Source organism: Shewanella sp. WE21 (genome assembly GCF_002966515.1).
Lineage (GTDB): Bacteria > Pseudomonadota > Gammaproteobacteria > Enterobacterales > Shewanellaceae > Shewanella > Shewanella oncorhynchi.
The window spans coordinates 4556042-4613712 of sequence record NZ_CP023019.1 but is presented as its reverse complement, the minus strand read 5'-3'; the positions used below and the strand labels follow the sequence as shown (position 1 = coordinate 4613712).

The 57671-nt window shown below is 46.1% G+C and carries 44 protein-coding genes, 1 pseudogene and 1 riboswitch (2 of these 46 running past the window's edge); of the genes and pseudogenes, 28 read left to right on the top strand and 17 right to left on the bottom strand.

The annotated features are described in order from the left end of the window. Window positions 1–824, bottom strand: the 5' end (the start) of a protein-coding gene (locus tag CKQ84_RS20610) for an MFS transporter (protein WP_105252588.1). 838 nt of this gene lie to the left of the window's left edge; 824 of the gene's 1662 nt are visible here — the first part of the coding sequence; its start codon is at window positions 822–824; the stop codon falls past the left edge of the window. An 891-nt stretch (window positions 825–1715) separates the two neighbouring features. Here CKQ84_RS20610 and CKQ84_RS20605 point away from each other — a divergent pair. Both CKQ84_RS20605 and CKQ84_RS20600 read left to right on the top strand, forming a co-directional pair. Beyond that, the gene (locus CKQ84_RS20605) at window positions 1716–2009 is read left to right on the top strand and encodes a YciI family protein (protein ID WP_105252587.1); all 294 of its coding nucleotides are present in this window, start codon (window positions 1716–1718) and stop codon (window positions 2007–2009) included. A 213-nt stretch (window positions 2010–2222) separates the two neighbouring features. Then, window positions 2223–3230, top strand: coding sequence for a class I SAM-dependent rRNA methyltransferase (locus CKQ84_RS20600; RefSeq protein WP_105252586.1), 1008 nt, complete (start codon window positions 2223–2225; stop codon window positions 3228–3230). An 82-nt stretch (window positions 3231–3312) separates the two neighbouring features. Here the strand turns inward: CKQ84_RS20600 and CKQ84_RS20595 are convergent, their stop codons facing one another. The 3 genes from CKQ84_RS20595 to CKQ84_RS20585 form a co-directional block, all read right to left on the bottom strand. Continuing rightward, on the bottom strand, window positions 3313–3762 hold the full coding sequence (locus CKQ84_RS20595; RefSeq protein ID WP_105252585.1) for a carboxymuconolactone decarboxylase family protein: 450 nt from the start codon (window positions 3760–3762) through the stop codon (window positions 3313–3315). A 43-nt stretch (window positions 3763–3805) separates the two neighbouring features. Then, a complete protein-coding gene (locus tag CKQ84_RS20590) occupies window positions 3806–4702 on the bottom strand; it encodes a helix-turn-helix domain-containing protein (RefSeq protein WP_105252584.1) in 897 nt (298 codons plus the stop codon). A gap of 364 nt (window positions 4703–5066) precedes the next feature. Continuing rightward, window positions 5067–7229: a glycoside hydrolase family 97 protein gene (locus CKQ84_RS20585; protein WP_105252583.1), complete on the bottom strand. Its 2163-nt coding sequence runs from the start codon at window positions 7227–7229 to the stop codon at window positions 5067–5069. 255 nt (window positions 7230–7484) lie between these two features. Between CKQ84_RS20585 and CKQ84_RS20580 the strand changes: the two are divergent. The 3 genes and pseudogenes from CKQ84_RS20580 to CKQ84_RS20570 all read left to right on the top strand — a co-directional run bounded on the left by CKQ84_RS20580 (window position 7485) and on the right by CKQ84_RS20570 (window position 9822). Further along, a pseudogene (locus CKQ84_RS20580) lies at window positions 7485–8301 on the top strand (tRNA (adenine(22)-N(1))-methyltransferase TrmK). Window positions 8302–8585: 284 nt separating this feature from the next. Further along, window positions 8586–9116 (top strand): NUDIX hydrolase, encoded by a 531-nt coding sequence (locus CKQ84_RS20575; RefSeq protein ID WP_028759835.1) that lies wholly within the window; start codon window positions 8586–8588, stop codon window positions 9114–9116. A gap of 190 nt (window positions 9117–9306) precedes the next feature. Beyond that, window positions 9307–9822, top strand: a complete 516-nt coding sequence (locus CKQ84_RS20570; protein WP_254053143.1) for a tRNA-uridine aminocarboxypropyltransferase — start codon at window positions 9307–9309, stop codon at window positions 9820–9822. A gap of 55 nt (window positions 9823–9877) precedes the next feature. Here CKQ84_RS20570 and CKQ84_RS24215 read toward each other — a convergent pair whose 3' ends face one another. Both CKQ84_RS24215 and CKQ84_RS20560 read right to left on the bottom strand, forming a co-directional pair. Continuing rightward, the gene (locus CKQ84_RS24215; RefSeq protein WP_158683079.1) at window positions 9878–9994 is read right to left on the bottom strand and encodes a pentapeptide repeat-containing protein; all 117 of its coding nucleotides are present in this window, start codon (window positions 9992–9994) and stop codon (window positions 9878–9880) included. Further along, window positions 9970–10653, bottom strand: coding sequence for a hemolysin III family protein (locus CKQ84_RS20560; protein ID WP_105252580.1), 684 nt, complete (start codon window positions 10651–10653; stop codon window positions 9970–9972). Before CKQ84_RS20560 ends, CKQ84_RS24215 begins: the two co-directional genes overlap by 25 nt. Before the next feature lie 494 nt (window positions 10654–11147). Here CKQ84_RS20560 and CKQ84_RS20555 point away from each other — a divergent pair, with 494 nt between their 5' ends. The 9 genes from CKQ84_RS20555 to CKQ84_RS20515 all read left to right on the top strand — a co-directional run bounded on the left by CKQ84_RS20555 (window position 11148) and on the right by CKQ84_RS20515 (window position 22512). Beyond that, complete coding sequence (locus tag CKQ84_RS20555) at window positions 11148–12524, top strand: hypothetical protein (RefSeq protein ID WP_105252579.1); 1377 nt, start codon at window positions 11148–11150, stop codon at window positions 12522–12524. Window positions 12525–12691: 167 nt separating this feature from the next. Further along, window positions 12692–12790: riboswitch (TPP riboswitch) on the top strand. Between the two features lie 200 nt (window positions 12791–12990). Then, on the top strand, window positions 12991–15096 hold the full coding sequence (thiC, locus tag CKQ84_RS20550; protein ID WP_254053142.1) for a phosphomethylpyrimidine synthase ThiC: 2106 nt from the start codon (window positions 12991–12993) through the stop codon (window positions 15094–15096). Between the two features lie 2 nt (window positions 15097–15098). Continuing rightward, entirely contained in the window at window positions 15099–17009 is a 1911-nt protein-coding gene (gene thiE, locus CKQ84_RS20545; protein WP_105252578.1) for a thiamine phosphate synthase, read from the top strand. Then, the gene (locus CKQ84_RS20540) at window positions 17002–17904 is read left to right on the top strand and encodes a HesA/MoeB/ThiF family protein (protein WP_105252577.1); all 903 of its coding nucleotides are present in this window, start codon (window positions 17002–17004) and stop codon (window positions 17902–17904) included. The genes thiE and CKQ84_RS20540 overlap by 8 nt, the downstream gene beginning before the upstream one ends. A 1-nt stretch (window position 17905) precedes the next feature. Then, a complete protein-coding gene (gene thiS, locus CKQ84_RS20535) occupies window positions 17906–18109 on the top strand; it encodes a sulfur carrier protein ThiS (protein WP_105252576.1) in 204 nt (67 codons plus the stop codon). 1 nt (window position 18110) lies between these two features. Next, window positions 18111–18875 carry a thiazole synthase gene (locus CKQ84_RS20530; RefSeq protein WP_011919276.1) on the top strand — a complete coding sequence of 255 codons (765 nt, stop codon included), beginning with the start codon at window positions 18111–18113 and terminating at the stop codon, window positions 18873–18875. Then, window positions 18872–19987 carry a 2-iminoacetate synthase ThiH gene (gene thiH / locus CKQ84_RS20525; protein WP_105252575.1) on the top strand — a complete coding sequence of 372 codons (1116 nt, stop codon included), beginning with the start codon at window positions 18872–18874 and terminating at the stop codon, window positions 19985–19987. The genes CKQ84_RS20530 and thiH overlap by 4 nt, the downstream gene beginning before the upstream one ends. 102 nt (window positions 19988–20089) lie before the next feature. Next, the gene (locus tag CKQ84_RS20520) at window positions 20090–20353 is read left to right on the top strand and encodes a chemotaxis protein (protein ID WP_105252574.1); all 264 of its coding nucleotides are present in this window, start codon (window positions 20090–20092) and stop codon (window positions 20351–20353) included. Between the two features lie 5 nt (window positions 20354–20358). Next, window positions 20359–22512, top strand: a complete 2154-nt coding sequence (locus tag CKQ84_RS20515) for a putative metalloprotease CJM1_0395 family protein (protein WP_105252573.1) — start codon at window positions 20359–20361, stop codon at window positions 22510–22512. 422 nt (window positions 22513–22934) lie between these two features. Here the strand turns inward: CKQ84_RS20515 and CKQ84_RS20505 are convergent, their stop codons facing one another. The 4 genes from CKQ84_RS20505 to cmoA form a co-directional block, all read right to left on the bottom strand. After that, window positions 22935–23843, bottom strand: coding sequence for a LysR family transcriptional regulator (locus tag CKQ84_RS20505; RefSeq protein WP_105252571.1), 909 nt, complete (start codon window positions 23841–23843; stop codon window positions 22935–22937). Window positions 23844–24046: 203 nt separating this feature from the next. Then, the gene (locus CKQ84_RS20500; protein WP_105252570.1) at window positions 24047–25909 is read right to left on the bottom strand and encodes a M3 family metallopeptidase; all 1863 of its coding nucleotides are present in this window, start codon (window positions 25907–25909) and stop codon (window positions 24047–24049) included. A 295-nt stretch (window positions 25910–26204) separates the two neighbouring features. Continuing rightward, entirely contained in the window at window positions 26205–27197 is a 993-nt protein-coding gene (gene cmoB / locus CKQ84_RS20495; RefSeq protein ID WP_105252569.1) for a tRNA 5-methoxyuridine(34)/uridine 5-oxyacetic acid(34) synthase CmoB, read from the bottom strand. Next, a complete protein-coding gene (gene cmoA / locus CKQ84_RS20490; RefSeq protein WP_006081747.1) occupies window positions 27194–27925 on the bottom strand; it encodes a carboxy-S-adenosyl-L-methionine synthase CmoA in 732 nt (243 codons plus the stop codon). The genes cmoB and cmoA overlap by 4 nt, the downstream gene beginning before the upstream one ends. A 150-nt stretch (window positions 27926–28075) precedes the next feature. Here cmoA and CKQ84_RS20485 point away from each other — a divergent pair, with 150 nt between their 5' ends. The 11 genes from CKQ84_RS20485 to CKQ84_RS20435 all read left to right on the top strand — a co-directional run bounded on the left by CKQ84_RS20485 (window position 28076) and on the right by CKQ84_RS20435 (window position 42544). Beyond that, entirely contained in the window at window positions 28076–30886 is a 2811-nt protein-coding gene (locus CKQ84_RS20485; protein WP_105252568.1) for a transporter substrate-binding domain-containing protein, read from the top strand. Between the two features lie 184 nt (window positions 30887–31070). Beyond that, window positions 31071–32849 (top strand): aspartate--tRNA ligase, encoded by a 1779-nt coding sequence (aspS, locus tag CKQ84_RS20480; RefSeq protein ID WP_028759851.1) that lies wholly within the window; start codon window positions 31071–31073, stop codon window positions 32847–32849. A gap of 270 nt (window positions 32850–33119) precedes the next feature. After that, window positions 33120–33866, top strand: coding sequence for a YebC/PmpR family DNA-binding transcriptional regulator (locus CKQ84_RS20475; protein WP_105252567.1), 747 nt, complete (start codon window positions 33120–33122; stop codon window positions 33864–33866). Window positions 33867–33969: 103 nt separating this feature from the next. After that, window positions 33970–34491 carry a crossover junction endodeoxyribonuclease RuvC gene (gene ruvC, locus CKQ84_RS20470; protein ID WP_006081743.1) on the top strand — a complete coding sequence of 174 codons (522 nt, stop codon included), beginning with the start codon at window positions 33970–33972 and terminating at the stop codon, window positions 34489–34491. Continuing rightward, window positions 34488–35105 (top strand): Holliday junction branch migration protein RuvA, encoded by a 618-nt coding sequence (gene ruvA, locus CKQ84_RS20465; RefSeq protein WP_028759853.1) that lies wholly within the window; start codon window positions 34488–34490, stop codon window positions 35103–35105. The genes ruvC and ruvA overlap by 4 nt, the downstream gene beginning before the upstream one ends. A 47-nt stretch (window positions 35106–35152) precedes the next feature. After that, the gene (gene ruvB / locus CKQ84_RS20460) at window positions 35153–36157 is read left to right on the top strand and encodes a Holliday junction branch migration DNA helicase RuvB (RefSeq protein ID WP_028759854.1); all 1005 of its coding nucleotides are present in this window, start codon (window positions 35153–35155) and stop codon (window positions 36155–36157) included. Between the two features lie 1002 nt (window positions 36158–37159). Continuing rightward, window positions 37160–39679 (top strand): TonB-dependent siderophore receptor, encoded by a 2520-nt coding sequence (locus CKQ84_RS20455; protein WP_105252566.1) that lies wholly within the window; start codon window positions 37160–37162, stop codon window positions 39677–39679. 223 nt (window positions 39680–39902) lie between these two features. Next, window positions 39903–40583: a response regulator transcription factor gene (locus tag CKQ84_RS20450; protein ID WP_105252565.1), complete on the top strand. Its 681-nt coding sequence runs from the start codon at window positions 39903–39905 to the stop codon at window positions 40581–40583. A 225-nt stretch (window positions 40584–40808) separates the two neighbouring features. Next, entirely contained in the window at window positions 40809–41936 is a 1128-nt protein-coding gene (locus CKQ84_RS20445; RefSeq protein ID WP_105252564.1) for a M14-type cytosolic carboxypeptidase, read from the top strand. Window positions 41937–41948: 12 nt separating this feature from the next. Next, a complete protein-coding gene (locus CKQ84_RS20440; RefSeq protein ID WP_105252563.1) occupies window positions 41949–42266 on the top strand; it encodes a zinc ribbon domain-containing protein in 318 nt (105 codons plus the stop codon). Beyond that, the gene (locus tag CKQ84_RS20435) at window positions 42263–42544 is read left to right on the top strand and encodes a YeaC family protein (protein ID WP_028759859.1); all 282 of its coding nucleotides are present in this window, start codon (window positions 42263–42265) and stop codon (window positions 42542–42544) included. Before CKQ84_RS20440 ends, CKQ84_RS20435 begins: the two co-directional genes overlap by 4 nt. A gap of 304 nt (window positions 42545–42848) precedes the next feature. On the opposite strand, the gene ansA is transcribed toward CKQ84_RS20435, so the two are convergent. Together ansA and sppA are read right to left on the bottom strand one after the other, a co-directional pair. Next, window positions 42849–43862, bottom strand: coding sequence for an asparaginase (ansA, locus tag CKQ84_RS20430; protein ID WP_105252562.1), 1014 nt, complete (start codon window positions 43860–43862; stop codon window positions 42849–42851). A 137-nt stretch (window positions 43863–43999) separates the two neighbouring features. After that, window positions 44000–45847, bottom strand: coding sequence for a signal peptide peptidase SppA (gene sppA, locus CKQ84_RS20425; RefSeq protein WP_105252561.1), 1848 nt, complete (start codon window positions 45845–45847; stop codon window positions 44000–44002). A 165-nt stretch (window positions 45848–46012) separates the two neighbouring features. Between sppA and CKQ84_RS20420 the strand changes: the two genes are divergently transcribed. After that, complete coding sequence (locus CKQ84_RS20420; RefSeq protein ID WP_105252560.1) at window positions 46013–48031, top strand: NADPH-dependent 2,4-dienoyl-CoA reductase; 2019 nt, start codon at window positions 46013–46015, stop codon at window positions 48029–48031. A 377-nt stretch (window positions 48032–48408) separates the two neighbouring features. On the opposite strand, the gene yfaE is transcribed toward CKQ84_RS20420, so the two are convergent. The 5 genes from yfaE to ubiG all read right to left on the bottom strand — a co-directional run bounded on the left by yfaE (window position 48409) and on the right by ubiG (window position 54252). Continuing rightward, on the bottom strand, window positions 48409–48834 hold the full coding sequence (yfaE, locus tag CKQ84_RS20415; RefSeq protein ID WP_105253125.1) for a class I ribonucleotide reductase maintenance protein YfaE: 426 nt from the start codon (window positions 48832–48834) through the stop codon (window positions 48409–48411). Between the two features lie 37 nt (window positions 48835–48871). Continuing rightward, window positions 48872–50002, bottom strand: coding sequence for a class Ia ribonucleoside-diphosphate reductase subunit beta (gene nrdB / locus CKQ84_RS20410; RefSeq protein WP_028759863.1), 1131 nt, complete (start codon window positions 50000–50002; stop codon window positions 48872–48874). 74 nt (window positions 50003–50076) lie between these two features. Then, on the bottom strand, window positions 50077–52365 hold the full coding sequence (gene nrdA, locus CKQ84_RS20405) for a class 1a ribonucleoside-diphosphate reductase subunit alpha (protein ID WP_105252559.1): 2289 nt from the start codon (window positions 52363–52365) through the stop codon (window positions 50077–50079). A gap of 503 nt (window positions 52366–52868) precedes the next feature. Continuing rightward, window positions 52869–53540, bottom strand: a complete 672-nt coding sequence (locus CKQ84_RS20400) for an HAD family hydrolase (protein ID WP_105252558.1) — start codon at window positions 53538–53540, stop codon at window positions 52869–52871. A gap of 1 nt (window position 53541) precedes the next feature. After that, on the bottom strand, window positions 53542–54252 hold the full coding sequence (ubiG, locus tag CKQ84_RS20395) for a bifunctional 2-polyprenyl-6-hydroxyphenol methylase/3-demethylubiquinol 3-O-methyltransferase UbiG (RefSeq protein ID WP_105252557.1): 711 nt from the start codon (window positions 54250–54252) through the stop codon (window positions 53542–53544). 385 nt (window positions 54253–54637) lie between these two features. Here ubiG and gyrA point away from each other — a divergent pair, with 385 nt between their 5' ends. Next, window positions 54638–57388: a DNA gyrase subunit A gene (gene gyrA, locus CKQ84_RS20390; protein WP_105253124.1), complete on the top strand. Its 2751-nt coding sequence runs from the start codon at window positions 54638–54640 to the stop codon at window positions 57386–57388. A gap of 135 nt (window positions 57389–57523) precedes the next feature. Continuing rightward, a protein-coding gene (serC, locus tag CKQ84_RS20385; RefSeq protein WP_105252556.1) for a 3-phosphoserine/phosphohydroxythreonine transaminase crosses the window boundary here: on the top strand, window positions 57524–57671 show its 5' portion. 944 nt of this gene lie beyond the right edge of the window; only the first 148 of its 1092 coding nucleotides appear in the window; the start codon lies at window positions 57524–57526; its stop codon lies beyond the right edge, outside the window.

The window sequence follows — 57671 nt, the reverse complement described above, 5'->3', positions numbered from 1 at the left end:
GCCCAAATAGCTAAGGTGAGCAGGGCGCCGAGACCCATCCACACGAAGGAGGCAAATTGATAGTCCTTGCGGGTACGAGTGCGGGCTAAGGTTTCATCTTCAGCATCGACTTGTTTTGCGTTAAAGGCGGCTAATTCTTCAGGGGAATATTCTCTTGAGGATACGACAGTCCAACTGACGGCGAGCAATAATACTGTGCCACCGAAATAGAAGGCATAACGCACTGAATCGGCAATTTCACCCGCTGGTGCAGTATTCGCAACATCAAAAAAGTGAGTCAAAATATAGGGTAAGGCCGAAGCGACCACAGCGCCAATGCCGATGAAAAAGCTTTGCATGGCATAGCCTTGGGTACGTTGGCTTTTCGGTAAATTGTCACCGACGAAGGCGCGAAACGGCTCCATGGCGATGTTGATCGAGGCATCCATAATCCATAACATGCCTGCGGCAATCCACAGAGTAGGCGAGTGCGGCATGATAAAAATGGCAAGGGTAGTAAAAATCGCGCCAATCAAAAAATAGGGGCGGCGACGGCCAAGGCGTCCCCAGGTGTTATCACTCAAATAACCAATAATAGGTTGAACCAATAAACCCGTCAGTGGTGCGGCAATCCACAGTATGGGAATTTCATCGATAGAAGCCCCTAAGGTTTGAAAAATGCGGCTGACGTTGGCATTTTGCAGGGCAAACCCAAATTGAATGCCTAAAAAACCGAAACACATATTAAAAATTTGCCAGAAACTCAGCTCAGGTTGTTGCTTGAAGGCATGCGGCAACTGAGGCGCTGCGGCTTGATGAGGATCTTGCTGGTAATTCGAAGACATTGAACTTCCTTTCTGTTGCCGGCAGTCGTTCTGCCTTGAGTGCTTATTGTTTTAATTGTTTTGCCTAGCAATGGATTGGCACTGTACTTTGCTTTTATGTGGTGAGCTATTTCATCACAGCCAAGAGCATACAATAAAAGCTAAGAGTCAGATTCATGGCTTATTCATGGTAGTTTCGCGCATGCCATGAATGAGTGTACTCTGTGAAAAAATGGCGAATATACTCCTCCCTCAGAAGCATATTCGCCGATAAATTCATTTCAAATTTGGACCTAACACCTTAATTCAAAGGGGTTAGCCCAAGTGAGTGGCCTAAAGCCAGTCAGCAGAAAGAACTTAAGTCTGATAGCAATCCTTGTATGTAACCCTATCAGAAACGACCTCACAGATTTCAAACCCCACAAGCAGAGGGTGAAACGAGCGGATTTATAGTAGCCTCGGCGTAGATTTTTGCACAACTGCTTACATACGTATTCATCATGGCTTAGTAACTGGATGGAAACATAGGTGTAACGCATTTAGACGGTTTATCAATAGTCATAGGCTTGCTGGAATGCTCAAATAACTCTCTAATCTTGTTAGAATACTTGATGATCAGTCATTGCATTATTTTTTAGAAAAAAGGGTATTGTTATTGCGGATGTTAACTGAGTGATAAAATCAACCGCAGCATAACTGACGGCGAGTTCAATGCACTTAATCAGAGTCAGCATGCAATCAATATCCAGTACGGATGCCGATAGCTTGACTCGAAAGTCGCGCACTCTGCACTATGATAATAGCCAGCCTAGATATGGTGGGATCAGATAGGTACTTAGCTTATGATGATCACCAGATTAAGCATTTTTCGTTCGATTATTTTAATTTTTTTCAGTTGATTAAAGGATCCTTATGTTTGTTGTCTCGCTTACCTATAAAAAGCCAATTGCAGAAGTAGAGTTACATTTAGCCGCCCATATTGCTTATCTTGATGAGTATTATGCCGCAGGGACTTTTGTCGCCTCGGGTCGTAAGGTGCCACGTACCGGTGGCGTCATCCTCGCCAAGGCTGAAAGTCGCGCGGCGCTAGAGGCTATTTTGCAGCAAGATCCTTTCTGCATTGCCGATGTTGCTGAGTTTGAGGTGATAGAGTTTGTACCGACTAAAACGGCGCAAGGGTTAGAGCCGTTGCTTGAAGTGATTTAACCTACATCTTTGTTTGAAAATTATTCCGTGCACTTGGTTATAACAGGCTTGGCGGGTTGGGGGGACATAGAGTTCCCCCCCATTTGGATGTTAGTCGGTGTTTATGCTGTTTTCGGGGCGAACTTTTCCGATATTCTGCGACCTAGTTTGGTATTATGCCGTTTTCCCTCTTGAAACCTTACGCAGGTTTCCGCTGCGCGAGTCCCGCTTTTTATGTCTATTCAAACGCTGTTATCGACGGCTCTGGCGAAACGCCATGATTTTTTACAACAAGCAGAACAGGATCAAACCGATTGTTTTCGGGTGTTCCATGGCACAGTTGAAGGCGTGAGTGGCTTGAATGTCGATCGCTACGGCGATGCTTGGCTAGTGCAGAGTTTTCATCAGACCTTAACCGACGAAGAGTTAGCCGATGTGAGCGCTGTTTTGCTGCAACAGGCCGATTTACCGATTGTGTATAACGACCGCTCATTAGGCCATTCCCGCGTATTGAACGCGTTATCACCCGCACTGACAGAGATTGCGAGTTCTGAGCGAGTAATGCAGGAAAATGGCATCAAGTTCAGCACTAAACTGCGCCACGAAGGACAAGATCCGCTGTTATTCCTCGATATGCGTATTGGCCGCGAATATGTGCGGGCACACAGCCAAGATAAAACTGTGCTGAATTTGTTTTCCTACACCTGCGGCATTGGTACTGCGGCAGCCATCGGCGGCGCGACTCAGGTGATGAATGTTGATTTTTCTTCCTTTGCTTTAGCGACGGGCAAAGCGAATGCGGCATTAAATCAGGTGTCGAATGTATGTGAGTTTGTGCAGAGTGATGCGTTTCCGGCATTGCGCCAATTGGCAGGCTTGAGTGTGGGAGGGCGCCGCAATCAAAAATTACCGAGTTATCCCAAATTGGCGCAAACCCAGTTTGATCTGGTGTTCCTCGATCCGCCGCGTTATGCCAAGAGTGCTTTTGGTATTGTCGATTTGGTCAATGATTATCAAGGTTTGTTTAAGCCCGCATTAATGGCGACGAAAGTCGGTGGCACTATCGTTTGCTGTAACAATGTGGCGAAAGTCGAGCGCCAAGCATGGTTCGACAGTTTAGTGCGCTGCGTTGAAAAACAAGGCCGTACAGTCACTACGTACACTTGGCTCTATCCCCATGAGGATTTCCCTTCGTTCGATGACAATCATCCACTTAAAATAGTGGCACTGACATTAAGTTAACTATATAAACGGCATAGTGATAAGAACTACATAGTGATATTAACAAGCAGGGCACCCGATTCGGTGCCCTTTTTATTTGCCGCTAGATGGGCTGTAAATGGAAGGCAATCGCGACGCGGTTCCAGCCATTAATGGCAATGATTAAGCTGGTGAGGTCGACAATTTCTTTCTCGGAATAATGCTCTGCAAGCGCCGCATATTGACTGTCATGCACGGGGGCAGTAGCAACTTGGGTTAAGATTTCTGTCCAGAGTAGCGCTGCACGTTCCCGTTCATTAAAGATTCCATCGACCTCCTGCCAAGCGGCAAGTAAATCTAAACGCAGCTGTTCTTCACCGTCGCTTCTGGCTTCCTCGGCGTGCATTCGCTGACAAAACGCGCAGCCATTGAGTTGCGATGCTCTGAGCTTGACTAAATGCACCAGTAATGGTGCAAAGTGGGAATCACCGGCCGCTTTGTCTAAGCTGAGCAGTGCGTTAGCGAGTGTGGGTTGTAGCTGGTAAATTTGCTGGCGTGGTATACGTTCTGACATAAAAGCCTCCTATAAGCTGAGGCTTCAATCTAAGCTGTTAGCGCTATGTAGGATTGGAGATTTGCGACATTTTACGCTTTTTGTATTGTCCTGGAGTTTGCTGTGTCACCCGAACAAAGTGTTGATGTAGATGGGCTTGATCGTAAAATCCGCAATCGAATGCGACTTGCACTAGGCTGAGGTTAGGTGATTGGCTGAGTAAGTTTCGGGCTATTTTGACTCTGTTTAATTGCAGTAACTGCGCGGGTGACAATCCGGTTTCTTGTTTAAATCTTCGTTCAAACTGGCGGCGACTTAGGGGCAGTTGCCTATAGAAATCCTCTAAACTGGCTTGGGTTTGAGTAAGCTTTGGTAAACTCGCCTGCACTAAGCCAATCATAGCGCTTTTATGTCGAGATAAGGCCGCATCACATTGCTGCTGGGTGAGCTGCAATAACCAGTGCTCAAGTAGGGCGACGCGTTGGGCTGGCTGATTGGTTTCCGCCAGTTGCGATAGCAGTTGATCCAATCCTGTTAGCTGCAATTGCGTCGCATCAATAGCCTTCATTGATGCGGCAGACAGAATATCTTGCAGTTCAATGCCGAGTAAATGAAACGCGCTGCCGGGATGAAAACGAACTGTCATCAGCTCGATTCCTGGTAAAAAGGCGTGGGAATGTCGGCTCTGACCACAATGAAACAACACTTGAGGTTCATCGCCACTGAGTGTTTGAGTTGGGAAATAGAAATGCAGGCTAGTGCCGCCGTCTGGATAAAATGTCTGTTCAATGTTCTGCGGTAAATCAGTCGCAACGCGCAAATGAAAGTAGCGCTGCACCCAAGGGCGAAGTGGCGCTAAGGGTTTAAAATGGCTAAAGCCTAAGTGCGCGAGTTCAGTTTCGAAACGTTTAAAGCTGCGCATTTCTAATAAATTTGCCCGATATCGCAAGCTGAGCACCATAAGGAAGAAAGGAAGGTCAGATTAATCTAACTGAGGCATTTTTGCACCTGTGTTGGTTGTACGCATTTGCCTTGGGCTGGATTGAACAGTCTGTGGTGTTGGCTAGTTTGCGAGGGTATTTAAAGCCTGTGTATTCGGTTCATGCTGATTTGTCGGCCTAGGCACGAACTGAATTTACGCCAACATCAGCTAAGATGCTTCGAGGAGGATTAACTTTTACGTTTTGTATTGGGATAAATAGGTCCTATCTGGCAATAAAAAGTCACCAAGGACAAGGTATATCCTTGGTGACTTTCTGTTTTTTTACTCTGTATTTTCACATTCGTTCAAACACGTTGTTAACGCACTGATTTTAAAGCCAAACCTAAAGCACTTTGAACCTTATTGCCGTGCCGCCACTGCTGGCGAGTGTGAGGTTTAGGCTATCTTTAGCACTCACCTCTTTGGTTTCAATCACATAATCATAGGGATTGGTTTTCCAATCGGCTTTTGCGCCATCGCGGTAAATTTGTGCTTGATAACGTTTATTCGGGGAGAGGAAATCCAGTTTGACCGTGACCGTGCGTGCGGTTTCATCCGTGAGTGCGCCTAAGTACCAATCACCTTGATCCTTCGCTTGGCGAGCAAAGACCACATAGTCACCGACTTCACCGGCCAGCGCGACACTTTGATACCAATCTGTGGGCACATCGCGGATAAATTGGAAGGCATCTAAGTGCTTTTCATAATTGCGCGGCAGATCCGCTGCCATTTGGATTGGGCTATAGAGCACAACGTACAAGGCGAGCTGTTTGGTCAATGTGGTTTGCACACGATTTTCAGCATCCAACCCCTTGGGCGCTAAGTCAAAAATTCCCGGGGTAAAGTCCATTGGACCCGCAAGCATGCGGGTAAAGGGTAACATGGCCGTGTGTTCAGGGCTGTTTGGTGGGCTACCCCAAGCATTATACTCTTGGCCGCGGGCACCTTCGCGGGAGATCCAGTTCGGATAGGTTCGGCGCAGGCCTGTGTCTTTAATCGGCTCGTGGGTATTGATACTGATATGGTGTTTCGCTGCTTCAGTGACATTGTGCAAATACTCACCGACCATAAACTGGCCGTCGTGCCACTCGTGACGGGTAATGCCTTTGTCATCTATGCGCTTGATTTGGCCACCATCGGCGACATAGCCCGTTTTGACTTGAGTAACACCAAGCTGCTCATACAGGGCGAAGGCATCTGCCATTTGCTCGCGATAATGCGTGACTGAACCTGCGGTTTCATGGTGGCCGATTAAGCGTACATTTTGTTTTGCCCCGTAGGCTGCGATGGCGGGCAGATCGAAATCAGCATAGGCCTTGGTAAAGCTAAATTGATCGCCATTGTGGAACCAGTCGCCGTCCCAACCTTCATTCCAACCTTCTACCAATACACCATCAAACTGATATTGAGCGGCAAAATCCATATAACGCTTTGTTTCACTGGTGGTTGCTCCATGGGTTGGGCCCGAGCCCCAAGTATTTTCGTTTAAGTGCATTCCCCACCAAATACCGACGTATTTCCCTGGTTTTACCCAAGTAACATCGCCGAGTTTATTGGGTTCATTGAGGTTTAGGATGAGGTGCGAATTGAGCAGCCCAGTTGCTTTGTCGGCAATTTGAATAGTGCGCCACGGCGTATAAAAACCCACTTGGGTTTTGACGCGAATACCGTCTGACCAAGGCGTGAGATCCGCCTTAAGTTTGCCATCGCGCTGTTGATCTAAGGTCATGGCGGCAAAGTCCACCAAGGCGGCTTCGTGGATACTTAAGTGCGTACCGTCTGCGAGTTTAAAGGTGAAGGGGGTATGGGCTCTATCGACGTCTTTAAGCGCTGTGGTGCGATATAAATATTCGTAGCGATTCCAGCCGCGGGCAGGGATCCACCATGCTGTAGCTTTATCGCTTTTGCCGACATTGAACTCGGTTAACTCGTCAGTGATTAATAGCGGCGAATTGGCGGGCAGGGCAGCTTGTGGGGCTAAGTGATAGCGAAAGCCAATCCCATCGTCAAAGGCTTTAAATTCGATTTCGAGTTGCACCTTGCCATTACTTAATACTGCAGTCAGTTGATTGTGCTGATCGCGGATCCATTCCTGTTCGCCCCAAGGTTGTTGCCACTTTTCATCGGCACTTTTTTTCTCGCTGCTATTAATCTGCAATCCTTGACCGAGTTCGCCAATGGATTGAAAAACTAAGCCTAAGCGACTCGGTTCTATGACTCTCTTGCCGTGAAAATCGATTTTATATTCGGGGCGGCCTGTATCGTCACTCAAGCTGATTTGAATTTGTTGGTTGGGTGAGCTGACGGTAACGGTTTTAGCAAATACGTTGGCACTAAAAAGACTCGTAACTGCAAGGGCGATGGCTGTAGGGCTTAATAGCGCTTGCGATAGCTTTTGGCACGATGAGCTCTGGCGAGTGTGGCTGTTTGTTAAGTGGCAGTCTGTTACGTGACAGGCAGTTAAGTCGCTGCGAGTGAACTGAATAGGGTTGGTCTTGATGAACATTCCTTGATCCTTGTTTTTATAATGAATGTGACTCACAGCATACTAGTGGCGATGGCTTTTTAACCGCAACGGCCTGCATACGTATTCACCATATTAAGGCGTGGCGTGACAGGTGTGACGTGAAGCACTGCGAGGGCACGAACAAAAGATGTGGTTTGCTTTTGACTCGGGTAAACTGCGCGCTTTCTTTTTGCTTAAAAATGCAATTTAGCGTGGGATTTACAGTATTTTGAGCCGCAGTAGTAAGGTCAAACCGTGAAAATTAGCCAACGTTTACAACAGATAAACAGCATGATCACTGGTCATTACGATCATATTTGGGATTGCTGCTGCGATCATGGTTTGCTCGGTATGCTGTTGTTAAAAAGGAATGCTGCTCGCCAAGTGCATTTTGTCGATTGTGTGCCTTCGCTAATGCAGGCGCTTGAGCTGCGTTTACAGCGTTTCTTTCCCGCAGAGATATCAGGCCTTAATCCCAATTTAGCGCCACACTCAGATCCAGACTTAAACCCAGACATAGACTCACAGTCAAACCAAGAACCAAACTCAAACTTATATCGTCATACTCAGTGGCAAGTGCATTGCCTCGATGTCGCGGCTTTACCGCTCGAGCAAACCAGTGACAAAGATAAACAGTTGATTATCATCGCTGGCGTGGGCGGTGAACTGCTGGTGGACTTAGTGCGGGCAATCTTAGTTCAACACCCACAGCGGCACCTCGAGTTTATTTTGTGTCCCGTGCATCATAATTATCACGTTAGGCAATCACTCTCAGCCTTAGGGCTAGGGCTTAAGTCGGAACACTTATTGGAAGAGAATCAACGTTTCTACGAAATCCTCCACGTCAGCACAATCATAGATCCAAATGGTCTGCCTATCACGGCTACGGGGTCGTTAATATGGCAGACGTTAGATGAAGCAAACCTGCCGCGAGCACACCACTACCTGTCGCAGCTGATTGGCCATTACCAACGCATGCCGGCGCACAAGCAAACTCCTGAAATTATTCACGCCTATCAGCAGCAATTGGCCCAGCTCTTGAGTGAGTATGAGTGAGCTTGAATGCGCTTGAGCATTTTTTCGCTTGGGTATTACGCTGAGAACTAAGATGAGAACCAAAGATGAGCAGCTAAGATGAGGATCAGGCGAAAGAGCTGATGCATCGCGATCTCGTTGTTAATATTATGGGTAAAACGATTTTAGCATAAACCGTTAACAATCAATCTTGTAATCGTTAAAACCTATTAATCACTCGGACTGGACTGAGTGTGATTATTGCCTCTGTGGCAGTTTTTGATCTGCATTTGGCGCATTTTCGTTTATGCTGCGACTCCTTTTCGGCAAATGGCTACGACTATGCGTTTATTGAGAACCACCCAAGATCCAGCGGTTAACCTACAGACGGCACGCGTTTTTTATCGCAGAGCTGCCCGCGCGATAGTGTTATCGGGTGAAGACATTTTGCTACTTTATACCCAAAAATACCGCGACTACAGCTTACCCGGAGGTGGAATTGACGATGGCGAGAGTCTCGAAGATGGACTGATCCGCGAGCTTCAGGAAGAAACCGGCGCCTTAGATATTCAAGTGTTAGCCCCCTTTGGTCGTTACGAAGAGTTTCGACCTTGGTACCGTGAGGGGGCGAACGTGGTGCACATGGAGTCATTCTGTTATGTGTGCCGTATCGACACCACCTTGGGCGAGCGTGGTTTAGGTGAGACTCGATTAGAAGCCCACGAGATTAAAAATGGCATGCGGCCTGAATGGCTCAATATTCATCAAGCAATCGCCCATAATGAAGATATTCAGCGTAATCATCCCCATAAAGGCCAATCAATAGAGCGTGAAACTTTTCTGCTAAAAAAGATAGTGTTGGAATTTTTTTAAGTTTTATCATTTTTAAATCATAACTTTAAACTATGATTTTATTTCATGTCAAACTTAGTTTTCTTGGTTTATTGGCGATTGAACGCCGTTATTTTAACCTGATTTTTTAAGTGGATGTGCTTCGAGTCTGTGCCTGACTCAGTGGATGTTTAAGACAATTTCTCACTCTTTTGCCGCAGCAGGGAAGACAATGCAGATTATTTTATTGACCCACGAACGCGAGTTAACTCGCAAAACGAATACTGGCCAACTTGCGTTAGCCGCATTCCCTGAAGAGGTGAAAAGCATCGTCTGGTCGAGAACGGCACCTGATAAAAATTTAGTGGCAATGCTAGCATCCCAGCAAGCCAAGCTGTTGTTTCCTGCAAGTGATACTGAGCCAGCGCTCTCGAACGCACAAACGTTATTAGCACCAGCGCAATCCACACTCATAGCAACACAACGAATGCCTAGCCAAGTGGTGATTTTAGATGCGACCTGGCAGGAGGCGCGTAAGATGCTGCGCCAGAGTCCCTATCTCAAAACAGCCGCACGAGTCAGTTTGCCGCCACTTATGCCTGAATCCGCCTTTATATTGCGGCGTAATCAGCAAGAAGGGGGCTTGTGTACCGCAGAATGTATTATTGCGCTTTGGCGCCAGTGTGGCAGAGCAGAACAAGCGACGCTATTAGCGTCGCTGTTTACTGAATTGAATAACCGTACTTGATTGCAGTGTTTGAGAGAGTGTTCGAGGAAGTGCATGAATAGATAATTAACGACTGTTAGCTTTGACCCATAGATAAATCACCGTCAGCTGAATCACAGTCATTTAAATCAGAGCCAGTTAAATCACTATCAGTTAAATCATAGTCATTTAAATAACAGTCAGATAAATACACAGAAAGTGACTCATGGCACCGCCGAGCACAAACAAATGCCAAATGGCATGGTTGAATGGAATGCGTTTACCGACGTAGAACACAACTCCTAAGGTGTAAAATAACCCGCCTAAGATTAATAGATTAAAGCCTACCTCTGACATCGCCGCCGTTAAATCACCCATCACAGTGACACATAGCCAGCCCATAGCGAGATACAAGACTAAACTTAACTTTTTGAATTTGTGAATAAACAGTGTCTTAAATAGGATCCCACCAATTGCAAGCGACCAAATGGCCGTTAAAATCACTACCGACTGCGTGCCTTGTAAGCTTATCAGCATCAAAGGTGTGTAAGTCCCTGCAATTAAACAGTAAATAGCGCAGTGATCGGCGATCTTCAGTTTATGTTTCCAGCCTGAATGGCTAACACTGTGATATAACGTCGAGCATAGGAAAAGCACTATGATGCTCGCACCATAAATGGTTACGCCCGTAAGTTGAATTGGCGTTAGGTGATCTTGACCTTTAAGCAGCATGAGCACCAATGCCACAATCCCCGCAATGACACCTAGGCCATGGGATACACTGTTAGCGATCTCTTCTTTGATACTATATGGTCCATATTTTACCGGGTTTTTAACTGTGTTTGGCTGTTCGGTAACACTTTGACTCGACATGGTAGATACACACTCGTAAACGATAATGACTGAGTCTATCAGTTAGAAAAATAAATCACCATATTTAAGCGTACAATTGTAAGCTTAAGTTTATAGTTGGCTTCTATTTTTCATCTTTTAGATTTTTAACGCCGTCTTGCACTCCCATCAGTGCATCGCATTGATGATGCTACTCGCTTCAAGACGTGAGATTTAACATTCAATTTAGCGCGATTATGATCCCAATTCCCAGCCTTATTTGTCTTAACTGGCAAGTGGCTTATCAAGCACTGGCGTAAAGTACTGTGCTTGTAGCAGGTTGCATTCGCATTGAACTTTGCTCTGTTTGCCTCCTCTAATCTGCGTTGAGCACTCGTAAGTAAATGCAATCAATAGATAATTCGCTTTCAATATTCACCAACCCGATATTGGATTGATATTGAATTAGAGTGTAATCGTTCCACGTTAAGCATCATTGAAATCAATGGATACTATACAAAACCTAAGGATGGATTTTGCCTTTTCAACATCAACCCAAGGCCGCGCCTTTATTGACAGCATCTCCTACAGCGATAGCGATTGGAGATGATGCCAATAGTGCTTTGCTGATTTCGGTCACATCGCCAGAAGGTGAGACTTTTATCGCCTTTGATCATCACCTCGGTGAACTGGATGCTGCTCAAACGCCTGTTTTTACTACTAATGCGGAGCCATTAGCGTTCAATAGCGGTGCAGGCTTTTTAGTCACTGAGCATGACACCCAAGCTATAGACCAAGAGCAAGCCCAAGATTTGGTACTGCAAGAAATCCGTGCTGAACATCAAGATCAAGATAAATTGGTTTCTGAATCTGAATCTGAATCCAAACCTGAACTGTCTAGGACAATACAAACCCGTGCTCAGGGATTGGGGACGGGATCCGTTTTGCGTGCTCGTCAGCCGTATTTCAAAGGATTCAGTTTGTTATTTTTTGTGCTCTTAGTGCATGCGTGTTTATTTTTACTTATCTGCATTTTGTGGCGCCCGCAGTTAAATCCCTTTGGATTGAAGGAAATAGAAAGCCGTGGCCCTAAAGTGACAGCGATCAAGGCTTACTTTATTTATGCTCCCGCGGTAGAGAAAGCCGAAACCTCGGAGTCCAAAACTGAGATCAAGGCCGAGGATAAGACTGAAGCGACAAGTTCTGTTACGCCTACAATTGTTCCCACACCTCAAACTCAAGTGAAGCCTCTGCCAATACTTGAAAAGGTCATGCCTGAAACAATAGCACCCGAAAAGGCCGTCTCTGAAAAAGTAGAGTCGGAAAAAGTGACCCCAGATACGGTTAAACCGAACATCACTCAATCGAGCCAATCTCAATCAAAGAAAACTCAATCAATTGCCCCAAGTGATGAACAACCCACTGAAACGATGGCAACAAAACCAACGAATACGTTGGATACCTCAGAATTAAAGCCGCAGCTTGGCGCTAAGAGTTCACCCGCAGCAGAAGGTGAGAGCACAATAGCGACAAGCTCAAGCATGAGTTTATTCACCCAGCAATATTTTGAACGTCAGCGCGAGCAAGCGCTCGATGATCTCGTCATTGAACAGGCCGATAAATTCACCCGGAAATCGAATATGAGTGAAATGAGCCCTGAGACGGAAGTGCTATTTGTCCCTAACGCCGATGATTTCGGTGGCACAACGAGTCTAGATTTACCCTTAGACCCAAATCGTATTGTGCGTAAAGGGGATACTTGTTATCGCGTGGTACAAGTCGGCACTCAAGTTAATCCTTACGCCGAAAATTTAGGTTTTCCCATTAACTGCAGTGGCAAAAAAATCAATCAAGCTATTGATGATGCCATTCAATCTCGATTAAACAAAATGATGCTCAAACCCCATAAATAGTGACTTTATTTTATGATTTATTTTCATGCTAATTATAGCTTTTTTAGTTTAATTTTATTTAATCAATTAAAAACAATGAATTATGAATCTTTATTTTGGATTGGTAGTTAAGGTTTTTAATTACTTTTTTCCTTGTTTGTTGCTGCCGCTTCTGTCTATACTGCGCACTCATCTTGTCGGAGTGCCTCTTGGCTGAGACCGTTTATTCGGGATCCGTTGAACCTGATCAGGTTAAAACCTGCGAAGGAAACAAGCGTAATAACACACATTAAATCGCAAAAATTGACGGCTTTAACACCTGTTTGCTCAGCAGGGTTTTAAGCTTTAATGTTGAGATTTAATTGTTATTGAGCAGGGTAACTCAATTTTTGAAGCCAGTGTTGGCCACAAAAATTGATTGCCATGCCAGCTATCAACAACTCAATTCTCCAGACAAGCAACTCCATTTTTTAACGTGAGATTGCTTATGTCCAGTTCAAACCAAAACCCAGCTGTAGCTGCCAGTGCGATAGAAATCACAGCGCCAGAATCGACAATCCCTAATAAATCGACTGAGTCTAGTCAATCAATCGTGCCTAAGGCGCCGAGTCGCCGCGAAATCCGTGCGCAGGCCCAAGCCTTTATCGATACGCTAGCGCCACTGCAACATCCTAATTCACAAAAGATTTATCTCGAGGGTTCCAGTGCCGATATTCGCGTTGGCATGCGGCAAATTCTGCAGACTGACACCCTGGTCGGCGGCACAGATGATGCGCCCATCATGGAAAAAAATCCGCCAATCCGCGTGTACGATTGCGCCGGACCTTATTCCGATCCTGAGGCCGACATCAATGTGCGCCTCGGCCTTGGTAAATTAAGACAAAACTGGATCCTAGCCCGCAACGACACAGAGCAATTATCCTGTGCGACCTCAGACTTTACCCAACAAAGACTCGCCGACGACGGTTTAGATCATCTGCGTTTTGAGGCAGGCTCGAGTGCCATTGTCAGCCCACGCAGAGCGCTGCAGGGCAAACGAGTCAGTCAATTACACTATGCCCGTCAAGGGATTATCACGCCCGAAATGGAATATGTGGCGATCCGCGAGAACATGGCACTTGCGCAAGTACAGGATGAAATCCTCAATCGTAAAGCCAAGGGCGAAGCTTTTGGTGCCTTAGTCGGCGAACCGATTACCGCCGAATTTGTCCGCGCTGAAGTCGCCCGTGGCCGCGCGATTATTCCGCTGAATATTAACCATCCCGAAGCCGAACCTATGATCATCGGGCGTAACTTTCTGGTGAAAGTGAACGCCAATATCGGTAACTCGGCGGTGACCTCTTCCATCGAGGAAGAAGTGGAAAAGCTCGTCTGGTCTACCCGTTGGGGCGCAGATACGGTAATGGATTTATCCACAGGTCGTTATATCCACGAAACCCGCGAGTGGATCATCCGTAACTCGCCAGTGCCCATTGGCACAGTGCCGATTTATCAAGCGCTGGAGAAAGTAAACGGCGTGGCAGAGGATTTAACGTGGGAAGTGTTCCGCGATACCTTAATTGAACAAGCTGAGCAAGGTGTTGATTACTTTACGATTCATGCTGGTGTACTGCTACGTTATGTGCCGATGACGGCTAAACGCGTTACTGGGATCGTTTCCCGCGGCGGTTCAATCATGGCCAAATGGTGCCTGAGTCACCACAAAGAAAACTTCCTCTACAGTCATTTTCGTGAGATCTGTGAGCTTTGCGTCGCTTACGATGTATCCCTGTCTTTAGGCGATGGTATGCGTCCTGGATCGATTGCCGACGCTAATGATGCCGCCCAGTTTGCAGAGCTTGAAACCTTAGGTGAGCTAGTCAAAATCGCGTGGGAATACGACGTGCAAACCATTATCGAAGGACCGGGACATATCCCGATGCAGCTCATTAAAGAGAACATGGACAAGCAGTTAGTTCACTGCGACGAAGCGCCGTTTTACACCCTTGGCCCACAAATCACCGATATTGCACCTGGGTATGATCATTTCACCTCCGGCATAGGCGCGGCCATGATAGCTTGGTACGGCTGCGCTATGTTGTGTTATGTCACGCCAAAAGAACACTTAGGATTACCGAATAAACAAGATGTTAAGCAAGGTTTGATTGCTTATAAGATTGCCGCCCACGCCGCCGATGTGGCCAAAGGTCATCCGAGTGCGCAAATTCGTGATAATGCGCTGGCAAAGGCGCGATTCGAATTCCGCTGGGAAGATCAATATAACTTAGGACTCGATCCTGAAACCGCGCGTGCTTATCACGATGAATCTTTACCGCAGGAATCCGCTAAAGTCGCGCATTTTTGCTCTATGTGCGGCCCTAAATTTTGTTCGATGAAAATCACCCAAGATGTGCGCGCCTATGCCGCTGGCTTAGAGGCGGCACAAGCGAAAGCGGAGCAAGTTGAAGCGGCTGCCCAAGCCATGCAAGTCACAATCAAGACGCCGCAGGATTTGGAAGCGGCAATGGCGCTAAAATCGGCACAATTTGCTGCCTCGGGCGCCGAGATCTATCACGTGAAAGACAAGCTTGTCGCCGAAGCTGAGGAAGCCTAATTATGCTGGGTATTCATGGGGGGAAATTGCCCATGAGTACCGAGCGTCCCGCGTTTGTTTGGACCATAGCCGGTTCAGACAGTGGCGGCGGTGCCGGTATTCAGGCGGACTTGGCAACGATTCAGGATTTGGGCTGTCACGGTTGCAGCGTGATCACCACAGTGACGGCGCAAAGCTCAGTGGCGGTCATTTTAGTTGAGCCCGTATCAGCGGCGATGTTAATGGCTCAGCTGACGACTCTACTTTCCGACTTGCCACCCAAAGCAATTAAAATCGGCTTACTGGCAGATCAAACTCAAGTGGCATTGCTGGCAGATTGGATCGCGAGTTTTAAAATCCACTATCCATCTGTGCCTGTGATTGTCGATCCTGTGATGGTCGCCAGTTGTGGCGATGCATTAGCAGTAGATAACTGTCAGGATATAAAAAGTGCGGCCAAATCAGCCTTAGATTTTAGGCCTTTCAAAGGTTTAATCGAACTTATCACGCCCAATGTGCTTGAACTTGGGCGGTTAACTCACAGTGATGTTTCAACGAAAGCACAGTTCGTTGCTGCAGCACAGGCTTTATCCCAGAGTTTAGATTGCAGTGTGCTCGCTAAAGGAGGCGATGTGAACTTTGGCAGCACTGATATTCTTGATGATACTCATGTTCAAACTCAGGCTAACGTTCATGTTAGCACTCTCGATAGCAACGGCTGGGATTTTGAGCTTGCCGAGGATTATCTGGTTTGCCATCACGTGCGCGCGAGCTCTGAGCTGCATCAAAATGGGCGTTTCTGGTTGGCAAGCCCGCGGGTTAATACCCGTCATAACCATGGTAGCGGCTGCACTTTGTCATCGGCTATTGCCGCCGTGTTAGCGCAAGGTTTTGTATTGCAAGATGCGGTGGTGGTTGCCAAAGCCTACGTGAGTCAAGGCTTAAGCGCGGCGATTGGTTTAGGGCAAGGTCCAGGGCCGTTGGCCCGTACGGGGTGGCCCAATGACTTGTCCCGCTATGCCAAGATAAAATTGTGTGATGGTAATTTTATTAGTTATCACCTCAACCAACATCTTGATGTTGGTAATGACTTAGTTGCAACAGTTTTTTCCGCAACAGATCAGGCAACCGCTCAGGTAAGAATAACTTCGACGCCAGCTCAATACATCTCATCCCACGGTTTTAAAGTGCTCGATGCCGATCTTGGTGTTTATCCCGTGGTGAGTGACTTAATCATGCTGGAAAGTTTGTTAGTTGCGGGTGTTAAAACCGTGCAGTTACGGATAAAAACCGATACCAGCGGGTCAACTGCTGCAGGGTTAGCAGGATACCAGCGAGATAAATCTGCGCTAGGCAAGTCTGAGTCAGGTAAATTTGAGTTGGTTGGCTCTGAATTAGAAGCACAAATTCAAACGGCCATTGCCTTAGGTAAGCATTTTAATGCGCAGCTTTTTATCAATGATCACTGGCAGTTAGCGATAAAATACCATGCCTTTGGGGTACATTTAGGCCAAGAAGATCTCGCCGTTACCGACTTAGCGGCCATTCAAGCCGCGGGGCTCGCGTTAGGTCTATCCACCCACAGTTATTTCGAGTTGTTATTGGCGCACCAATACTCGCCATCCTACATAGCGCTTGGGCATATATTCCCAACCACGACGAAGCAAATGCCTTCAGCGCCCCAAGGGCTCGCAAAACTTAAGCACTATGTGGCGTTACTCCAAGACCATTATCCCTTGGTCGCCATTGGCGGCATCGACTTAGATAATCTGGCAAAGGTGAAAGCCACTGGGGTGGGCAATATTGCTGTGGTGCGCGCAATAACGAAAGCTAAGGATCCAGTCGCAGCGTTTGCAGAGCTGAGCCAAGCTTGGGAGCAATGTAGCTTGTCTGAAGAACTGGCTGTAAAGCATGAGGTTGCTAAGCATGAGTAAAAACCAACCGCTTGCTCACGCAGAGGTTCTTTGCGACGGTACACAAAGCGCTCATACACTAAGTGATGCCAATTTCATCCGTTATTCTCGGCAAGTCTTATTGCCAGAAGTGGGTGAGGCCGGACAATTACTACTGGCCGACGCCAGCGTTGTTATTGTAGGGCTTGGCGGCTTAGGGCAATTGGCGACGCAGTATCTGGCTTGTGCTGGTATTGGTCGCTTGACCTTAATCGATATGGATAAGGTTGAAGTATCGAATCTACCAAGACAATTGCTATTCAACGATGCCGACATTGGCCTCAATAAGGCGCGAGTTGCCAAGCAAAAGCTTAATCGTTTAGCGCCGCAGTGCACTGTTACTGCCCATGAAACAGTATTTAGTGCTGAGACATCAGCTCATCACTTCGCTGAGGTTTTACAATTAAAACAACAGGGTAAAAGAGTACTTGTACTTGACTGCACAGATAATTTTGCGACTCGCCAATCCATTAATCGCTGCTGTATCGAAGCGGCTTTACCTTTAGTCAGCGCGTCAATCGCAGCATTTAGCGGTCAATTGTTTGCGGTCGATCAAATGCAGCTCCCCTCTGGCGGTTGCTATCACTGTATTTTCCCCGCACAGACGAGAGTGTCGCAGAGCTGCAGTACCCAAGGTGTACTCGGCCCCAGCGTAGGCGTGATGGCGTCAATGCAATCTTTGGTGGCAATGCAACTCTTGCTGAGTGTGGACAGCGGTTGTGATGAACCGAAAAATGCCTTGTTGGGGCGTTTTTGGCGCTTTAACGCTAAATCACTTGCGTGGACTGCTGCTGTATTAACGCGGGATCCCCACTGTGACGTGTGTGGTCCCAAAGGGGCTTATCTATCATCAAATAAAGATAGTCTTGAGGTTTGATATGATTTTAATTCACATAAACAATATCCCGCAGTCGTTATCTGAACCGACGTCACTCGCGGCTGTGATCCTCGCACAAAATATTGCCCTCGATTCAGTTGCTATCGTGTTGAATGCTGAGGTCGTTCCGCGCAATCGCTGGCAATCTATTCTCTGCCAACATGAAGATAAATTAGAACTTTTCTCAGCTGTAGCGGGAGGCTAGTATGTTAAAGATTGCTGATGTGGAATTTGAGTCGCGTTTATTTACCGGGACGGGAAAATTCAGTAATAGCCAAGTGATGATCGAGGCGATAATGGCTTCAAAATCGCAGTTAGTGACAGTTGCGATGAAAAGAATTGATTTTAAAATGGGGCTTGATGATTTACTCACGCCGTTACGTCAAGCGGGTGTCCGGCTATTGCCTAACACTTCGGGGGCGAGAAACGCCAAGGAAGCGGTGTTTGCGGCTGAGCTTGCCCGTGAAATGCTGGGAACTCATTGGATTAAGCTCGAAATCCACCCCGATCCTAAGTACCTAATGCCCGATGCGATTGAAACCTTAGAGGCGGCCAGAATCCTCTGTGAGAAAGGCTTTATCGTGTTGCCCTACGTGCATGCCGATCCTGTGCTGTGCCGTCGTTTGGAAGAAGTGGGCTGCGCTGCTGTTATGCCACTGGCGAGTCCGATTGGCAGTAATCAAGGTTTAGTCACTGAAAGCTTTTTAAAAATCATCATAGAGCAGGCGCGGGTGCCAGTGGTGATTGACGCTGGCATTGGCGCACCTTCACAGGCTGCGCGGGCAATGGAGCTGGGCGCCGATGCTGTGCTCGTCAACACCGCCATCGCCAGCAGCGCGTCGCCGATAGTGATGGCCGAGTGCTTTAAAGAGGCGGTGCAATGCGGCAGACGGGCCTTTGAAGCTGGGCTTGGCCGAGTACAAACGGGCGCGGTACAGACCAGTCCTCTGACAGGATTTTTAAATCAATGAGTTTTGTAGCGGAATTTGCCAACATCCCACGGGATAAACTGTTACTCGATTTGTATTCTTGCACAGCCCAAGATGTCGAACGGGCGTTAGTGAGTCCAGCAGGGGATTTGCGCAGCTTACTGGCCTTGTTATCACCTGCGGCGGAACCTTATATCGAAACCATGGCGCAGCACTCTGCGGCGCTTACGCGGCAGCGATTTGGCGCGAATCTGGGCATGTATTTACCGCTATACGTCTCGAATCTGTGCGCTAATGATTGTGATTACTGTGGCTTTAGCATGAGTAACAAACTCAAACGCAAGACCTTGAATGAGCTGGAGTTGATGGCCGAAATGGCCATTATCAAAGATAGGGGCTTCGATTCTGTTTTACTGGTGTCGGGTGAGCATGAAACTAAGGTTGGTATCGATTATTTCACGCAAATGTTGCCGCTGGTAAAGCAGCAATTTAGCCATGTGGCGATGGAGGTCCAGCCCATGAGTGAGGACCATTATCGCCAGTTAGTCGCGCTAGGTTTAGATGCTGTGATGATTTATCAGGAGACCTATCAACCCGAGACTTATGCTCGTCACCATTCGCGAGGTAAAAAAATGGATTTTGCCTATCGTTTAGCAACACCTGACAGAGTTGCGGCGGCGGGCGTTGATAAAATTGGTCTTGGGGTATTACTGGGGCTGGATGATTGGCGTTTAGATGCGTTAATGATGGGATATCATCTCGACTATTTAGAGCGGCGCTATTGGCGCACCCGCTTTAGTATCTCGCTACCAAGGTTAAGGCCTTGTACTGGCGGGATCACCCCAAAAGTCATGCTATCGGATCTAGGTTTAGTGCAAATGATTTGTGCATTTAGACTTTTTAATCATCAGCTTGATATCAGTATGTCGACAAGGGAAAGCCCTGAGCTGAGGGATAATCTTTTGCCACTTGGAATTACTCAAATCAGTGCGGGTAGTTCGACACAACCGGGCGGCTATCAAGCACCCGACAGTCAACTCGATCAATTTGAGATAAGCGATGATCGCAGCGTCGAGCAAGTCATCGAACAGATGCAACGGCAGGGTTTTAATCCCGTATTTAAGGATTGGGAAGCCAATTGGATCACAGGATAAATAAGACCGTAAATAAATGGTGAGAATGCGGATAAAACCTGTACTTTTGCAGGTGATTGGTCAATAATTGACCCATTAATCACAGCGTGCAGGAATACCGTTATGCAAATCCAATCTGCTTATTCATCCGGTCTGCAAGGCTTGCAAAGTGCTCAATCTGGGCTCACTCAAGCAACAATAGATGTGGCTAAACCTACACCGACTCAAAGTGCGGCTCCGGCTGAATCTACAAGAGATGTTGCGCAGCCTGATAAAACCTCGGCATTACTTACCGCTAATGAGTCATTAAGACAAGGGGAAGCGTCAACAGAAGTGATTGAAACTGATTCTGAAACGATAGGTTCGATCATTAATATTAAGGTGTAAATATAATGTCGGTTGTGGCGCTATCACCTAAGGTTGGAGCGCCATCCTCTTCATTTTCGGCACATGATAAGATGCTCAGCTCGAATATAAGCCAGAGTCACGCTAATAGCACTTATCAAGGAGCCAGCGCTCACACTGCAGGCTCCGCAAAAATTGAAGCGAGTGGTGTCCATGAACTGCAGGTTACTGGAACTTCATCTGCTCCAGTTCAAGCCACGCCTATTACTTCATTAGCTGCTAACGTTTCCCAATCTCTCCACTTATCACCGAATGTGTCTTTTGCTGCCTCTAGTGCTGTTTCATCTGTACTTCCTGTACTGAATGGTGCAAGCCAAGCACTCGAGGTCGCTCCTTTTTCCGTACCAACGCCAAGGAGCAATCCTCAGGTAAATACGTTAAATGATCGAGCGAGCTTACATGCCGATGCGAGTTTTAGTTTGTTAACAGGACCAAGATCCATTTCTGGTGTACGCGGGGGACAGATTGCGACACCTATTTCTACTCAGGTATTTTCGCCTGTCGCGGGGACGAGTAATAGCGGACTTGGGGTTAACTCCTTGGCTACAATAAGTCCAAATATCAGCGTAACGAGCAATATTCCCGTTGATATTTTTACGCCTCTGAGTCCATCAATTGGCACGAGTGGTACTGATATTCCTGCTTTCAATCCATCCAATACGGGTGATATTTCTCCAATAATGCCTGATTTAGCTGCAGTGTTTGGACCACAAACTGTCTTTACTGGAGCTGCGTTAGTTGATCCCACTACGACCGATTCTGCAATCAACAGTTCTGTAAATAAGAGTGCTGTAAATAAGAATATAGCAACGAGTGCAGGGCCTGTTGGTCAGTCAAACTCTGCGCAAGCCGTAGATCAATCCTCTAGCAATGATGTTACTCAACCGACTGTGTTAGAACAATTTACTCAAGTTTTCGGTGAAGCTCAGGCTCAAGCTGGTCCTGTAGATGCTCCTGCGATAGCGTCTAATCCAGATGATAGTCAACAAGTCTTAGCTGCTGTCTTTGCCCCAAATGATAATCAGCTTGAAAAGCAAGTACAGGAAGAAGAATCGCAGAAACAGCAAATTGCAGCAGCGGAAGAGGCAAAGCAGCAATCACTGGTTCAGCAGGCTCAACAGCAACAGCAAGTCGATGAGCTTAAAACTCGAGATTCAGAGGTTAAAGCCCATGAGCATGCCCACGCAACCGTCGGAGGACAATACGCTCAGAGCCCGAGTTTTAAGTATGAAAAGGGCGCCGATGGCCAACGTTACGCCACCGATGGCGAAGTGCAGATTGATGTCTCTCCAGTGGGAGGCGACCCGCTTGCAACGATAAACAAAATGAAGCAAGTTTATGCCGCAGCAATGGCGCCTGTTGACCCGTCATCAGCGGATATCCGTGTTGCCGCGGAAGCCTTGCAAAAAATGAATGAAGCTAAGGTGATGCTGGCAGAGGAGCGACAAAAGCAAATTGTTGATTTGCAAACGACTCAAACATTAATAGACGCAGATGCACAAATCAAAGAGTTGCCACCGTTAGAAAAACATACACCTGTAGTGACGGGAGACGTTGATGAGTCCGGTAATATTGCTCAGCCCCAAGAGGCTGTATTCACCCCCGCCTCAACTGCGCTTGATAAGCTGAAACAAGCGATCGAGGCGCAAACGGCCAACACGAGAGTCATTGATACGGGTTCGAAAACCTCTTCTGATATCAGTGGCTCAGTCACTACATCGACCACAGTGGAAACGATTGAGCCACCGACCGCAACTTTAGCATTTGGAGAAGCTTCAACTTCAGCGGATTTAGCGACGGGTTTTATCTCAAGATCCGATAGTGCTGCAAGCCGTTATTATGCCGCGGTTGCACAAGCCAGTGCTGGACCTTCAGCTCGTGTCGATATGACGCAGCAAGCCAATATTCAGCCTTCGTATCTGGCATCTTCAAATGAGCTGCATAGCAATTTGCAATCTACGGATGTTTTGTCCGCAAATGATGTAAAGGAGCAGTCTTCAAATATCAGTGCTAGCGCGAATACGAATGTGTCTTTGCAGAGCGAGTTATATGTGGGAGATGACCTCTTGCAGGAGACAGGATTTATTCAGCCGCAATATTTGGGTTATCAACAAGCACGCTATATCGACTTTAGTGTGTAAGATTAGGTTTTAACTATTCCCGTGATTCGCTATCCATCATCTTTTTCGAAACAACCTCAGTACCACTAAGAACTAAGCATTTGATCAGCAGTTGGTACTGATCGTTTTGCTCACTCGAATTGATACCAATCACGTTAAATATCTAATCAGTTCAGAGCCTCACAGGTATTTCAATCCAAGGCGCATTGACGCAGAAATGGTTATTCCCTTTTAAGTCAATGCAACACGGGAGTGGGATGCCTGTGTGGCTCCCAAAGGGCAGCAGATGTTCACTACATTGCAACGCGCTTTATACTGCGTTTAAGGCTTTCGACAGAGCACCACTATGCCTTCAAGCCTTCGCCTTGTCTAAAGCGCGTTGAACTCCCGCTGAATGAACAGATATTTAATACGATTGGTATAACTCGTTTGGTATCTTGCTGTTAATGACTATTCGTCGTTTCAATTCCATGCTGTTTTAAAATCAAGGAAGCAAGCAGTTTTGATGCAGGCCCTTGTTGATCTCTTTTAGGGATAACTAAGCTCAACATGATGCGACGTTTTTGGCTGCCCTCAAGATGTAAACGTACTAGATTACCCGAAGCCAATTCTTCTTGGACTAAGAAAGAGGGGATCCAACAGAAACCAATACCTTGATTTAAAATGACTTTAGCTTCATGGAAGTTAGAGACTGTCCAGCGCTGCTCAGCTTTGAGCCAGCCGATATCAATGTTGGATTGCACGCCAGTATCTTTAATCACTAACTGTAAATATTGTGCTAATAGTTTATCGTCTTCAATTGTGCCTAAGTCAGCGAGTGGATGATTTGGATGACAGACGAGGTAGAGTTCTTGTTCACATAAGGGTTCGGATAAATACCCTTTAGGCGGCACCCCTGCACAGATAGCAATATCGACTTTACTCTGCAGAATGAGCTCTTGAGTACCGGTGATCACTGAGTCCAGCATGATGATTCGAGTGCCACGACTGTGGGGCAGAAACGCATTGAGGGCACACACTAAGCTTTCCATCGGATAGATAATTTCACGGGCAATCGTGAGTGTCGGCTCCCACCCTTGTTCAAGATTACTCGCAAGTTGTTCTAACTCGTTGACGGCTTGGGTGACATGCCGTGAGCGGCGCAGCAGCACTTCGCCCTGCGGGGTGAGATAGGCTTTACGGCCTTTGACTTCGAGTAGCTCGATACCTAACTGATGCTGTAATTTGGCAACGGCATGGTTAAGTGACGATTGACTCTTGTTGAGTTTTTCGGCCGCTTGGGCATAGCCGCCAAAATCGACCACCGCTTGCAAAATACGCCATTGTTCTAAGGTAGATTTAGCTCGAGTCATTATAATCTCAAAAAAACGATAGATTGAGGCTTATAGTGGCCACTTCTTACGACTTTTTCAATTAAATATCATAGAGTAAGTCATTCTCACGACATATAGATAGTTATGTCGCGCTAAGTTATTAAGGTGATAGAGAGGCGAATCATGACGATTAGCTGTGTTTGCGCCCGAGCGAGTCACAAACACATCCTAAGCATTAACACTTAAAACGCACAAGAACCTGTTGCGTCGAAAGCTTGATTGTTGGAATTGTCAGCATGTTCTGAAGCGGCGCTATTTGAAATTCTTTGGATCAGTGCAGCACTATCAACGGGGGCGCCAATGACCGCTTTTAATTGGTCACTTAAGCTCAAAGCGTCTTCATTGATGACTAATACATTGAATAATTTGAGTTTGTCGTGGCAGTTGAATGTGGATTGAGCTATCAGCTGGGCTAGCGATGCTTGCCAGAGTGATTGGTAGTAGAGCGGTCCTTCGTTGGCGATAGCATTGAAGCTATAAGGATAATCCTGTGTTTGTGGCCAGTCTTGACCAAAGCTCGCATTAAACTCCGCACCGAGATCCGGATAGACTTGTGCACTTGAGTTTTGGTAAAAGTTGACTGCAACTTTAGCGCGAAAGACTTTAAGCTGCTTCGAATAAGCTTTAGCCAGTGTTTCACGCTCCTGTAAATAGGTGTGCTCAAATTGCGGAAATAGTTGATGGCGCAGCACTTCAGCTAACCAAAGACTCGCCACAAAATAGCTATCTTGACTCTGTCCCATGGCATTGTTGAGGTAGAAATGACTCGCTTTAGCAAGGGAAGTGACAGCCTCTGCGATAGACTCGGTTAATTGCTCAATGTCTTTGTAGTTACTCAGCTGTGGCTTGAGATCTAAAGCTTGTTGTCCAAATTGCTGGCCGAGTACACTTTGGCGCAATGTCTGCTGTTGACTACCTTGCTGTGGATTTGGGTTGTACGCCACATAGATTTCACCTAACAATCTTTGCTGGTGGTAGACCCTGACGATATGTGGCCGATTGGGATCGGCAGGTATTTTATCGACCTTAGCGGTTTCTATGGTCTCAAAGTGTAAACCAAACACTTGCAGATAAGTAAAGCTGTGACTCAAGACGTCAGAAGTTTGCCATGTCGGCCCCTTGGCTGATGCTTGTTGTGACAGGGTTCGCCCAATATCCCAGGGAGCCACTTGCAGATCTTGGGTTTGGCTATCGAGAAAGGCTTTGACTAATTCAGGGGACGATAACTGCTGCGAACTAAGCACTAATGCGCTGTAATCGGTAAAGCCTGCAGCAGTGGCGGCTTGTTGGCGCTGCTCAGCAATTCGCTGTAATGCCGTTTGATTGGTTTCACTGGCTCTGGCTTGGTAGGCCTGCCATACATTTTGGCGACATACGGCGTTTTCTTGCGCTAGTAAGTAACTGGCGATAGTGCCAGAAAAGTCGCTCTGCTTTGAACTGTCGGGCTTCGGCTCATCACTTCTATCACCTTTTTTATGCAGATGATGTTGTTGCTGAGTCGCTTCGGGTTGGCATTGGCTGTCATTGAAGGCAAGACTAAATTGTTGACTGCCTAACCCTTGGCCTATGCTGGCTTGTGCAGTATGTAATTTCGCTTTCTCCTCGGCGCGCCAATGTTGTTGTAGCAATTGTTTAAGCTGTTGGCTCAGTAGTATTTGTTCTGCATTGCCTTGGGCTAAGGCATAGGCGAGTTGGCTCAATTCAGTTTGGCGGAGAAGTTGCGACAGGGTGTCGGCGAGGTGTAACTGGCATTGCAGTAAACCCTCGCGTTCCTCACTTGGTAAGTTAAACCCACGGTAATAGTTGAGTCTGTCGTTGATATTATTAAGCCCTAACATCTGTTGCTCAAAAATAAGTGCGCGCTGGGCCAAGGTTAATTCAGACGCAGTTAAACGCGCATTGGCGAACACAGTCGCGAGATTAATACTTGGCAAACACAGGCATTGTTCAACTAAAAGGGGAACAGGGCTTGGCGCCGCATAGGCGGCATTCGTAACATAAAGGCTCAAGCCAAACAGGCTAACCAGTAAAGTGGGTTTTAACATGGGTTATGTGTTCTGCATCTGTGATGGAATGAGTTAACTTTGACTTAGTATCCAATTGAGTTAGCTTCAAGTCATTGTTATGCATGAAACCCTGTTCTGTTCTGGATGTCAACGATAAGGGTGGGAGTCGTAAATGTATTGCTATTCAAGGAAGGAGTTACAATGAGCAGCTGAACACTTACATATTCCAGATGAACTAGATGAATGGTGATCTTTCGGCTTTTGATATCAGCCATTACTAACTCAAACCTTGAGGACGCAATGACTGATATCCGCTTACTTCAGACTGAAAAGGTTAGTTTAAATCCTGATTAGGTTGATTTTTCACTGCGATAATCGTGGCGCGTTTGGGCGCAGGATAACCTTCAACCGTTTTGGTGATGTCGTTAGGATCTAGGTATTCAACCAGTGATTCGTTGGGCATCCAGTCGGTACGGCGTTGCTCGGCAAGGGCTGTGACATCGGTATCGACACAACGGATATCAGTGAAATCACACTTCTTTAACCAGAGCATGAGCGCGGCAACAGATGGAATAAACCATACATTATTCATTTTGCCATATCTATCTTGAGGCACGAGTACGGCGTTTTCATCACCATCTATCACTAAGGTTTCTAGCACGAGCTCACCACCGGTGCGCAATTGATCACGCAGCTGTAACAAGTGATCGATAGGCGAACGTCTGTGATATAAAACGCCCATGGAGAAAACCGTGTCAAATGCATCGAGCGGTGGCAGCTCTTCAATACCCAATGGTAACAGGTGTACAGGGTGATGTGTGCCCGCTAAACGTTTGACGGCTTCAAACTGACATAAAAACAATGGCGAAGGGTCGATACCGACGACACGTTTGGCACCTGAGCCCAACATGCGCCACATGTGATAACCACTGCCACAACCGACATCGAGCACAGTGCGGTTTTTAAGCGGCGAAATATGTTGCTTAACGCGGTCCCATTTCCAGTCACTGCGCCATTCGGTATCGATATGGATGCCATGAATGTGGAAGGGGCCTTTACGCCATGGCATAAACAGACGTAGTAGGTTTTCAAGCTTCTCTTTTTCACCAGGGCTGAGTTGCTCACCGCTACCGACGGTCACTCTATCGATAAAATCTATTTGATCTGGTGCAGGATAGTGCAGCTTGTTGAGCACTTTTTCCCACTTTGGCAGGTTGCCGTGTTTATGATCCCGTTGCCACTTGCCTAAAATGCTCGGCAGGGTTTCGAGCCAGTGTTGTAGATTTGAATCGGCGATTTGTTGGTAAAACGAGCTAAAGCTGATCACTTGATGGCCACCATAGAAGCAAAGTTAAAGCATTGGAACCAGAGACTAAAATGACTAAAGCCTTGGCTGGTGAGTCGTTGTTGATGCGTGGTTAAGGTGTCTGGCTTCATGACATTTTCCAGCGCACTGCGTTTTTGGCTGATCTCAAGTTCGCTGTAACCATTAGCGCGTTTAAAGTCCAAATGTTGCTCTTCCAATAAGGTTTGGATAGGAGCATCTTCGAAGCGAATTTTTTCTGACAGCACTAATATCCCGCCGGGATTCAGACCTTGATAAATCTTTGCTATCAGGGTTTCTCTGTCTTCTGGCGGTAAAAACTGCAATGTAAAATTGAGTACCACCAATGACGCATTTTGAATATCGATATCGCGAATATCACCGCAAACCAGATCGACATCCGTATCGCTGACATAGGCATTCAGGTTCTCTTGGCAGCGTGCGACCATAGATTCACTGTTATCTACAGCAATAATGCGACATTGGCGGCCTTGGATTTGGCGACGAATACTTAAGGTCGCGGCACCGAGTGAGCAACCCAAATCGTAAATTTGAGTATTTGGCATGACGAAACGATCTGCAAAATCGCCTATGGTATTGATAATTTGCGTATATCCAGGCACTGAGCGGCGGATCATGTCACTGAATACGCCTGCTACACGGTTATCAAACTGGAAATCGCTAATATGCTCGCTCGCTTGAGCGTAGATAGTGTCTTGAGAAACGTTCATCTGAGATTTTTCATGGGAATTCAACTGTGCATTTTAACGAATCAGAGCGATTAGCAGCAAGTCTCATGCTAGTAATTTGCGATAAATTTTTGTCTAATACTTAATAGATAACAAAATCGTTACATGTACATCAAGTACTAAGGGCTCAACTTGAAGTTTGTGATCCACTTAATTGTGATCTTGTGCAGCTGTTTTTTGAGTATAACGGGGCAGGCAAGTCCGTTGTCCTCTGAGCCATTAATCATCGTTATGGGTGAGGATAGCTTTCCCTATCAATATGTCGACAACGATGGCGAGCCGACTGGATTACTGGTTGATTTATGGAAAGAGTGGGCTAAACAAAGCCATACCCAAGTGGTTTTTGTGGTGCGCCACTGGCATGAGTCCCTTGATCAACTGCGGCAAGGTAAGGCGCAAGTGCATATCGGCATGGGGAAAACCCCAGAGCGAGAGCAAGAATTTGATTTTGCAGTGCCCATTGCTGATGTGGGCACTTTTTTGTATTTGCATAAATCCTTGCAGGGCAAAAAATCCATCAAAGAACTGATCCCCTTTCAAATTGGTGTGGTAGCGGCTTCATCCCATGAAGCGGAATTACACCGTATCGAACCGCAGCTTGTGTTTAAACGCTACGAAAGTCGTGAGAAATTATTGGCAGGGGTCGCCGCGGGCGAGATCGTAGTCTTTGCGGGGTTAGAAGGCTATTTAAAAGATCCCGACTCATCCCAAGAGATTGCCGCAAACTTTCCCAATACTGCCCGCCTTCAAATTAAGGCGATGCAGTTTGTACCCGCAGTTCAAAAGGGCAATCTTGCATTAGTCGATAAGATCAATAAAGGTTTCACTGCGCTCGATGTGCACTTTATTCAGCAAACGGAGCGACGTTGGCTTGGCTATCAACGTCAACAAGCTGGACTCGTTATTTCGATGCAACTGGGCGTCGAGCCTTTTGTGGACTTAGGGGTCGATGGTTTACCCCATGGTTTGTATGTGGACATGTGGCAGCTTTGGTCTGAGAAAACGGGTATTGCCGTTGATTTTATTTCTGGTGATATGAACTCCAGCGTGGATGATGTTCGTCGCGGTCTCGCCGATGCCCACATAGGTTATCCTGAAAGTGATGATGTTAAAACGGGCCTTACTCAGGCTTGGCATTTATATACGGTGAAGAGTCGACTCTTTCTCTATCAGCAACAGTTAATCGATTTAGACAGCTTAAAAGGTAAACGTATTGGTGTGGTGCCGACAGCGCCTTATTTGGTGGATTTGCGTAAAGCATTACCCCAAGTGTCACTGCGTTATTACGACAGTATGGATGCCATGGTGGCGGGTGCGAGGTCTGGAGAAGTTGTCGGTTTTATCGCCGCGGGTGCATGGACATCCCATTATTTACTGCTCAATAAAGGCTGGTCTGACTTTAGCCAGTATCCTGATCTCGAATTTAGCACCAACATTTATGTGCTGACCCGTAGCGATGATGCTGGCCTTACACAGAGGATAGCCAATGGGTTTAACAATATTAGCAATCAAGAATTTGCTGAGATTGAACATAAATGGATGCTCAATCCTAAAGATCATGTTTTTACCCAAGCTGAGCGCCATGTCAGCCTAAGCCCAGCAGAACAGGCCTATGTGGAAAGTGTAGGCGAACTCAAAGTCGGTTATTTAAAGCAATGGCCACCGATGGAGTTTATGGATGAGCAGGGTGAGTTTGCGGGGATCAATAGCGATATCGTCAAATTGCTCAAGGAACAACTCAAACTTAAGCTCACGCCCGTTGCCTTTGATGATTGGCATTCGTTAATCGAGGCGTTGCAAAAGGGCGAGGTGAGTTTAGCCGGCAGTGTCGCGCAAACGGCGGAGCGCCAGCAGCGTTTAGCGTTTAGTGAAGCCTATTGGCCATCGCCGTGGGCCTTAGTGTCGCAACTGGAACAAGTCTCGGTTTTTAATATTGCTCAGCTCGCAGGTCAAAGGGTGGCTGTGGTTGAGGGATATCATTTAGTGGCGCAATTGATGAGTCTGGAGCCTTCACTCAAGTTAGTCATAGTGCCAAATACGCAGGCCGGATTAGCGGCGGTGACGAATGGCAATGCGGATGTGTTTATCGATAAAGTGGTGACTTTAGCTTCTGAGCTTAAAACCAGCCACTATCCGACACTGAAAATGTCGCTGCTCAGTGATCTCGCTGATCAACACAGTCATATTGGTGTTTATCCTCAATTTGCGCCGCTGGTGCCGCTGATTAATAAAGCTTTGGCTTTGGTTGATGCTCAACACCAGCAAAAAATATATACGCGCTGGGTGTCATTTTCTGTGGCGACAGAGAGTGCTAAATATCTGCAATGGCTGCGTTATATCGTGTTTGGCGTGATAATCTTGTGCTTAGTGATTGTAGCGGTGTTGTTAGTGAATCGCCGCTTAAATCGTGAGATCACCCAGCGATTGGTGGCAGAAAAACGTTTGCTGCATGTGGCTAATCATGATGCTTTAACTCAGTTGCCCAATCGTGCCTTACTTGATGACAGACTAACCCAAGCTTTGCTATCTCATCGCAGAGAACAGGCACATTTCGCTTTGTTATTCATCGATCTCGATGGTTTTAAACAAATCAATGACCAACATGGTCATCCCATTGGCGATGAATTACTGGTACTGGTCGCCCAAAAGTTAACCAAGGTTATCCGTAGATCAGATACCGTTGCGCGATTTGGCGGCGATGAGTTTGTTATCCTGCTAAATCGTGTGCAAGATCTCGATGCCGTTACCCAAGTTGCTGATAATATTCTACAGGCACTGTCGAGCCCTTTGCTTATTCAAGGCGTCAGTGTCAGCATAGCCGTTAGTATCGGCGTAGTGATTTACCCCCGCGATGGCGACACCGCGATAGGTTTGTTGAAAAAAGCCGATCAGCTGATGTACCAAGCAAAAAGTAGCGGCGGGTGTTGTTATCGCTCAGCTTGATGTTTTTTTGAACGCTCATGCTCAGATAGTGCGTTCGCCTCTAGTCAAGGGCGTAAAACTGTTTGATACTTCACCGCCTAAGTGTGAAGTACTTTGGTAATCGGCATTATTTTACTATAATGCCGCTTTTATCTCGTTTTGATTATTTCCAAAGCACCGGTTTCCGGATAAAGGATAGAGTTAGATGCGCAGTCATTATTGTGGAGACGTCAATAAGTCTCACGTTGGACAAGAAGTTACCTTGGTAGGTTGGGTTAATCGTAGCCGTGATTTGGGTGGCGTTGTCTTTTTAGATTTAAGAGACAGAGAAGGTCTCATCCAAGTGGTCTATGATCCAGACTTACCTGAGGTGTTCAATGTCGCTAGCACGCTGCGCGCCGAATTTTGCGTTCAGGTCAAAGGCTTAGTTCGTGCCCGTCCTGATAGCCAAGTCAATGGTCAAATGAAGACGGGTGAGATTGAAGTCTTAGGTCAAGCCTTGACGATTATCAATGCTGCCGATCCACTGCCATTGAGCATGGATAACTACCAGAACAACAGCGAAGAGCAACGTCTTAAGTATCGTTACTTAGATTTACGTCGTCCAGAAATGGCGCAGCGATTAATTTTCCGCGCTAAAGTGACCAGTTCTGTGCGTCGTTTCCTCGATTCAAACGGTTTCTTAGACATAGAAACACCGATCCTGACCAAGGCAACCCCAGAAGGTGCCCGCGATTATTTAGTACCAAGCCGTACTTATAAAGGTCAGTTCTTTGCCTTGCCACAATCACCACAGCTGTTTAAACAGTTGCTGATGATGTCAGGCTTTGATCGTTACTATCAAATCGTAAAATGCTTCCGTGATGAAGACTTACGTGCCGACCGTCAGCCAGAATTCACCCAAATCGATATCGAAACGTCTTTCATGAGCTCTGAGCAAGTGATGGCGAAAACCGAAGAGATGATGCGTGGTCTGTTCCTTGAAATGCTGAACGTCGATCTCGGCGAGTTCCCGCGCATGACCTACAACGAAGCGATGCGTCGTTTTGGTTCAGATAAGCCAGATTTACGTAACCCATTAGAGCTGGTGGACATTGCCGATTTACTCAAAGAAGTGGAATTTGCGGTATTCTCTGGTCCTGCGAACGATGAAGAAGGTCGTGTTGCTGCACTGCGTATTCCGGGCGGCGCTGCACTGTCTCGTAAGCAAATCGATGATTACACTAAGTTTGTTGGCATCTATGGCGCTAAAGGCTTAGCGTGGATGAAGATTAATGATCTAAGCCTTGGCTTAGAAGGCATTCAATCACCTGTGCTGAAATTCTTAAACGAAAGCATAGTGAATGAAATCGTGAGCCGCACTGGCGCGCAAACTGGTGACATTATCCTGTTTGGTGCAGATCAGGCGACTGTGGTTGCCGAATCTATGGGCGCACTGCGTCTTAAAGCGGGCGAAGATTTCAGCTTATTACAAGGTGAATGGCGTCCACTGTGGGTAGTTGACTTCCCAATGTTTGAGAAAATCAACGGCAACTTCCACGCGGTTCACCATCCGTTCACCGCACCGCGTGGTGTAACGGCAGCTGAACTTGAAGCTAACCCAGCAAATCGCGTTTCTGATGCTTACGATATGGTATTAAACGGCTGCGAATTAGGCGGTGGTTCGGTGCGTATCCACAACCAAGAAATGCAGTCTGCGGTATTCCGTATTCTGGGTATTACTGACGATGAAGCTAAAGAGAAATTCGGCTTCCTGTTAGAAGCGCTGCGTTACGGCACACCGCCACATGCTGGTTTAGCGTTTGGTTTAGACCGCATCATCATGCTGATGACGGGCGCAAGCTCAATCCGCGATGTGATGGCGTTTCCGAAAACCACCACTGCCGCTTGTCCGCTGACTAACGCGCCTGGTTTTGCCAATCCGCAGCAATTAGCTGAACTTGGTATTGCCGTGGTTGAGAAAGCTGTTAAAGCGGAAGACTGATCTTTTGTAAATCGACCTTATTCAAATCGACATTATGTAAATCGTTTTAGTGTAAGTCGATTGACGTTAGCCTTGTCAGTTATTTTTTGTCGTACCGAAAACCGAGGCATGAGCCTCGGTTTGTTTTAGTGAACCGTCATTCCACCGCTTATCAATATCTGTTAGTTCAATCCTTTAAGTAAATAGCCGTTATTTAGTCTCATTCCACCTTCGGCTCTTGATAAGCTTTGCGATGGCACCTAGATGATACCTAAGTAGAGGAGACTTCCCATGGCAGGTCACAGTAAATGGGCCAACATTAAGCACCGTAAAGCGGCTCAAGATGCTAAACGCGGTAAACTCTTTACTAAATTCATTCGCGAGTTAACCGTTGCAGCCCGTGAAGGTGGCTCAGATCCCGACTCTAATCCACGATTACGTGTCGCCATCGATAAAGCCCTCGGTGGTAATATGACCCGAGACACGGTTGAGCGTGCGATTAAACGCGGCGCCGGTGAATTAGAAGGCCAGCAACTCGAAACCATTCTCTATGAAGGTTATGGCCCAGGCGGCACCGCTGTGATGGTTGAAACCATGACGGACAATCGTAATCGTACTGTGAGTGGTGTACGTAATGCGTTTAGTAAATCGGGCGGTAACTTAGGCACGGATGGTTCTGTGTCTTATCTGTTCACTAAGCGTGGAGTGTTATCCTATGCGCCGGGAACCGATGAAGATGCATTAATGGAAGCGGCGCTTGAAGCGGGCGCGGAAGATATTGTCAGCTATGATGATGGTGCTGTGGATGTGTTTACCGATCCTGTTGATTTCTATACGGTGAAAGAGGCGCTCGATAAAGCCCATTTTGTGGCGGATAATGCCGAAATCGCGATGATAGCCTCGACGAAAGCTGAGCTTGATCTAGAAACCGCCGAAAAATTTATGCGCCTTATCGACACCCTTGAAGATCACGATGATGTGCAAGAGGTGTATCATAATGCGGAAATCTCCGATGATGTGATGGCAAGCCTAGGCTAGATTGACTGTTAGCTGAATTAGGGCGTCAATTGATGCCAATTTTAGCTCGCAAACGCTAACGTAGGAACAGGGACGCAAATGTAGATCCCCTATAAGGTATTTAATGGCAATTATTTTAGGTGTTGACCCAGGTTCACGGATCACAGGCTACGGCGTGATCCAATGTCAGGGACGGCATCAGATTTATCTCGGCAGTGGTTGTATTCGCACTTCGTCTGAAGAACTGCCTGGCAGGCTCAAGCAAATATTTGATGGGATCACTGAGATTATTCGTCAGTATCAACCGGACGAATTTGCGATTGAGCGCGTATTTATGGCAAAAAATGCCGATTCTGCGCTCAAGTTAGGCCAAGCACGCGGCGCAGCCATTGTTGCTGCCACAGTCGCCAATTTACCTGTGGCCGAATACAGTGCGACTCAAATTAAGAGCGCCGTCGTGGGTACGGGGCGAGCACAGAAAGCCCAAGTACAACACATGATCCAACAACTACTTAAATTACCCGCAGCCCCACAAGCTGACGCCGCAGATGCACTCGGTGTTGCTGTGTGTCATTATCACACCAGCCAGAGTTTAATTGCATTGAGCGGCCGGGCAACGGCAAGAACATACGGACGGTACAGATGATAGGTCGTTTACGGGGCGTGCTCGTTGAGAAACAAGCACCAGAAATTTTGATCGATGTTAACGGTGTTGGTTACGAGTTGCAGATGCCGCTTACTAGCTTTTATGAGCTGCCTGAAGTTAATCATGAAACTATGGTCTACACCCACTTTGTGGTACGTGAAGATGCACAGCTACTCTATGGTTTTATCACTAAGCAGGAAAGGGCGTTATTTCGCTTACTGATCAAGACCAATGGCGTCGGTCCTAAGCTTGCACTGACCATTTTATCAGGCATGACAGCCGCAGAATTTGTGGGCTGCGTTGAGCGCGATGACATAGTGACCTTAGTGAAATTACCTGGTGTTGGTAAGAAGACCGCCGAGCGGTTACTGGTAGAAATGCGCGATAAGCTCAAGAGCTTGATGGAAGCCTCAGCAGGCTCAGAGCGTGAGTTCGTGCTGCAATCCAATTACTCACCCGCGCCGACAGTCAATAGCGCCGAAGAAGATGCTATTTCAGCTTTAATTTCACTGGGTTATAAACCACCGCAGGCGAGCAAATCGGTTTCTGCAGCCTACAAAGAGGGCATGGATTCAGAAACTCTGATCAAAGCCGCCCTTAAATCGATGCTTTAATTGAACAATGATGATAATTAAGATGAAAGCTGCGATAAGGAATAATAATGATTGAGGCAGACAGACTCATCCAGCCGCAGATCCAAGCTCAAGATGAATCCATCGACAGGGCGATGCGCCCTAAAATGCTCGATGAATACACGGGTCAAGATGACACTCGGGCACAGCTTAAGGTGTTTATTCAAGCGGCAAAGAATCGTAATGAAGCCTTAGATCATATGTTGATTTACGGTCCGCCGGGATTGGGTAAAACCACCTTAGCCATGATTGTGGCGAACGAGATGGGGGTGAACATTAAATCCACCTCGGGGCCTGTGCTGGAAAAAGCGGGCGATCTCGCCGCACTTTTGACCAATCTCGAATCCGGTGATGTGTTATTCATCGATGAAATCCACCGATTAAGCCCAGTGGTAGAAGAGATTTTGTATCCAGCGATGGAAGATTACCAGCTGGATATCATGATAGGTGAAGGGCCAGCGGCACGTTCTATCAAGCTTGATTTACCACCGTTTACTCTAGTGGGCGCGACAACACGGGCAGGGGCTTTGACTTCACCACTTCGGGCGCGTTTTGGGATCCCGCTACGGCTTGAATTCTATAACATCAAAGATTTAAGCACCATAGTCACGCGTTCGGCGCAGGTGATGGAACTGGATATTGATGCTGAAGGTGCATTTGAAATCGCACGCCGTTCACGTGGTACACCGCGGATAGCTAACCGACTGCTTCGCCGCGTGCGGGATTACGCGCAGGTGAAGCATGATGGCGCTGTCACTAAGTTTGTTGCCGATCATGCACTAGACTTGCTGGATGTCGATAATGAAGGTTTCGATTACATGGACCGCAAGTTACTACTCGCCATTATCGATAAGTTTATGGGTGGCCCAGTTGGACTCGATAACTTAGCAGCAGCCATAGGTGAAGAACGCGAAACCATTGAAGATGTGCTAGAGCCATTTTTGATCCAGCAAGGCTTTATCCAACGCACGCCCCGCGGCCGTATTGCAACCGCACGGGCATATCAACATTTTGAGTTGATCAAACCCGAGTAAATATCAGTTTGATGATTTATATGATTAAGAGGCGACCTGAGAGTCGCCTTTTTTATGGGAAAAATTTACCTTTGCATACAATTTGGGTGAAGTAAAAGCGATATTTAAACAAATTAAGGGCGGTAATTGGAGGGGATAATGAGCTTTTATGAGTTGATAGGTATTAGGTATAAATTCTCATTATTAAATTGTATCAAAACTCCAAAGTATTATGGCTGTTTTCAGCTCGTTATTTAGACATTAATAATAGCTTTCATATAGAAATCTATATATTTACAGCTATCTACTGATGCCCTTTATTTATCAACAAGTGTATCAGTGCGGTGTGTTTGTTGAGCTTAAGTCTGAGATCTTCACTATTAAGGTTGATTTTTTCTCTGAGATTAATTCAACAAATTGGATTTAGGCCATTAAATTCTCAAAACAAATAGTCGCTACAGTTACCCTTTTTTAGGTTTTTCATACGGAACAATTTGTAATGATATTGTTTTGTTTTTATTGATGGCTTTGTTTTTGTGCATAAATAACACAATTGATGCTGATTGTATCTTTTGTTATGTACTGATTTAGCGAGATTATCTTAATTATTATGGCTATTTCTAGTTGCTCACGCCTATAGATATGCAGTTTAAGTGGTAGTTAATCAATACTTCATTCCAATTCAAGGCTCTCGCCGTATCGAATAAGTGTGATATGTATCACACTTTTTGGCATTGAATATGTTTCGCAAAAGTAATTTGTTAACAGTGTTAATCACTGGTAAATTATCATAATTAAGGTTTAACCTCTGTTTAATTATATTTATTAAGTCTTATCGAAAATAAAAATCATAAAATTAAACAAGTTGGCTCAAATTTATTAACATTAATTTTTGATTGGTTAATATTTTGAGCATTGACGGAGTTAAAGTGAATCATCAGTATCGAGTGCAACACTAGTACAGCAATAGTTGTACAAGCTGTAAGCATAAAAATAATAGTAAGATCTAGGGAGCATTCATACATGATCAAAAGAACGAAAGTTGCGTCAGCTATTAATTTAGCTATCGTTGCATCTATCACTACAGGTGCATTTGTTACGTCAAGCGCATTTGCTGCTGAAGAAAAAGCAAAAGTTGAACGTATTGAAGTGACAGGTTCACGGATTCAGCGCCAAGATATGGAAACAGCATCTCCTGTGACCGTTATCGATGCTGCTGCGATCAAAGCTGAAGGTTTCACTTCTGTTGACCAAATGCTGCAAGTACAGACTTCGATGGCGGGTGCGGCAGTGGGTTCAACCACAAACAACGGGGCTGACGGTGTTGCCCAAGTTGACTTACGTGGTATGGGTTCACAACGTACGCTTGTGTTATTGAATGGTCGCCGCATGGTTAACTCAGGTTCAGGCGCTGATAGTGCAGTGGATCTGAACTCGATTCCAGTCGCTATGATTGCGCGTGTTGAAATTCTGAAAGACGGCGCATCAGCGGTTTACGGTTCTGATGCCATTGCTGGTGTAGTGAACATTATCACGAAGAAAGATTTTGAAGGTTTCCAGTTCGATTTTAACGGCAGTGGTACAGATAAAGGCGATGGCGAAAGTGGTGATGTCAGTGCGCTATACGGTTTTAACACCGATGGTGGTAATTACACCTTTGGTGCCGCTTTTTCTGACCGACGTGGTGTGATCCAATCTGATCGTGATTGGACTAAACCTGGTGCGAGTGGAATTATACCAACGGGTTCACTAGATGGTATGGTTCAAGATGCTAATGGTAATTGGGTAGCACAAACAGAGACTTATGATTTCACCCAAGATAGCTACTATCAAACACCAAGTGAACGTCGCAGTTTATTTGCTAACATGACTCAAGAGCTGGGTAATGATGTTGTGTTAACTGCAGATGCTATTTATACCAACCGTCGTTCTCATCAGCAAATGGCAGCTCAACCTGCACAGCTATATCTTGATGTCTGTGGTCAACCAGATGCAGATCCATTAAAGTGTTTAACACTTGATAGTGATATGATTGCTGCAGGTATTAAGCCTGATGATCATGGGCAAGTCTTCTATGCTAGACGTATGAATGATGTAGGTCCTCGTATTTATACTCAGGATACTGATACTTGGCGTTTATCAGGTGGTCTAGCGGGTGCTTTAGACGTTCATACAGGTATGAACTGGGATGTTACTTATACATTTGGTAAGAACAAAGCAGAAACCGCAGTAGAGAACTCTATCAATGCTAGCGATATGCGTAACGCTATTTATGCTAATTCTGATGCTTGGTTGAGTGGTGCACCACTTACACAAGCGATGAAAGATGCTGTTGGTTATACAGAGGCTGCAAATGGCGGTAATGAACAACAGACATTATCTGCGGGCTTGAATGGTGAGTTGTTTGATTTAAAAGCGGGTGCCGTTGGTTTTGCGATTGGTGCTGAATACCGCCGTGAGAGTGGTTTCTATAATCCCGATCCAATTGTTGTCGCAGGTGAAAGTACTGCAGCACAGCAAGATCCAACCGATGGTAACTACAACGTTATTTCGATTTTTCAAGAAGTAAGTGTGCCTTTCACCGATAAATTAACGGGTGAATTCGCGCTGCGTTTAGACGATTACTCAACATTTGGTAAAGCGACCACTTGGAAAATTGGTTTAACATACACTGCAACAGATGACTTAATGGTTCGGGGTGTTGCGGCTACAGGCTTCCGTGCTCCAAGTGTTGCTGAATTATATGGTGGTAATTCGGGATCGTTTGATTACCTTACAAATCCTTGGTTGTCAGATGATGAACAGCCAGGACAAATTTTGGTAAACCGCACTTCTGATCCAGATTTGAAGCCTGAAGAGTCAGAGTCTTATACGGCTGGTTTAGTGTATTCGCCAAGCTATCTTGATGGTATGTCTCTGACATTAGACTACTGGCGCTTCAAAGTGGATAACGCTATCGCCCGTTTAGATACTCAGGCTGGCTTAGATGATTGTAAAGATGGCATTACGTCAGCTTGTGAAACGTTTAATATTACCCCAGAAGGTGACTTGCGTAATCTAACGAATGCGTTAACCAACGTAGGTTATCAAGATACTAGCGGTATTGATTTTAACTTAGCCTATAACTTTGAAGGCTTAGGTTTGGATTGGAAAATCAGCAATGACACGACATATTTATTGAACTTTGAGCAGGATAATAAAGATTACACTGATACTATCGACGGTAACTTCGGTGCTTACGCTAAGGTTCGTAATAACTTCAGTCTCTCAGCTGGTCAAGATGATTGGAGTGTTATGTACTTCAACCGTTATATTGGTGAGATGACAGACTTGGCGAAAGGCTATGATGTTGACTCAGTGCTATACCACAATATTTCTGGAACATATCACATCACTGATATGACAACTGTTAGTTTAGGTGTGAAAAACTTCACTGATGAAAAACCATCACGTGTTTCTAACGGTAGTGATGGTGGCACAGTTCCACAAGTATATGACACAATCGGCCGCGTGATTTACGGTGGTGTAACGGTTAAATTCTAAGCTAAGTTCAGACTCTTAGTTTCTAAAAAGCGCCTTAGGGCGCTTTTTTATTGGGAGTTTACGAGATGATTTTAGAGTCGCTAATCATCCGTTGATTGGTTGTTAATATCGTATTTTGTTCACAGTTTTCAACATCACACTTTTTAACGAATGTAATAGAGCTAGAGTCGTCTCGATTCGCATGGTAATATAAATGATATAGATTCTCGTTTGGGCTTTAAGGATGAGTAAAATACTCTTGGTCGATGATGATCCATTGTTTAGCGTTTGGTTAGCTGATGCCCTATGTACACAAGGGCATGAGGTTAAGTGTGCGGTTAATGGCATCGAGGGTCTGGCATGCATTGACAGTTTTGCTCCAGACATCATAGTGCTTGATTTAGTGATGCCACAGATGAATGGATTTGAGTTGCTAAAAGCGCGTGAATGTTCAACGCCAGTATTGATGATTTCAGCACGTGACAATGAAGATGATCGCATCACTGGTTATGAATTGGGGGCAGATGATTTTCTGAGTAAGCCGTTTAGCATAAAAGAGATTTTTGTCCGCTTACGAGCCTTAGAGCGGCGTCTCTGTGCTGGTCACTCTCACTCGCCGCAAATGGCGACTGTGGCGGCTAAAGTGATTAACTTCGATGAAATGAGTTATAGGATCACTATTGGCACCCGCTATGTCGATTTGACCCAAACCGAGTTTAAATTATTTAAATATCTTTTTGAAAGAAAAGGCCAAGTCATCACTAAGCAAGAGTTGCAGCGCTCAGTGCTACAGAAAGATTTGGGCCGATTTGACCGTAATCTGGACATGCACATTAGTAACACTCGCCGAAAGTTAGCTAACATCAGTTTGCCGCGTAACTTGATTAATACAGTACGAGGCCAAGGTTATAGTTTTATGGTCTAATATCTTCATTAACTTATAGTGAAAGGCTTATTTTTTGTGGATTTTAGGCGTGTTAACTGGTTAATTAAAGGCCGATTGCAAGTGTCTTGACTGAATTTAATGGCTTTCGTTTTCCCCTTGGGATGTTTTGGTTTATTCTATCGGCCATATAATAAAATGTGCAGTGTGCTATCTGTCGCACGCCATTAAATTGCCCTTAGTTTTAACAACCTATTAGGAATCATTATGCGGATCAGTGCCAACTTTGATGGCGGAAATATCCAAGTCGTCAATCTTGATAATAAAGACGATATTCAACTTGCTATCCGCCCTGATGCGGGTGGTGAGTTTTATCAATGGTTCAATTTTCGATTTGAAGGTGAGGTGGGTAACCATTACACCTTGAATATTATCAATGCGGGAACCGCTTCTTATACCAAGGGATGGGAAGATTATCAGGCGGTGGCCAGTTATGATCGCCAGCATTGGTTCCGTATTCCGACTCAATATCAAGACGGTAAACTGAGCATTAGCATAGAGTTAGATTGCGATGCTATTCAAATCGCTTACTTTGCACCCTACAGCTATGAGCGTCATTTAGATTTACTCAGCGGCGCCCAGTTACACCCAGATGTCAATTTAGAGCATTTAGGCCTGACCTTAGATGGCCGCGATATTACTCTGATGAAAGTAGGGAATGGCGATCCTTCTAAACGCAATATTTGGATCACCGCCAGACAACATCCGGGTGAAACGATGGCTGAATGGTTAGTTGAAGGCCTAGTGAATCGTTTACTCGATAATGACTGTCCCACTGCAAAGGCGCTGCTTGATAAGGCTAATTTCTATATAGTCCCCAACATGAATCCAGATGGCAGTGTCAGAGGCCACCTGCGCACCAACGCGATTGGGATTAATCTTAACCGCGAGTGGCAAACTCCGAGTTTAGAAAAAAGCCCTGAGGTATATCACGTCGTCAACAAGATGCAGCAAACGGGTGTTGACCTGTTTTATGATGTGCATGGTGATGAAGGCTTACCTTATGTGTTTCTAGCGGGTTGTGAAGGCGTCCCCGCTTATAATGATAAACTCGCGCAGCTGCAAGCGGACTTTAGTCAAGCATTGACCTTAGCCAGTGCCGATTTTCAAACTCAGTATGGGTATGATAAAGATGAGCCCGGTCAAGCGAATCTGACCGTAGCGTCTAATTGGGTTGCCCAGACCTTCAAGTGTTTATCAAATACCCTTGAGATGCCGTTTAAAGACAATAACAATCTGGCCGATCCTTTTGTGGGTTGGTCACCAGAACGCAGTATTTATTTAGGTGAAGCATCGCTAATTGCCATGCTCGCCGTTGTTGATAAGTTACGTTAGGGCGAGGCTGATATGGCATTAATTGAATGTCCGGTGTGTCGTAAACGTATGTCGAGCAAAGCGTCTTCATGCCCCCATTGCCAAGCAAAAACCGATGGCGACAATGAGTCCTTATCGCGCATTAGTCATATTCAAAAGTCCAGCAGCTTAATGAATCAGAGTTTCGTTGCTATGACCTTGTTCATTGCTGGTGTGGTGATTTGGTTTTGGGGTGGGGAACCCGCCGAAGGTATGCGTGCGAATATCGCCGGAATATGCTTTGTGTTTGGTTTTGTAGGTTATCTCATTACACGAGTCAGAATCGTGTTACATAAGCGGAAAAGTGTATGACGGATATCAATCAAGTGATCGATCAAATGCCCATTGAAGTTTATGAAAGGCTTCGCAGTGCTGCTGAGCTGGGTAAGTGGGAGGATGGCACTGTGTTGAGTGAGACTCAGCGTGAATCGACTCTGCAGGTGGTGATGTTGTATCAAGCACGTAAGCTTGAGCAAACAGAGCATTTCACTATTGCATCTGACGGTAAAATTAATGAGCTGTCTAAGGCCGAGCTGAAAAAGCAATTCCGTGGTGAGCCAATTGCCGGCTTTAAAGCGCAGGATTTATAATTTCTGACTGGCCGCACAGATCGGCTTGCAAGGTGTGCTTTATTAGGAATTAGGCGTAAGTCTGAGGTTGGCAAGGGGAATTAGCATTTTATCTTTTGTTAGTGATATCAATGCTAACATTGATTTGATATCAAATAACTTCAATGCAACTCTTGGTCCGCAAAAGTCTTAAAATAAACACTCATTTAGTGCTGTTAAGTCTGAGCTAAAATCTAGTCTGAGTTTAAATCAAAAAAGCCCATCAAATATGGGCTTTTTTGTTTCTAGCGTTTGAGGGCAACAAACAGATTAGAAGACACTATCTTTAATCTATGCTCAATTCACCGACTAGATTTTGTAACATGGCCGCTTTTATCTCAGTTGGTTGCAAATTTTTAGATAGCAAATAATGCAGTTTTGCTAAGGCCGCTTCTATAGTCATATCGGCGCCACTGATCACGCCTGCTTTGGCTAATGCATTACCTGTGGCATAGCCGCCCATATTCACTTTCCCTTGGAAACACTGGGTTAGATTCACTAGCACTATGCCACGTTCATCTGCTTGCCTTAAGGTTTTGAGTAAGGCGGCATCCTGCGGCGCGTTACCCACACCAAATGTCAGCAGTATGAGGGCTTTAACTGGCTGTTGCAGAATGTTCTCAAAAATCTGTGTCGATATCCCAGGATACAAGGTCACCACACCGACAGGTTGCGGACTGATATGAGCGACTTCTAATGGGGTATCGTTAGCTACCGTGATCTTGCCTGCGCGCAGATTGATTTTGATCCCCGCCTCAAGCAGTAGCGGGAAGTTGGGTGAGGCGAAAGCATCGAAGCCGTCGGCGTGGGCCTTAGTCGAGCGATTACCCCTAAAGAGTTTGTTATTGAAGAATAAACACACTTCAGCGACTGGATAATTCGCCGCTATGTAGAGTGAGTTCAATAAATTGGTTTGGCCGTCTGAGCGCAGCTGGGCGAGGGGAATTTGCGAGCCCGTCACTATTACAGGTTTTGATAAGCCTTGCAGCATAAACGACAGTGCCGAAGCTGTGTATGCCATGGTATCTGTGCCGTGAAGGATCACAAAGCCATCGTACTTATCATAATTGGCTTGTATATCGTCGGCGATCATCTGCCAATCGGTTGGTGCCATATTGGAAGAGTCGATAAGCGGGCAGTATTCGTGGATGACGAATGTCGGCATTTCTTCATGGTAAAACTCAGGCATAGATTGCACGCACTGAGTCAGGAATCCCGCGACGGGGACAAAGCCGTTATCGGTCTTTTGCATACCGATGGTGCCGCCAGTATAGGCAACATAAATGGAGCGTTTAGTCATTCTTGTCGTTTTCTTAGCTTCAAGTGGCCGAATTATACGATTTTACTGACATAAACCCAATAAAAAAGCCCGGAGATCCGGGCTTTGTCTTTGTCATCATCTTGAAGTTGCGAGCTGCAACCTAGACGCTGGCAGATTTAGTTCATCATATTGCAAGTATCACAGTAGATGTAGACGTTATTTGGATCATCAAAAGAGGTTAACGTTTTCAAACTGCTAGTCCACTGTTGTAGCATTTGCTCTAACATCGATGACTGACTTAGTGAGGCGGGCAGGTAGCTCGATACTGAGGCAAACATCTGCTGCATGAATTTTTGTTCGGGTGTCAGCTCTTGTTCGATGACGCGGGTGTCAAATAGCGTCATATCCGCGAGTTTAGCGGCTTTAGCAATCGCCTCATCTAAATCACCCAGTTCATCGACTAAGCCAAGCTCAAGAGCCTTTTTACCGCTCCACACCCGGCCTTGAGCAATCTTATCGACTTGTTCTATGGTCATGTTGCGTTCTTTGGCGACCAGTGAGATAAAGTCTGAATAGCCGCGTTCAATATGACGTTGGATAATCGCTTCAATCTGGGGGGAAAGTGTGCGGGTAACAGATAATCCTGCCCATTCTGAGGTCGATACGCCATCGGTATGCACGCCTATACTGGCCAATGAATCTTCAAAGGTAGTGATCATACCAAAGATCCCAATCGAACCCGTGAGCGTCGTTGGCGTTGCGAAGATATAGTCGGCACTGGCTGAAATCCAGTAACCACCGGATGCGGCTAAACTGCCCATGCTCACAACCACGGGCTTACCCGCTGCTTTAAGTGTCAGTAATTCTTGACGAATTTGCTCAGAGGCAAAGGCGCTACCGCCAGGGCTATCAACACGTAATACTAAGGCTTTAATGTGCTTATCAAAACGTGCCTTACGTAGCAGTTCGGCAGTACTTTCGCCGCCAATTTGGCCCGCAGGTTGAGTGCCGTTCAAAATTGTGCCACTTGCCACAATAATACCAACACTGTCTTGCTCTACAAAGCTGGGCAATGGCGTCACTAAGGTTAAGTAATCATAAAAACTGACTTGCTTGAAACTGTCACCACTGCTGGCTTTTCCTACGGTTTCTAGCATGGTTTTACGAAAATCTTCTGTGGTCGCTAGGTTATCAACCCATTTCATGTTAATTGCCATTGTGGCTGAATCGCCATTGGCCTTATCGAGCTCTGCCAAATAAGTGGTTGCGTCGGGCACCAGAGAATTCGGTTCGATATTGCGATTGCCAGCAACCGTTTGTGTGTAGCTTTGCCATACATCGGCTAATAGTGCACTACTGGCTTCCCGCGCAGCATCTGACATATTGTCACGTATGTAGGGTTCAACCGCAGATTTAAAGGTCCCCACGCGGAAAATATGCGCTTTGACTTTGAGTTTTTCTAAGGCCGATTTGAAATATTGGTTGTACATACTCAGGCCATCAAGCGAGACACCGCCTTGGGGATTGAGGTAAATGGTGTCGGCAAAACTGGCGAGGAAATATTGATTTTGCTCGTAGTAGTTGCCGATGGCGATGACTTTTTTACCGCTCTCTTTAAAGCGATTGAGTGCATTTCCGATAGATTGTAGTTTGCTGATCCCAGCACGTTTAAGATCGACCAGATCGAGCACTAGTACGCTAATACGTTGATCTTGCGCTGCATTGTCAATGACATAAAGCACATCGGCGAGTAGGATTTCACCATCGGCGTTGGCATTTTGGCCTTGTTTGAATGCGGCTTCTAAGGGATCGACTTGTTGTTTCTGATCGACAATAGAGCCGGCTAAATTAAGCACCAGTGCCGAATTATCTTCAACTTGGATATCTTCGCTACTGCCAATGGAGATAATGATTGCGGCTAAGAGTCCAAAAAAGATTAGATTGAGGATGAGTTTACGTGTCCCGTTCAGGGTGTGCCAAATAAACAAACATATTCTCTTGAAAAACGATGGGTTAGCGGACATCTGCCACTCCTTTATAAGTCCAATCTGCCAATGCTAACTGAAAATGGCGCTACAGGCTAAACACAATTGTAAAGGATTTTGACTGATGGCCTCGATCCAACGGTTGAGCTTAGATTTCACACAAGGTATGCTGATTTAAATCACTTGTTTTAAAAGGATGTTTGAATGTCGTTTCCCCATTTATTAGAACCCTTAGATCTGGGATTTACCCAGCTTAAAAACCGCGTGCTTATGGGCTCAATGCATACAGGTTTGGAAGAAGAAAAGGGCGGATTTGAGAAACTGGCAGCGTTCTACAAAGAACGTGCTCTGGGCGGTGTAGGTTTGATTGTGACGGGTGGTATTTCCCCTAATCTTCGTGGTCGCCTTACGCCCCATGCCTGTCAGCTGAGTTTTCCTTGGCAAGTGGGTAAGCATCGCGTGGTAACGCAGGCGGTGCATGAGGCTGGCGGTAAGATCTGTATGCAAATTTTGCATGCGGGCCGCTACGGTTATCATCCTTTTTCTCAAGCACCGAGCAAGATTAAATCACCCATTACACCTTTTACGCCGTCTGCTATGTCTAGTCGCCAAGTGCGCTCGACCATTAAGGATTACGCTAGTTCCGCCGCCCTTGCCAAGAAAGCGGGTTACGATGGTGTTGAGGTGATGGGATCTGAAGGCTATTTGATCAATCAGTTTGTCAGTGCGCGCACCAACACCCGCACCGATGAATGGGGCGGTGTGTTTGAAAAGCGGGCGCAATTCCCAATTGAGATTGTTAACGCGATACGGGCAAAAGTCGGAAAAGACTTCATCATTATCTTCCGTTTATCTATGCTCGATCTAGTGGATAACGGTTCAACTTGGGATGAAGTGGTGCAGCTCGCCCAGTGGTTAGAGCAAGCTGGCGTGTCCATTCTAAATACGGGCATTGGCTGGCATGAAGCGCGAGTACCGACCATTGCGACAAGCGTGCCCCGTGGAGCCTTTGCGTGGGTAACTGAAAAGCTCAAACAATCTGTCTCTGTTCCCTTAATTGCGACTAACCGCATTAACACCCCTGAGATTGGTGAGCAGATTATCGCCTCTGGTCAAGCTGACATGGTGTCGATGGCGCGGCCTTTCCTTGCTGATCCTGAGTTTGTGAATAAGGCTGCGGCGAACACGCCGGAGCTTATCAACACCTGCATTGGCTGTAACCAAGCTTGTCTTGATCATACTTTTTCCCTCAAGCGCGCAACTTGCTTAGTGAATCCTCGCGCCTGTTATGAGACTGAAATCAACTTCTTACCCACTGCAAATAAAAAGCGTATTGCGGTGATGGGGGCAGGCCCTGCGGGCATGGCGTTTTCTGTTTATGCCGCCATGCGTGGCCATGACGTTGTCTTGTTTGAAGCGAAATCTGAGGTGGGTGGTCAGTTTAATCTCGCCCGTAAAATTCCTGGGAAAGAAGAGTTTAACGAGACTATTCGTTATTTCATTAACCAAATTAAGCTGCATAAGGTGGAGCTGAGATTAAATACTCGCCTCGATGCCAGTGTGCTGGCGACGGAAACGTTTGATGAAGTGGTAATCGCCTCAGGCGTTGTGCCGCGTGATTTAGTCTTACCCGGTTTTGACGACCCACGGGTGGTCGATTATCAAAAAGTGCTCTCGGGTGAAGTGACTGTTGGTAATACGGTGGCCTTGATTGGCGCTGGCGGTATAGGATTCGATATGGCGCACTTTTTGTGTGAGCGCCAGTCGAGCACCTTGGACCCCGATAAATGGCTGCAACAGTGGGGCATAGATAAAACTTACCAGCATGCGGGCGGCCTAACTGAACCTCATTCCGACAATACTGATCATCGTAAGGTGTTTTTACTGCAACGTAAAACGTCGAAGATGGGCAAAGGCTTAGGCAAAACCACCGGCTGGATCCACCGTCTTGTGCTTAAGCAACATGATGTGAAGATGAAAATGGGCGTGAGTTACGACAAGTTTGATGATGCTGGACTGCATATTCGCGTGGGTGAAACCGCTGAAGTGCTGGCCGTCGATAACGTCGTTTTGTGTGCTGGGCAAGAATCGAATCGCACGTTAGTAGATGAGATGAAAGCAACGGGCCTGCCTGTGCATCTGATTGGTGGCGTAGATGTTGCGGCAGAGCTTGATGCTAAGCGTGCAATCCGCCAAGGCGCTGAACTGGCAATGCGTTTATAGAAAGTCGATAAGCCTTACGTTTTAAGCGTTAAGTATTCAATTTTAGATCCTGAAAGCCTGAACCTGTGTTCAGGCTTTTTTGTTTTAGTTTGTTTTAGTTTGTTTTAGTTTGTTTTAGTTTGTTTTAGTTTGTTTTAGTTTGTTTTAGTTTGTTTTAGGTTTTTTAGTGTGAATGCATTGAAAATAGAGAGAAGGGAAAATAGTGGGTTTTAAAACGTTTGGTATCTAATGGCGCGGATTGAATAAGGCTGTATTGAAAGGGGCTGTTTGTCTTAAAGCTACTCTTTGTTTAAGAGCTCATTTTTGTTTTAAAGCGATTTTTGCTTTTAACGCTACATCTTGTTTAAAGCAGCTTATTGAACAATCGAGTCTTGCCGTTATGAGTCTTCAAACACTGCCTGTTTCTGCGTGCGTGTGTCACTTGCTACATTTTGTGTTTGCTTTGGCTTAGCCAAACTGGCTTTATTCTGATGAGATTGACACGCATAGGTGACCACAGCTGCACCTTCAGGTGACAAGTCCAGCTCTAAATCTTCGGTTGGCACACAGCAGCAGGGCAAACATTCATCATGTTTAAGTTCGGCTAAGGGTTCGTTTAAGTAGCTGACTTTTCCGCTGATGACGCGTGTTTTGCAGGCACCGCAGAAACCGTTGCGGCATTCTGAGAAGATTTTGACGTTTTTTGCCTCGAGCGCTTGCAACAAGGTGCCTTGTTGCTCGGTAAAGAGCAACACAGGTTGACCTTGAAGGCGCACGATTGGCGCCTTCGCAAACAGGTTTTGTGGTCGTTTTTTCGATGTCACTGTTGCAATGCCATTTTTAATGTCACTTTTGAGCGTCTTAGAGATCGAAGTCGAGGAACTCATCACCATCAACCGCGGAGTCGATTTGGCCGACAAGGTATGAAGAGACTTCAACTTCCTGTGGTGCAACTTGCACTGCATCGCTTTCTAACCAGTTTTTCATCCAAGGTAATGGATTGGTTATTTCTGGGTATGGTTGCGGTAGATTCACCGACTTCATGCGTTGATTAGTAATAAACTCAACGTATTGGCACAGGATCTGTTCATTCAAACCTATCATAGAGCCGTCTTTGAATAGGTATTTGGCCCATTCTTTTTCTTGCTCTGCGGCTTTGAAGAATAAATCGAAAGCTTCCTGTTGGCATTCTGCAGCAATTTCACCCATTTCTGGATCGTCTTTACCGCCTTGCATGATGCTTAAAATATGCTGAGTGCTGTTTAAGTGTAAGGCTTCATCACGGGCGATTAAGCGAATGATTTTCGCGTTACCTTCCATGAGCTTACGTTCAGCAAAGGCAAATGAGCAGGCAAAGCTAACATAGAAACGAATGGCTTCTAGGGCGTTGACTGACATCATGCACAGGTACAAGGCTTTTTTCAGGGTGCGGGTGTTGACTATGACTTCTTTGCCATCGATGACATGAGTTCCAGCACCGAGTAAATGGAATATCTGAGTCAGTTGGATCAAGTGATCGTAATAAGCGGCGATATCGGTCGCACGGCTTAAGATTTCTTTGTTCACGACGATATCGTCGAAGATCACTGAAGGATCGTTAACGATATTACGAATGATGTGGGTGTATGAGCGCGAGTGAATCGTCTCAGAGAAAGACCAAGTCTCAATCCAGGTTTCTAATTCAGGCAGTGACACCAGCGGCAAAAAGGCCACATTGGGCGAGCGGCCTTGAATCGAGTCGAGTAGGGTTTGGTATTTCAGATTTGAAATAAAGATGTGTTTTTCATGATCAGGCAATGCACCGTAGTCAATCTTATCGCGACTGACGTCTACTTCTTCCGGGCGCCAAAAGAAAGATAACTGCTTTTCTATCAGTTTTTCGAACACTTCATATTTTTGTTGATCGTAACGCGCCACGTTGACCGATTGACCTAAAAACATAGGTTCACGGGTGGCATCGTTAGGTGTTTGACAGAAGGTAGAGTAGGCCATGGTGCTATTTTTCCAATGGATAGGGATCCACTAAATAGGGATCCCTATAAAACCGTTAACGTTAAAGTTAAAGACTAGATTTTACATGCGCCGCCGGCGCAACCGTCATCTTCTTTCTCTAAATTGGTGATGTCATCGTGTGAATCCGACGCACCATCGCGAGTGTTATGGTAGTAAAGCGTTTTAACACCTAACTTGTAAGCATTGAGCAAATCTTTCAGCAGGGTTTGCATGGGTACTTTACGGCCTTCAAAACGTGAAGGATCGTAGTTAGTGTTAGCCGAAATCGCTTGGTCAACGAACTTCTGCATAATACCCACCAGCTGTAAGTAACCGTCGTTGCTTGGCATTTTCCACAGCAATTCATAGCTATCTTTCAGTGTATCGAAATCAGGTACCACTTGTTTTAGCTGACCGTCTTTGCTCGATTTCACGCTGATAAGTCCACGTGGTGGCTCAATACCATTGGTCGCATTGGAAATTTGCGACGAGGTTTCTGATGGCATTAATGCCGACAGCGTTGAGTTACGCAGGCCATATTGCTTGATATCGCTACGCAGTGATTCCCAGTCTAAGTGCAATGGTTCAGCACAAATTTTATCTAGGTCACGTTTGTAGGTATCGATTGGCAAAATACCTTGAGAGTAAGTGGTCTCGTGGAATAACGGACACGCACCTTGCTCTTTGGCTAAGTTCATTGAGGCTTTCAGTAAATAGTACTGAATCGCTTCGAAGGTTCTGTGGGTTAAAGCGTTCGCGCTACCATCAGAATACTTCATGCCATTTTTCGCTAAATAGTTAGCGAAGTTGATCACGCCTATACCTAAAGTACGGCGATTCATCGAGGCGATTTGCGCGGCCTTGATAGGGTAATCTTGATAATCCAATAGATTATCCAGTGCGCGTACGGCGAGGTCGGCTAATGGCTCAATATCAGATAACTCTTTGATAGAACCTAAGTTAAGTGCTGACAGCGTACAAAGCGCGATTTCACCTTCAGGATCATCGATGTTGTTCAATGGTTTAGTCGGCAGGGCGATTTCAAGACACAGGTTAGACTGTCTGATCGGCGCGACTTTTGAATCGAACGGGCTGTGAGTGTTGCAGTGATCCACGTTCTGAATGTAGATACGGCCCGTTGAGGCGCGCTCTTGCATCATCAGTGAAAACAGCTCAACGGCTTTTATGGTTTTCTTACGAATGCTGCTGTCTTGCTCATATTGCAGATATAAACGCTCAAACTCATTTTGATCTTCAAAGAAAGCATCGTACAAGCCAGGCACGTCAGATGGGCTAAATAAACTGATGTTTTCGCCTTTGATCAGACGTTGATACATCACTTTGTTCAACTGCACACCGTAGTCTAAATGACGGATACGGTTGTCTTCGACGCCGCGGTTATTTTTCAATACCAGCAGAGATTCGACTTCTAAGTGCCAAATAGGGTAGAACAGGGTCGCAGCACCGCCACGCACGCCGCCTTGAGAACACGACTTCACTGCGGTTTGGAAATACTTATAGAAAGGTAAACAACCTGTGTGGAAGGCTTCACCACCACGGATTGGGCTACCTAAGGCGCGAATACGACCGGCGTTAATACCGATACCCGCACGTTGGCTGACGTATTTCACGATAGACGAAGCGGTCGCGTTGATGGAATCTAAGCTGTCACCACATTCGATCAGTACGCAAGAGCTGAACTGACGCGTTGGGGTGCGCACACCAGCCATAATTGGCGTTGGCAGCGACAGTTTAAAAGTTGATACCGCGTCATAGAAATCTTTAACGTATTTCAGGCGCGTCTCTTTTGGATAACGGGCAAACAAGCAAGCCGCAACCAAAATGTAAAGGAACTGCGCGCTCTCATAGATTTCGTGGGTAACACGGTTTTGAACTAAATACTTGCCTTCAAGCTGTTTTACCGCAGCGTAGGAAAAATCCATATCGCGCCAATGGTCGATATAGGTATCCATCACATCCAGCTCTTCGCGGGTGTAATCTCTTAAAATGTGTTGATCGTATTTACCCAGCTCAACCAATTTAGTCACGTGAGCATACAATGCGGGCGGCTCGAACTGACCGAAGGCCTTCTTACGCAAATGAAACACCGCTAAACGGGCAGCAAGGAACTGATAGTCCGGTGATTCTGGAGAAATTAAATCCGCCGCAGCCTTGATAATGGTTTCATGGATAGCTTCGGTTGGGATGCCATCGAAAAACTGTAGGTGCGAGCGAAGTTCAACTTCAGAAACAGAAACGTTTTTTAATCCCTTGGCTGCCCAAGTAATTACGCGGTGTATTTTTTCGAGATCGATATTCTCACGATCGCCACAGCGTTTTGTGACTGTCATAGTGCTATTCATTTGGAGATAGGCCTTGGTTCTTATATGTATTTAGGTGAGCAAAATCACCGTACGTATCCTTGTAAAACAATCAATAATCGTCCCTTAAATACAGCTGACTGGTTAAAAACGAGTCAATTAAGCGGCGAGCTTCTAGTGTGTCTGATTGTTACCTATACACAAGATATGGTGTTTTAAATTATATGGGATACAAGATAGTGAGGTTTGCCCCTATTTGCAAGTCTGAATTCAGGGGACATCTTGTGGATAACGTGAGGATAAAATTTTGCGTTAGTAACGACTAACCTTGAAGCTCAATTTCAGGTTAGCGTGTCACACTCATGGGGGATTTTTAGGCGATCTTTTTCTTTAGATCGCGATCGCTCACGAGTGCCGATCTTTTATCCGCCTGACTTTTTCCGTGGGTCATAAATAGTATGCTGACACACTGATGTTCGTCAGTGAAGTTACGTATTGGATGCCTTATTCGTGAGCATTGTAGGCGCTGTTTTTGGTTGATGTTGTTAAGCCAATGCTTCAATTAGTGCTTGATGTAGCTCAGTTGGGCTCGCAAAATGCGCGTGCGCAGGCCATTGCAATGGCTTGTCGTTCACGCCCAGATAACCCCATAGGGCCACGCCGCCTAACATGCCAGCAGCCTTGGCCGCGAGCAAATCTCGCTCGGCATCCCCAAGATACAAAATGTGCTCTGGAGCACAGTTCAGTTGTTGTGCGCCTAACAGCATTGGTGCAGTGTGGGGTTTTGGGTGTTTTGTAGAATCGCCACTGATGATAACGGGCATACGCAAGTGTAAATTCAGTTTTCGCAATAAGGGACGGGTAAAGCGCGCAGGCTTGTTGGTGATGACCCCAAACGGCAGCTGAGTTAACTCGAGCCAATCGAGTAATACCGCTATGCCTGTAAATAGCGCACAATGATCGCCATTAATGCGCTGATAGTGGGCGAGCAGCCCTTGCTGTACTTGAGTACGAAGATCATCCGCTGCATTGGGGATCGCGGCATCGACTAAGGCAAAACTGCCGTGGGATGCGGCGTAGCGCATGGCCGCTAACGGCTGCGCGGCGATGCCGACGTCTTGAAGACTTAAATTGAGGGCCTGCACTAGATCCGGCGCGGTATCGGCTAAGGTGCCGTCGAGATCGAACAGTACGCCTTTGATCTGTGCCAGACTCATATTAATCAACCTTACGCGTCGCTATCATGTAATTCACATCAACCTTAGGCGTGTACTTAAAAATGCCCGTCAATAGGTTGTAGCTTACCCCTAAGGCATCGGTACAGATAAGATCGGTATTATCTACTAGCTCAATCAGCTCTGAAGGCTTAATGAATTTTTTATGCTCGTGGGTGCCAACTGGTAGCATTTTTAGCAAATATTCCGCGCCTAAAATGGTGTGCACGTAGGATTTAATGTTGCGGTTGATGGTGGAGAAAAACACATGACCACCGGGTTTAACCATGTCACAGCAAGCCTTGATCACAGATTGTGGATCGGGTACATGTTCGAGCATTTCCATGCAGGTCACCACATCATAATAGGCTTGATGATCTTGGCTATGGGCCTCGGCAGTATTTTTTACATAATTAATGCTCACGCCCGTTTCGAGGGCATGTAGGCGGGCGACTTCTAAGGGCTCATCACCCATATCTAAGCCATCAACCTCGGCGCCGATGCGGGCCATGCTTTCAGACAATATGCCGCCACCACAGCCGACATCGAGCACTTTCTTGCCGAAAATACCGCCAGCGGTTTGATCGATATAGTTTAAGCGCAGCGGGTTTAATAGATGCAGCGGCTTAAATTCGCCGTTGAGATCCCACCAAGTTTCGGCCATACGTTCAAACTTTGCGATTTCCTGTGGGTCTACATTGGTATTCTGATGCATGCTATTACCTGAAGAAGCTGTATTGTGCGGCTATTATAACGACTATGTTTGATAAACAAAGTGCTCGACCGAGCTAAGCCCTTGTGGTTGAGTGAATTTTCAGCAGTTATCTGCTTTTATGTTAATTGTTGTGCTCCGTATCGACCTTTTACTTTATCCCTTTGACGATTTTTCCTCATCGTAAGCCGTGAATTTCAACGCTTGTTTATCGCTCAAACGACCAAATTGACAGTGTTTTCATCTATTAAGCCACCAGACTCTCAATTCGATAATGATAGGTCTGGCGACATTAAATAACTGTGTTAGAATGCCAAATCACGTTTTTGGGCTAGGCAATGATACGGATTATACGTTGTCGGCTATTTTTCAGGGGAACGAGCAGTTTATGACTGATCTGGCATCATCTATTTCGCCAATTAATATCGAAGACGAACTAAAGAATTCGTACCTTGATTACGCCATGAGCGTTATCGTGGGACGTGCATTACCAGACGTGCGCGACGGCTTAAAGCCGGTTCATCGCCGCGTTCTGTTTGCCATGAGTGAATTGAAGAACGATTGGAACAAGCCTTACAAAAAATCAGCCCGTGTGGTCGGTGACGTCATCGGTAAATATCACCCCCATGGTGATTCTGCTGTTTATGACACTATCGTCCGTATGGCCCAGCCATTCTCACTGCGTTACACCTTAGTAGACGGCCAAGGTAACTTCGGTTCGGTCGACGGTGACTCAGCGGCGGCAATGCGTTATACCGAAATCCGTATGGATAAGTTAGCGCACCAATTACTAGCTGATCTTGAAAAAGAGACAGTGGATTTCGTCCCTAACTACGACGGCACAGAACAGATCCCAGCTGTATTACCTACACGCGTACCTAACCTGTTAATTAACGGTTCATCGGGTATTGCGGTAGGTATGGCAACCAACATCCCACCACACAACCTAACGGAAGTTGTGAAAGGCTGTTTGGCATTGATTGAAGAACCTTCACTGTCGATTGAACAGTTGATGGAATACATTCCAGGTCCGGATTTCCCCACTGCAGCGATTATCAACGGCCGTAAAGGCATTATTGATGCCTATAAAACTGGCCGTGGCCGCGCGATCATGCGTGCTCTGGCAGATGTGGAAACCGAAGATAATGGCCGTGAGCGTATAATCGTCACTGAAATCCCATATCAAGTAAACAAAGCCCGTTTAATCGAGAAGATTGCCGAGCTGGTTAAAGATAAAAAGCTTGAAGGGATCAGCGGCCTACGCGACGAGTCTGATAAAGACGGTATGCGTATCGTTATCGAAATTAAGCGCGGTGAAGTGGGCGAGGTTGTACTAAATAACCTTTATGCTCAAACGCAAATGCAGTGTTCTTTCGGGATTAACATGGTGGCCCTGACCAATGGTCAGCCTAAACTGTTTAACCTTAAAGAAATGCTCGAATGCTTTATTCTGCATCGCCGTGAAGTGGTGACGCGTCGTACTGTATTCGAACTGCGTAAAGCCCGTGAGCGTGCCCATATTTTGGAAGCGCTGGCGGTTGCACTGGCTAACATTGACCCGATTATTGCACTGATCAAAGCCTCACCAACGCCTGCGGATGCCAAAGTGAAATTGGTTGAGCAAGGTTGGGAATTAGGCCACGTTCAAGGCATGCTGGAAAAAGCGGGCGATGACGCCGCGCGTCCAGAGTGGTTAGAGCCACAATACGGTATTCGTGACGGTCAATACTTCCTGACTGAGCAACAAGCTCAGGCCATTCTGGAACTGCGTTTGCACCGTTTAACCGGTCTTGAACACGATAAGATCATCGCCGAATACGAAGAACTGCTCGAATTTATCGCGGGTCTGCTGTTTATTTTGCGCAGTCCTGAGCGTTTGATGGAAGTGATCAAGGAAGAATTAGTTCAAATCCTTGAAGAATATGGTGATGCGCGCCGTACAGTGATCAATGCCAACGAAGTCGATATGAGTCTTGAAGACTTGATCAACGAAGAAGACGTTGTGGTAACACTGTCGCACTTAGGTTATGCCAAGTATCAACCATTGACCGATTACCAAGCCCAGCGCCGTGGTGGTAAAGGTAAAGCCGCGACGAAAGTGAAAGACGAAGATTTCGTCGAGAAGCTGTTAGTTGCCAATACCCATGACACCATTTTGTGCTTCTCTGATTTTGGTAAGATGTACTGGCTCAAAGTGTATCAACTGCCATTAGCGAGCCGTACGGCCCGTGGTCGTCCAATTGTTAACTTGTTGCCGTTATCCGATGGCGAGCGCATTACTGCGATTCTGCCAGTACGTGAATACGCTGCGGACAAGTACATCATCATGGCGACCTCACACGGTACTGTGAAGAAAACCGCACTAACTGCTTATAGCAATCCACGTGCAAACGGTATTATCGCCGTTAACCTCAAAGACGGTGACCAACTGATCGGTGTCGATATCACTAACGGTGATGACGAAATCATGTTGTTCTCGAACGAAGGGAAAGTGGTTCGCTTTGGTGAGAAAGTTCGTGATTCTGAAACTGGCGAAGTGAAAACCGATCCTGAAACCGGTGAAGAGGTCTTGTCCTTACGTCCTATGGGCCGTACTGCAACAGGCGTTCGTGGTATCCGTTTAGAAGAAGGTCAGAAAGTCGTGTCGCTTATTGTACCCAAAGGCGATGGCGCGATTCTGACAGTGACTGAAAACGGTTACGGTAAACGGACTCAACTGTCTGAATACCCTGCGAAGAGCCGTGCGACTAAAGGTGTGGTTTCAATCAAGGTGAGCGAACGTAACGGCGCTGTTGTTGGGGCTGTTCAAGTCGGTCTTAACGACGAACTGATGCTTATCAGTGATAAAGGTACCTTAGTGCGTACACCTGCGAGCGGCGTGTCTATCATTGGCCGTAACACTCAAGGTGTAACGATTATCCGTACTGCGGGCGACGAGAAAGTGGTCGGCCTACAACGTATCGACGAAATCCAAACTGAAGAAGATGAAGTCGAACTGGATGAAAACGGTTTACCGATTGTTCCTGTCATTGTCGAAGGCGAATTAGCTGACGAGGCGCTTGAAGAAGCGCTGGATGACGAAGAAGAGTTGGACGAAGATGAAGACGAACTTGCTGATGATGAGCAAGACGAAGAGTAATTAAGTGTCATATTAACGAGCGTCCAATTGGACGCTCGTTTTTTTAATGGCATTGATGTTGATAGCATTGTTCGTTTTAGAATGGTTTCGTATTTATCAATACCTACATCATGGTTGGGATTAAGGAGAGTGTCAGTGAGCGCGATTTATAATTTCTGTGCAGGACCTGCAATGTTACCCGCAGCGGTAATGAAAAAAGCACAACAGGAATTACTTGATTGGAATGGCCAAGGCGTTTCCGTGATGGAAATCAGCCACCGAAGTAAAGAGTTCATCGCGCTTA

Bases quoted from the DNA above. Each gene is read 5' to 3' on its own strand.
- CKQ84_RS20605 (WP_105252587.1), top strand. From the start codon at position 1,716: ATGTTTGTTGTCTCGCTTACCTATAAAAAGCCAATTGCAGAAGTAGAG.
- CKQ84_RS20600 (WP_105252586.1), top strand. From the start codon at position 2,223: ATGTCTATTCAAACGCTGTTATCGACGGCTCTGGCGAAACGCCATGAT.
- CKQ84_RS20595 (WP_105252585.1), bottom strand. From the start codon at position 3,762: ATGTCAGAACGTATACCACGCCAGCAAATTTACCAGCTACAACCCACA.
- CKQ84_RS20590 (WP_105252584.1), bottom strand. From the start codon at position 4,702: ATGGTGCTCAGCTTGCGATATCGGGCAAATTTATTAGAAATGCGCAGC.
- CKQ84_RS20585 (WP_105252583.1), bottom strand. From the start codon at position 7,229: ATGTTCATCAAGACCAACCCTATTCAGTTCACTCGCAGCGACTTAACT.
- CKQ84_RS20575 (WP_028759835.1), top strand. From the start codon at position 8,586: ATGCGTTTATTGAGAACCACCCAAGATCCAGCGGTTAACCTACAGACG.
- CKQ84_RS20570 (WP_254053143.1), top strand. From the start codon at position 9,307: ATGCAGATTATTTTATTGACCCACGAACGCGAGTTAACTCGCAAAACG.
- CKQ84_RS20560 (WP_105252580.1), bottom strand. From the start codon at position 10,653: ATGTCGAGTCAAAGTGTTACCGAACAGCCAAACACAGTTAAAAACCCG.
- thiC (WP_254053142.1), top strand. From the start codon at position 12,991: ATGTCCAGTTCAAACCAAAACCCAGCTGTAGCTGCCAGTGCGATAGAA.
- thiE (WP_105252578.1), top strand. From the start codon at position 15,099: ATGCTGGGTATTCATGGGGGGAAATTGCCCATGAGTACCGAGCGTCCC.
- CKQ84_RS20540 (WP_105252577.1), top strand. From the start codon at position 17,002: ATGAGTAAAAACCAACCGCTTGCTCACGCAGAGGTTCTTTGCGACGGT.
- thiS (WP_105252576.1), top strand. From the start codon at position 17,906: ATGATTTTAATTCACATAAACAATATCCCGCAGTCGTTATCTGAACCG.
- CKQ84_RS20530 (WP_011919276.1), top strand. From the start codon at position 18,111: ATGTTAAAGATTGCTGATGTGGAATTTGAGTCGCGTTTATTTACCGGG.
- thiH (WP_105252575.1), top strand. From the start codon at position 18,872: ATGAGTTTTGTAGCGGAATTTGCCAACATCCCACGGGATAAACTGTTA.
- CKQ84_RS20520 (WP_105252574.1), top strand. From the start codon at position 20,090: ATGCAAATCCAATCTGCTTATTCATCCGGTCTGCAAGGCTTGCAAAGT.
- CKQ84_RS20515 (WP_105252573.1), top strand. From the start codon at position 20,359: ATGTCGGTTGTGGCGCTATCACCTAAGGTTGGAGCGCCATCCTCTTCA.
- CKQ84_RS20505 (WP_105252571.1), bottom strand. From the start codon at position 23,843: ATGACTCGAGCTAAATCTACCTTAGAACAATGGCGTATTTTGCAAGCG.
- CKQ84_RS20500 (WP_105252570.1), bottom strand. From the start codon at position 25,909: ATGTTAAAACCCACTTTACTGGTTAGCCTGTTTGGCTTGAGCCTTTAT.
- cmoA (WP_006081747.1), bottom strand. From the start codon at position 27,925: ATGAACGTTTCTCAAGACACTATCTACGCTCAAGCGAGCGAGCATATT.
- aspS (WP_028759851.1), top strand. From the start codon at position 31,071: ATGCGCAGTCATTATTGTGGAGACGTCAATAAGTCTCACGTTGGACAA.
- CKQ84_RS20475 (WP_105252567.1), top strand. From the start codon at position 33,120: ATGGCAGGTCACAGTAAATGGGCCAACATTAAGCACCGTAAAGCGGCT.
- ruvC (WP_006081743.1), top strand. From the start codon at position 33,970: ATGGCAATTATTTTAGGTGTTGACCCAGGTTCACGGATCACAGGCTAC.
- ruvA (WP_028759853.1), top strand. From the start codon at position 34,488: ATGATAGGTCGTTTACGGGGCGTGCTCGTTGAGAAACAAGCACCAGAA.
- ruvB (WP_028759854.1), top strand. From the start codon at position 35,153: ATGATTGAGGCAGACAGACTCATCCAGCCGCAGATCCAAGCTCAAGAT.
- CKQ84_RS20455 (WP_105252566.1), top strand. From the start codon at position 37,160: ATGATCAAAAGAACGAAAGTTGCGTCAGCTATTAATTTAGCTATCGTT.
- CKQ84_RS20450 (WP_105252565.1), top strand. From the start codon at position 39,903: ATGAGTAAAATACTCTTGGTCGATGATGATCCATTGTTTAGCGTTTGG.
- CKQ84_RS20445 (WP_105252564.1), top strand. From the start codon at position 40,809: ATGCGGATCAGTGCCAACTTTGATGGCGGAAATATCCAAGTCGTCAAT.
- CKQ84_RS20440 (WP_105252563.1), top strand. From the start codon at position 41,949: ATGGCATTAATTGAATGTCCGGTGTGTCGTAAACGTATGTCGAGCAAA.
- CKQ84_RS20435 (WP_028759859.1), top strand. From the start codon at position 42,263: ATGACGGATATCAATCAAGTGATCGATCAAATGCCCATTGAAGTTTAT.
- ansA (WP_105252562.1), bottom strand. From the start codon at position 43,862: ATGACTAAACGCTCCATTTATGTTGCCTATACTGGCGGCACCATCGGT.
- sppA (WP_105252561.1), bottom strand. From the start codon at position 45,847: ATGTCCGCTAACCCATCGTTTTTCAAGAGAATATGTTTGTTTATTTGG.
- CKQ84_RS20420 (WP_105252560.1), top strand. From the start codon at position 46,013: ATGTCGTTTCCCCATTTATTAGAACCCTTAGATCTGGGATTTACCCAG.
- nrdB (WP_028759863.1), bottom strand. From the start codon at position 50,002: ATGGCCTACTCTACCTTCTGTCAAACACCTAACGATGCCACCCGTGAA.
- nrdA (WP_105252559.1), bottom strand. From the start codon at position 52,365: ATGAATAGCACTATGACAGTCACAAAACGCTGTGGCGATCGTGAGAAT.
- CKQ84_RS20400 (WP_105252558.1), bottom strand. From the start codon at position 53,540: ATGAGTCTGGCACAGATCAAAGGCGTACTGTTCGATCTCGACGGCACC.
- ubiG (WP_105252557.1), bottom strand. From the start codon at position 54,252: ATGCATCAGAATACCAATGTAGACCCACAGGAAATCGCAAAGTTTGAA.
- gyrA (WP_105253124.1), top strand. From the start codon at position 54,638: ATGACTGATCTGGCATCATCTATTTCGCCAATTAATATCGAAGACGAA.